The sequence below is a fragment of the Pseudomonas sp. 05L36 genome, from assembly GCF_056398125.1.
On record NZ_JBFTOU010000009.1, the window covers coordinates 1 to 57,671 of the forward strand.

Sequence of the window (57,671 nt, forward strand, 5' to 3'; positions counted from 1 at the left end):
CCGATGCCCGGCGACCAGTTGCACGTCAACCTGGCCCGGTTCGCCGCGCACCAGCGCCAGCATGCCGGGGATGTCCGCCGGGTCGTTCTGGCCGTCGCCATCGAGGGTCGCCAGCCATTGCCCGCGGGCCTCCCGTGCGGCGTGGTACAGCGAGGTGCTCTGCCCCAGCGACCGTTCGTGATGGAGGATGCGCAAGGTGTTCAGGCCGTTCTGGCGGATCTGCCGCAATTCCTGCAGGGTCGCATCGGTGCTGCCATCGTCGACGACGATGATTTCGTACGATTCAGCGGCCAATGCGACGCGGATTTCCTCAAGCAATGGCTTGAGGTTGTTCGCTTCGTTCTTGGCGGGGATCAGTACGGATACAAAAATGTCTTGGCTCATAGAGTCACTCTCGCCTTTATTGGATTTCTTTTATCAGAGGCGAATGAAGGTGTCGTACACCGGCCGACTCGATGCAGGGTTCAGCTATTTTGGGCGATGACGCCAACAATATCCCGCCCTGTGGACGCACTCGCGCGCGACCCCGCATACGGTGCCCGGCCAATTGTAAAAATGGCGTTAATATTTCATACACTTTTTGTCATCATTCACTTGATGACGCAACGAATTCGGTTGCCATTGGCGCTTGCCCATCTAAAGTGCACTCACGCAAGTGAAAAACATGAATCGGGTAAGGATGCAGAACCATGAGCACTGAGCAAGAGACGACTTTAGACGAGCAGCGGCTCGACAGTACGGAAATCCGCATTCTGGGCTCGTTGATCGAGAAACAGGCCACCAGCCCGGAAACCTATCCCCTGACCCTCAATGCCCTGGTGATTGCCTGCAACCAGAAAACCAGCCGCGAGCCGGTGATGAACCTCACACCAGGCCAGGTCGGCCATAGCCTGCGCGTCCTCGAAGGACGCGGTTTCGCCAGACTGGTGATGGGCAGCCGCGCCGACCGCTGGGAGCACCGGGTCGACAAGGCCCTGGAACTGGTGCCGGCGCAGGTCATCCTGACCGGGCTGATGTTCCTGCGCGGCCCGCAGACCGTCAATGAACTGCTGACCCGCAGCGGCCGCATGCATGAATTCGAAGATGCCGAACAGGTGGTGCATCAACTCGAACGCCTGATTGCCCGGGGCCTGGCCGTACTGATTCCGCGTCAGGCCGGCCAGCGCGAAGACCGTTACACGCACGCCCTGGGCGACCCGGCGGATATCGAAGCGATCATGGCGGCACGGCAAAACCCGGCCGAGCGTGGTGGCAGCGGGGTTTCGGTTGAACGGATCGAAGAGCTGGAAACGCGGATTGCTGCGCTGGAAGAAAGACTGGCCCGGCTCGAGTAAACGCAGCCCCCGCATTGATTGGTGTCTGGCRCGAAACCAGCGATCACCCTCAATCCCTTGTAGGAGCTGGCTTGCCAGCGAAGGCGGTCTGTCAGGCAACGTCGATGTTGAATGGGCCGCCCTCTTCGCTGGCAAGCCAGCTCCTACAGAGGCTACATCGCCTAGCTGCGGGCAAACGCCACGGCCTTCTGGAATTGCTCGTCCGTCGGGCGTACACCAGTGTAGAGCACAAACTGCTCCAGTGCCTGGATCGCGATCACTTCCAGCCCGGTGATGACCTGCTTGCCTTCGGCACGAGCACGCACGATCAGCGGTGTTTCCGAGGGAATCGCCACCACATCGAACACAGTTTCCGCTTTTTCGATCACGTCCGCCTCAAAGGCCAGTTGATCGGCCTCCGGTCCTCCCGTCATGCCAATCGGGGTGACGTTGACCAGCATCTGCGGGCGACGATTCCCCAGCTCTGCCTGCCACTCATACCCCAACGACTGCGCCAGCGCCTGGCCGGCGCGCTCGTTGCGGGCCACGATCAGGCCGTTTTCATACCCGCCATCGCGCAAGGCGCTCGCCACGGCCTTGGCCATCCCGCCGCTGCCGCGCAAGGCAAAGGTCGAGTCCTTGGGCACCTGGTGTTTTTCCAGCAACTGGGCCACGGCGATGTAATCGGTGTTGTAGGCCTTGAGATGACCGTCGGTGTTGACGATGGTGTTGATCGATTGAATGGCGGCGGCCGACGCGTCGAGTTCATCCACCAGGGCAATACAGGCTTCCTTGAACGGCATCGACACGCCACAGCCACGAATCCGCAGGGCACGAATGCCGGCAACGGCACCCGGCAGGTCCTGGCTGGCAAAGGCCTTGTAGTAAAAATTCAGGCCCAGCTGTTCATACAGATGATTATGAAAACGCAGACCAAAGTTCCCGGGGCGTCCTGAAAGGGACATGCACAGCTGGGTGTCTTTGTTGGGGTTCATCTGCATGGGGAAGCTCCTTCAAGTGCACTTTTCGGATGGACGGGATTAGCCCCCCATCGGGTTCTGATCGATCATATAAGCCTGATTACATGGACTTACACAGACCGGTAAGAAAGTCGGTACCGACCTTACACAAAATTTACCTAACGGCCGTGCTGATTCTCGAAAAAAGCTGTCTTAGAAGTATCCCCGCGACAATCCCTGGGTCTATTGCAGACACAGGCGCCGGGCTGAAGAACCGAGGAACTATCATGATCCGTAAAGTCCCCACAGTAGCCTTGCTGATCGGCGCCCTCGCTATCGCAGGACAGGCGCAAGCCCATGGTGGTGGTAATTACTGGCAGGGCCCGGCGGTGTTTGGCGCGATCGTCGGTACTGCCATTGTCGGCTCGGCCCTGATCAACGCCAACCGCCCGGTTTATGTCGCACCGCAACCGGTCTACTACCAGCCCGCGCCGGTTTATTACGCACCACCGCCTCCGGTTTACTACCAGCCGGCCCCGGTCTACGTGCAACAACCGATCTACTACCGCCCGGCTCCGGTGTACTACGGACCACCCCATGGTTACTACGGCCCGCCTCGCGGCTACTACGGCCATCACTACGGCCGCTGGTAACGGACTCATCAGGCCCCGCTGAAACAGCGGGGCTTTTTTATCCCTTTTTTCGGTGCAGGTCTGGATAAATCTCGCCAAGGTCGCTATCGGGACAATGCCCGTGGTGGAAACGGGCAAGATGGACTCGACCCGTTTTCTGCCGTGCGGCAAAAAACGGTCATATTTTTGTCATGACAGTTGCGCAAGCTCGGCTCTGTCCGTCGATAACAGGTTGATAACAACAAGGACGACCACATGCCAACGCAAAACCCGCACCGCATCGTCGGTCTGTGCACCTCCAGCAAGGTCTACAACGCACTGACCGAACTCAAGCACCTTGAAGGCCATCGCAGCGCCAAGTTTCTCTCGCTGCTGACGCAAAGCCTGGTGCGCAAGGGCCTGCTCAACGAGCAGGAAGTGGTTCATATGCTCGATCAGGTGGTCAGCTGACCGACCAACGGTCGTTTGCCCCCGCTGGCATCAATGACCACTATCGAAAGCGTTGATTACCCCTCATGGCACACGGACCTTAAAGTAGCTCCACAGATTGATGGAGGTACTTGTCATGTCCAAGGTTCAGATCATGTCCGTTATCGGCAGCGCGGTTCCCCCACAGCTCAGGGAGCTGGGCATGCTCGCCTGCTGGTACCTCGTGCAGGACGGCGTGCCAATCAGCGGCCCGCTCACTTCGCTGCCCGCCGCCCAGGCATTGTCGCAACGCATCGGCACCGGCCAGTCCGGCAGGCTCAGCGCCTAAGGCAGCTGCACCCGCGGTTTGGTTTCAATGAAAATGGCCCAGCTCGACATGAACAGGGCCGTGATCAACGGGCCGATGACAAAGCCGTTCAGGCCGAAAATCGCCAGGCCGCCGAGGGTCGAAATCAGGATCATGTAGTCCGGCATCCTGGTGTCCTTGCCCACCAGAATCGGTCGAAGCACGTTATCCACCAGGCCGATCACGAAGACCCCGAACAATCCCAGCACCACGCCCTGCCAGATCGCCCCGGTGAGCAGGAAAAACACCGCCACTGGCGCCCAGACTATTCCCGCCCCCACCGCCGGCAGCAGGGACAGAAACGCCATCAACACCGCCCAGAGCAATACGCTGGGGATGTCCAGAAACCAGAAAATCAGACCGCCCAGTGCGCCTTGCGTGATAGCCACCAGCAGGTTGCCCTTCACCGTGGCCCGCACCACACGATTGAACTTGAGCTGCAAACGACGTTTCTGCTGTTCCTGCAACGGCACCGCCAGACGCACCTTGCGTGCCAGTTCTGCACCGTCGCGCAGGAAGAAAAACAGCAGGTACAGCATGATGAAAAAACTGACGACGAACTCGAAGGTACCCTGGCCAAAAATGAAGGCCTGCGTCGCCAGCTCCTGACCGCCGGTCATCGCGCTTTTGACGATTTTCTCTCGCAGCCCGTTCAACTCGCCCATGCCGAAGCGATCCAGCAGATGCTGGAAATACGGCGGCAGGCTGTGCTTGAACTGCGACACGTACCCGGCAATATCGAGTTCGCCGCTCTCGACGCTTTTGTAGAGTGCCACGCCCTCCTGAACCAGCAAGGCGCTGATGATGATCACCGGCAGAATCGCAATCACCAGGCAAATGCTCAATGTGCACAGCGACGTGAGGTTGCGTTGCCAGCCGAACTTCTCTTGCAGCCGGCGCTGCAGTGGCGCAAAGACGATGCCGAGGATCACCGCCCAGAACACTGCGCCGTAAAACGGCAGCAAGATCCAGATGAACGCAGCGCTCACCAGCACCAGCAAAACCGTCAGTGATTTGTCTTGTAGGGGCGTTTCGTTCATGTCCGATCCGTGCCAGAGAGGACGAAAAACTTCCGCCCTGATATTTAGTCCACTACGGCTCGCGCGAGTGCCATCGGTTTGTTGAACAAGCATAGATCCAGGTCAATAAACCCTCGCCACCGAACGTTTACCCTGCGCGGCTTTTGCGACCGACTCCGCCATGAACCTCACCGCGCCAGAACTGCTCGCCCCCGCCGGCACCCTGAAAAACATGCGTTACGCCTTCGCCTACGGCGCCGATGCCGTGTACGCCGGTCAGCCGCGCTACAGCCTGCGGGTGCGCAACAACGAATTCGATCACTCCAACCTGGCTCTGGGCATTCGTGAGGCACAGGCTCAAGGCAAGCGCTTTTACGTGGTGGTGAATATCGCGCCGCACAACGCCAAGCTCAAGACCTTCCTCAAGGACCTTGAACCGGTGATCGCCATGGCCCCGGATGCGCTGATCATGTCCGACCCTGGCCTGATCATGCTGGTGCGTCGGCACTACCCGCAGATGCCGGTCCACCTTTCGGTGCAGGCCAATACGGTGAACTGGGCGAGCGTCGAGTTCTGGCAACAGCAAGGCCTGAGCCGGATCATCCTGTCGCGGGAGCTGTCGCTGGAAGAAATCGCCGAGATCCGCGAACAGGTGCCGGCCATGGAGCTAGAGGTGTTCGTGCACGGCGCGTTGTGCATGGCCTATTCCGGGCGCTGCCTGCTGTCGGGCTACATGAACAGGCGTGATGCCAATCAGGGCAGTTGCACCAATGCCTGTCGCTGGAAATATTCAGCGCAACCGGCCACCGAAAATCAGCTCGGCGAGATCGTCCAGACATTCGATCCCGAACCGACCCTGGGCATCGGCGCGCCTACCGACCAGGTGTTCCTGTTGCAGGAAGCCGATCGTCCCGGCGAACAGATGCCCGCCTTCGAAGACGAGCACGGCACTTACATCATGAACGCCAAGGACCTGCGCGCCGTGCAGCACGTCGAACGCCTGACGCACATGGGCGTGCACTCCCTGAAAATCGAAGGCCGGACCAAATCGCACTTTTATTGTGCGCGCACCACCCAGGTCTATCGCCGCGCCATCGACGACGCCGTGGCGGGCCGGACCTTCGACCGCGGCCTGATGACCGACCTGGAATCCCTCGCCCAGCGCGGCTACACCGAAGGTTTTCTGCGCCGGCATGTGCATGACGAGTACCAGAACTACCAGAACGGCAGCTCGGTGTCGGAGCGCCAGCGGTTTGTCGGTGAACTGACGGGCCAGCGCCGGGATCGACTGGCCGAGGTCAAGGTGAAGAACCGCTTCGGCCTGGGCGACCACATGGAACTGATGACGCCCAAGGGCAACTTCCACTTCGATCTGCATCAGTTGCAAAACGCCAAGGGAGAAGCGATCGAGGTTGCACCGGGCGATGGGCATACGGTGTATTTGCCGATACCGGATGCGGTGGATCTGGAGTTTGGGCTGTTGATGCGGGATGTGGGTGTGAACTGATCTTCAAATACACACATAACCCTGTGGGAGCGAGCTTGCTCCGGGCGGCGTTCCGACGATTGCGGTCTGCCAGTTAATATTGCTGTGACTGATCGATCGCTATCGCGAACAAGCTCGCTCCCACAAGGGACCGAGTCACCTTGCAGAATTTCATGCACAAGGACTCAACATGCTTGCCCTGCCATGGATCTACCTGGCCCTCCTCTCCCTCGGCTACGGGCTCGCTTTAATCTACGGCCAACTCGGCTGGCTGGCCGCGATCTCCGTAGTGTTGTTGCTGTTCGCCGGTTTCGCAGTCCGCCAGCAAAAACTCCCCATCGCTCGCTACCTCGGCCACGGCTTGTTCATCTTCATGGCCCTGGCGCTGGCAATGCATTGGCTCCCCGGTTTCTACAATGGTCGCGGCATCGATCCTCAGCGACTCACCGACGATGGCGTGCCATTTTCCATGTACCTGAATCAGGACAAACCCCTGATTGGCTTCTGGCTATTACTGGTCTGCCCGTGGATTGTCGGCCGGCGTTCGTTGCGCCTTTCCATCTATGCCACCGCTATCGCGCTGCCCCTGAGCGCCGTGCTGGCCCTGGGTGGCGCGCTCTTGCTGGGTGTCATCAGTTGGGCACCGAAATGGCCGGACCACGCATGGCTGTGGGTGCTTAATAATCTGCTGCTGGTGACGCTGGTGGAGGAAGCGCTGTTTCGCGGCTACATCCAGGGCAGTCTGAGCCGGTGCTTCAAAGACCTGCCCTACGGCGAAAACCTGGCCCTTCTACTGGCATCGCTATTGTTCGGCCTGGCGCATGTGGGCGCAGGCTGGCAGTGGGTGTTGCTGGCGAGCCTGGCGGGGATCGGTTATGGCTTGGCCTACCGTTTCGGCGGGTGGGTGCAGCCATTGCCACCCACTTCGGTTTGAATCTGCTGCACTTCGGATTGTTCACTTTTCCAATGTTGGCCGGGTAGCGACCCATCGACTAAAAACACTAACCGGACCAGGTGCCATCAACTGCTTCGGGCGCTGATTTTCGCATCTGCAATCGCCCTCCCGATAACTGCGCATCGATGTTATAAATCATTCAAATGCCGACGAGATTTTGGCACCACCATTGACAACACCCAATAAACACTGAACGAAACCGTTTTTTTTACGCTTGACCAGTCCGTTTTTACAGTTATATTTCGTCAGGCACTGCTCGGGAACCAATCGCCTTGACTACTGTCTTGCGCTGCGTTTAACCTCCCGCCCCACGAATGGAAGCGAACCGTTCTACACGACGGCGTCCTCTGAAAATGAATTCTGGCAACGCGTTTATCGCGCCGTTGTACTGTGCGGTAAATCATGCTGAAGCCTCGCTCTTCCCTCCAAATCAAAAAATCCGTCATTTTTGCCCTGGTGCTGCGTGAAGCGCGTTCGCGTTTTGGCGACCGGCGCATGGGCGCGAGCTGGACACTGATCGAGCCGATCGTCCACCTGTTGATTCTGAGCGTAGCGTTCACCCTGATTCGCGGCAGCACCGTCGCCGGCATCGATTTCCCGGTGTTTGTCCTGGTCGGACTTGCACCGTTCCTGCTGTTTCGCAACACCGCTTTACGCTTGATGAACAGCCCCAAGGAAAACCGCTCACTGTTTGCCTACAAACAGATCAAGCCGCTGGACACCTACATCGCCCGGGTTCTGGTGGAGTTCAGCATTTCCGCGAGCGCATACGCCATCCTGGTCTTCGGTTTTGCATGGTACGGCTTCGACATGTCCATCAAATCCCCCATCGAGTGGATGCTGACCATCCTTCTGGGCGTCCTGTTCTCCTTTGGCCTGGGCATGTTGCTGTCACTGATTGCCCACGCCATGCCCAGCAGCACCCTCTTTCTGCGGATGATGTTCTTCCCGCTGTACTTCCTCTCGGGCGTACTGATTCCCGCCGCCTACCTGCCTCACGCCATGCTGCCACTGCTGCTGCTCAATCCGTTCCTGCACCTGCTGGAACTGATCCGTGCCGAAATCTTCCCGCACTACGTTCCGGTCGATGGTGTGTCGGCGCACTACGTCATCGCGTTCACCCTGGTCTTGCTGTTCGTCTCCCTTGGTACTTACCGGGTTCGTCGACTGCATTTGATCTCTACCAAGAACGGCTAACCGCAGGCTTCCCGTGTTCGAGCTCAGAAATATCACCAAGTCTTACCTGACCCCCAAAGGTCGCCGGCACGTGTTCCGCGACCTGTCACTGCAGATTCCGCCAGGCAAAAACATCGGCCTGATCGGTCGTAACGGCTCGGGCAAATCGACCCTGATGCGCCTGTTGGGCGGTGCCGACGTACCGGACTCCGGCACGGTGGTCACCAACAAGAGCATTTCCTGGCCGGTGGGTTTGTCCGGAGGTCTGCACGGCACCATGACCGGGCGCGAAAACATCAAGTTCGTCAGCCGGGTATACGGCGCGGAAGGCGACGCCATGCGCCAGAAAGTCCGCTACGTCGAAGACTTCGCGGAAATCGGCAGCTGGATCGACGAGCCCGTCAAAACCTACTCCTCCGGCATGCGCTCGCGCCTGGCCTTCGGCCTGAGCATGGCCTTCGACTTCGACTACTACCTGATCGACGAAGTGATGTCGGTAGGTGACGCGCACTTCAAGCGCAAGTGCGCGGACGTGTTCGAAACTCGCCTGCAGAAATCCAAGGTGGTGCTGGTATCCCACAGCATGCCCGAAATCAAAAAGCTCTGTGACGTCGTGCTGCTGGTGCGCGATGGCGGGGTGCAGATCTATGACGATGTCGATGAAGGCATCAAGGCCTACAACACCTGATCGCCTGACCGTGGCGTGACAGTTTCATTTCAAGGATGCGTGAGCATATGAGCAGTACGGGTAAATTCAAGGGCTGGCGCCTGACTCTGGGGCTGATCGTGCTGCCAATGGTACTGGCCGCCGTTTACTACAGCTTTTTCGCCGTGGATCGCTATGTCAGCTCCGCGCAAGTGGTTGTACGCCAGGACGGCAACAACCCGGCGGCGCAGATGCCTGGCCTGAGCATGCTGCTCAGCGGTGCCAACCCGGCTTCCCGCGAAGAAACCCTTTACCTGCGCGAATACATTGTGTCGATGGACATGATGCAACTGCTGGAAGATCGCCTGCACTGGGTCGAGCAATACAGCAAGCAACGCAGCGATCCGTTCTTCTGGCTGGCCACCGACACCGAACGCGAAGACCTGCTCGAGTACTACCAGCGCATGGTCACTGCTCACTATGACGAAACCACCGGCCTGCTGAAAGTTGAAGTGCAAGCCTTCAGCCCGGAACTGGCCGAGCAAATGGTCAAGACCATTCTGGAAGCCAGCGAACACTTCGTGAACGAAGTCTCCCACAGCATCGCCCGCGAGCAGATGCGCTTCGCCCAGGGCGAGCTGGAAGGCGCGAAAAAGAACTACACCAAACGCAAGGAAGAGCTGCTGAGCTTCCAGAACCGCAACAAGGTACTGGACGGTAAAAGCTCGGCTCAAGGCCGTGCAAGCATCATCGACACCCTCGAAGGCGAGCACTCCAAAGAGCGCGCAGTACTCACGCAAATGAGCTACAAGCTTCGCCCGGACTCACCTCAGGTCGCGCAACAACAGCAACGCGTCAGTGCCATTCGTGAACAACTTGCTGCCGAGAAACGCTTGTTGGTTTCCGCTCCCGATGGAGACCAATTGAACGTCGTCGCTTCGCGCTTCCAGCAATTGACCCTGGACGCCGGCATCGCCGAAGAGACCTACAAGACTGCCGTTGCCGCGCTGGACAACGCCCGTATCGAAGCCAGCAAGAAGATTCGCACCCTGGTCACCGTGGTTAGCCCGAACACACCGCAAATGGCCCTGTATCCGGAGCGCTGGTACAACCTGGCAACCATCTTCCTGGCCCTGCTTCTGCTCTACGGCATTACCCGCTTCCTAATTGCATCGATCGAGGATCATCGTGATTAAATCCATTTCTGGCCTGCCCCTTCGCCCCCTGAACTTGAGCATGCGAAACAGCGCTGTTGCGGGTTTGATGCTGGTGACCCTCACTTTGTCAGGTTGCAGCGGCGTCATGTCCGGTGCCGGCCCTTACAAAGGCGATATCGAAAGCAAAAGCCAAAACACTGCGTATGACCTGGTGGACATCAACGCCAACACCATCGCACCGTTTATGCGTCCAGCCGCCAAACCGGTCAAAGCCACAATCACCACTCCCCTGGCGCAAAGCGTGCGCCTGATGAGCGGTGACGTGATCAACGTGCTGATCACCGACAACGCTCCAGAAGGCAGTGGCCTGTTCGCCCCGCTTTCTACGGGCGGTACCCAACTCAAAGTGCGCATCGACGACAAGGGAATGATCTCCCTGCCGTACGTTGGCCATCAGTTCGTTGCCGGCATGACCCTGATCCAGGTCGAAGACATGATTCGCCAGAAGCTCAAAGGCGTGACCACTGACGTTCAGGCACACGTTGATCTGGTTGGCGATCTGTCTGGCTCGGTGCTGGTGGCGGGTGCGGTAAAAGCGCCTGGACGCTTCTCCACCCTGCAAGGTCCGCTGACACTGCTTGATGCCGTCAACCAGGCTGGCGGTCCAGTGATGGAACCGCATTTGGTTAATGTCACTGTTCGCAATGGTGCTCAAGCCAATACCTTCAACTACGAAGATATCCTTGCCGGTAACAACTTCGTGCTGAAGCCAAATTCCGAAGTGGTTCTGGACCGCGCACGCCAACGCTTTGTGGCGATGGGTGCCGTGGGCGAGCCAGGCTTGCACGACCTGCCCTCTCAAAACGCCAGCTTGCTGGATGCTCTGGGTTCCGTGGGCGGCTTGAAAGAGGCAAATGCGAATCCACAGGGTGTATTCGTGTTCCGGATGGGTGAGGCCACTCCTGCACAAGCCGCCAAACCGATCGTCATGCGCATTGACATGCGTGACCCGGCCGCCATTTTTTATGCCCGGCAAGTCATGCTCAAGCCAGACGATACGATCTATGTAACCAACGCCGCTGTGTACGAATGGCAAAAAATTATTGGGCCAATCGTTCAGACCCTTGTATTGGGTCGGGCCGCGGGTGTGAGCCCAAACTAAACAAAAGCGCCTGAACAGCCTCATGACCGCCGCCTTAGACCCTGTCATGACGGCGTGCCAAATCGATATTTATCAAGCGTGGAGTGTTTGTTGGGCCAGTGAGTTTTGTACAGCGCTAACAAGTTGAAAGACAGGGGCGTTACATACTGATCTTTATATACGCTGACTCAAGGATTGCCCGGTAAGAAACACTCCAGCAGATTTCAAGGAAATTGAATGAACGTCCTTTTCTACCTGGAGCCCGCCATCGAGCTGGGTAACCCTGAGTTTCGCTACGCCACGCTTCGCAGCTCCATCGTTGCGCAGGTCACGGCGCTTCGCGGCGCTGGCGTGAACACACACTGTATCGTTAGCCAAGTCATTGCTGAACGAGCGCTACGCGATGGCCATGTCGAAGCGCTTGGCTCGCTGTCAACGATTGACCCGCTTACCTGGACCGAGGGCGAAAATACGCTTGAGCGCTCGCTCCGCCATCAAGCCAAAGCCTACAAAGAGGGTGAGCACACTCGCCTCGCAAATTTGCTGAAAGCAGATCTGCCGGCCGGATTCGAGCCGGACATCATTCTTGTTTGGGAAGCCCCCATGTCCTGCCTCGGGGAAATCTTCCCAAAGGCACGCATCATTTATCAGATGCCTGGCTTCTTCTCGCGCGCCCCGTTTGCCAACCTTGTCGCGTTTGACACCGGCCTGCTGGGCGACAGCACAGTCCCTGCCAACCCATCTGTCAGCGCAGCAGAAATATCCGCTCTCGAAGCCTTGAGGGACCATGAAGCTCGTTTTCTGAGCTCGATTGCTCCGACTCAAGTTTCAATCAACGACTTGAAACAACGCTTTCGCAGCGTGGTGCTGTTGCCGTTGCAGATCGACGGTTACTTCATGATCGACTCTGTATTGGGGCGACGTAGCCAGTTCGATGTACTGGTAGACATCATGAGCCGCATGCCAGCCAATCAGGCCCTGGTAGTGACAAATTACTGGTCCGGCCAGACGCGAAGCGCGGTCCTGACTGCACAGAACATCAGTTACCTGCGCTCACGCTTCCCAAACTTCGCTTACTTCGAAAACTTCGACAAAATCCCGTCGGTTTCGCAGTTACTGGTTCCGGAAATGGACGGGGTTATTACGATCTCGTCCTCTCTCGGCTATCAGGCAGCATTCTGGCAAAAACCTTTGCTGACACTTGGCGCCAGTCACATATCCCCATTCGCCACCACCAACGACTGGGATGAATTCTTCGCACAGGTCACCGCGGGTGAGCCGATAGTTCGTGACGACCTGATCGTCTCAGCAATTGGCACCAAGCACCTGCCGGCACAAATGCTTGCCGAAGATGGCAAAGGTTATGCTGGCTGGCTGGCAGAAGTCGTCTCTCGCCCCGTCGGTGACTTCCCGCACTGGACCGATAAAGAGCCTGTCGCAGAAGCACTGATGGAACTGCGGCGCGAGCCCGAATACCTCAAGCAGCTTGGCTACTTCAATCTGGTACGTGAAGAGTCGTCGATGGATCACTGCCGAGAGCTTTCACAGCAGATTCTTCGGCACCCGATTATTTCATTCGACGTATTCGACACACTGCTGTACCGCCCCTTCAAGTCTCCTTCCGACATGTTTGAATTCATGTCCGAAGAAGTTCGACAGATTTGCAATCTTCCGTCGCTTGATTTCCGTGCCGCAAGACGCGCAGCGGAAAAAGCCGCTTTCGAAGAAGCGATCGCACGTGGAGATGGCGAAACCCATATCGATGAGATCTATCAGGCATTCGCAGAACAAACCGGTGTAGGTCAAGAACTGGCCGAGCGCGTTAAACAGCTGGAAATGCAGATGGAAATGGACATCCTTTATCCAAGGTTGTCAGGGTTCAAGGCATTCAATGAAGCCCGCAGCCTGGGCAAACGCATCATCATCATTTCCGACATGTATCTGCCCCGTGACTTCCTCGAAGCCATCCTCAAAAAGAATGGTTACGAAGGTTATGACCGCTTTTACGTATCGTCTGAAGCCCGCGTAAAGAAACACAATGGACGACTGTTCGACCACGTCCTTGAAGATCTGAATGTTGATCCGAAAACGATTCTCCACGTTGGGGATAACGTCGCGGCTGACGTAGTGCGCGCCAAAGAGCGCGGCATCAAACCGTTTCATTTGGTCAAAGCTTCGGAGGTGTTCGCAGAATGCGACAGCTTCAAAAATCCTTGGTCCCGTGACGAAGAACGCCATTCTCTCGACTGGAAAATGATACTGGCTGTCGCGGGCAACCGTTTCCATGACAACCCTTACTTGCCACATCGACGCGGCACCCTGTTCTGCGGCGACCCTTGGCGCCTGGGTTACTACGGTCAAGGCCCGATGCTTTTGGGTTATACAAAGTGGCTGATGGAAAAAGCCATTCGTGACGGAGTCAAACGTCTCTACTTCCTGTCTCGCGACGGCTTGATCATGAAGGAAGCCTATGACCGTATCGCCCAGAACTATCCCGATGCGCCAAGCAGCCACTACCTGCTCTGCTCGCGCAGAGCCGTGAATCTGGCCAAGGTACGTGATGAACATGGCGTCATGGATCTGCTACAAGTAGATTTTGCACGCACTAGCATCCAGCACCTGCTCTCGTCTCGCTTTGGTGTTTACCCAGCCAACGTCCCGATGGACATTCTCTCAAAACACAACCTTACACTTGAGACGATTGTCACTAACAAGCATCAGGAAATGCTCAAGCCGTTTTTCCTGGATCTGCTTCCACTAATCGTCAGTGCAGCAAAAAAGGAACGGACAAACTACCTTGAGTACCTTGAAGGCACAGGCCTGCTGGATGACGGTGAGGTTGCCCTGGTTGACATCGGGTATGCCGGCACCATGCAGGAATCCCTGTACCTGCTGACTGATCGCCAAAAGCTGTTTGGCGGTTATTACTTGATGACCTTCCGTCAGGCGCTGAAACGCGTAGATGCCTATGGAATGCCGATCAGAGGCTATCTGGGTGAATTCGTGGACCGCCACGACACCCACCATCCGTTCTGCCGTAACGTCCCGCTCTACGAGACACTGTTCAGCAGCGTGGATACCTCATTTGTTCGCATGGATCGTGACTGGAAAGGTCGACTGACCCCCATCTTCATGGAACGCTTTGCGGCAGAAGCAAAACGCGAAGAAGTGGTTCATAGAATCCACAAGGGCGCCCTGAGCTTTATTGAGGAAGCAGCCAGCATTTTTGGCAGCCACTTGAAGAATCTGGATATCGAACCTGTCAAATCACTTCGGGTGCTCGAGAAATTCTTCAGTGAACCGCATCCAGTTGACGCCCAGATGTTCGCGGGCCTGGTTTTTGAAGATGCTTACGGCGGTGCCGGCCTGAAAACGATATTGCCAATAGACGGCAACCCGGAAGCGAACTGCGTCTGGAAAGTGGGTGCTGCGGTTTTGCAACGTGCCAATAGTGATCAAAAGGCAACCGGCACGACAGCGGCCCCCAAAGCTACGTCGCCAAAATCTGCCGTGCAAACCAAGAGGTTCAACCGCATTGAACAACGACTGGTTCGCTGGGTAGTTAGAAAAACCTCGAACGATAGAAAGTTCCAAAAGTTCGAACTGACCCCGGCAAAATTCTTCAGCGACTCTAAAAGCCCACATGTTCGATTGCTGGGGCGCCTGTATCTGATCAGGGCCGCCAACCAGTAAAAAAAGCCCGGTACGTCGGTCACTGCAAGCAGCCATGCAATGACTGACGTGCCGAGCCCATTCAATCGCAGGAAAGCAAACCGCGATCAAATTTTCGGAATTACTCCCTCAGAAAACTCATCAGTCAAATCACGAAAAATATAACCGGGTTATTTTCCCTGTAACAACAACCACAATTAAGGTTCGAGTGGCGTCTTTTTCAAGCGACGATCCCAAACGACACTTTCCCTCATAAGGCGTGCAGGCGCGCCGGCGTAAATCGAGTTTGTTCTTGTAAGGCGTTTACTGACGTAGGACCTTGCTCCAATCACGCAACCTTCCGGAATGTTAGCGCCCTTGCCAAGAGTCGCGCCCTCACCAATCCACACATGGCGTCCCAGTACAACGTCTTGTGCCTCATTCAAACGCTCCCCCCCATGCAGATCGTAAATAGGGTGTTCATCAGAGGTGCGGACGAATATTCCGCTTGAGAACATACAATCCTCCCCGATCAATATACTTTTACCTTCCATGGCAAACAGATGTGCGCCAACGAACGTCGTCCCCGCCCCAATCACCAGTTTTGACTCGGCTTGGCGCATATGTATAGCGCCTCGCAAATTGCATCCCTTGCCTATTTCAACAACGTTATGGGCACCAGAAAAAAGAATATTCATATTGCGAACCACTGTATTTTCAGCTATTCGCAGAACGTGATTATTGCCTTCAATCTGGATTCTGGCTGTAGGCTCAATTCGCACAGAGGGGTGAATTTCAATGACGTTGTTCTCGCCATTATTGATAACGCTTGGATGTTCGGGTAGCACTTAGACCTCGCAATAGGTAAAAATGGCGTAATTTTTATTTTTCACAATTCTTTGCGGCTCTAGCACCAAGGCATTTTTAAAAACGCCGTTTATCAGCACTACCCATCAGTAACAGGCACTCCATTGCTACCACTTGCAGCCACCTGAAACGATCGATCAATCAAAAATCTCCACAACCCCCACCACCTCATCACTCCCCTCTGCCGTCACCGGCAACGCCCGAATCTTGTGATCCTGCATATAGGCTTCTGCCTCACACAACTGCGCCGTGGCTTTCACGGTATGCGGTTTGGCGGTCATGAAGCTGGCGACGCTTTCGTTGATCACGCCCGGGTTATTCAGCAGCGCCCGGCGCAGGTCGCCGTCGGTGACGATGCCGACCAGTTTTTCGTTGTCCATGACCAGGGCGAGGCCCAGGCGGCTGGAGGTCATGACCAGCAGGCAGTCGTGGAACGAAGTGTCGCGACTGACTTTGGGGATGTTGGTGTGCATCACGTCACTGACGCGGGTGAGCAGTTTGCGGCCGAGGCTGCCGCCGGGATGGTAGCGGGCGAAGTCCATTGGTTTGAAGTCGAGTGCGGCAATCAGGGCCACCGCGAGGGCATCGCCCATTGCCATGGTGGCCAGGGTGGAGGTGGTTGGCGCCAGGTTGTTCGGGCACACCTCGCGCTCGACCGAGATGTCGAGCCAGATATCGGCGTGCTTGGCCAGCGTGGATTGACCATTGCCGGTCATGGCGATGATCTTGTTGCCGAAGGACTTCAGGCTCGGAATCAGCTTGATGACTTCTTCGGTTTCGCCGCTGTAGGAAATCAGGATCAACACGTCGATTGGCTTGAGCATGCCCAGGTCGCCGTGGAAGGCTTCAGCCGGGTGCAGGAACAGGCTCGGGGTGCCAGTGGAGGCGAAGGTAGCGACCATTTTCTGACCGATCAAGCCCGATTTCCCCATACCGCAGACCGCTGCGCGGCCTTTGCAACCGAGAATCAGTTCAACGGCACGCTGAAATTCGCCGTCCAGGCGTTCTGCCAGTTGGCTGATGGCTTGCGCCTGGGCGCTGAGCGCTTCTTTGGCAATTGGAAGGTGATTCATGGGAAATCGATCGATCCTTGATTTAAGTGGCGCGTATGTTAACGACTCAATAGCCTGACGGAAACTAACGTTCTATCAACCCAGGAAAAATAGTCACTTTTCTGTGTCACCGAGACCTCGAACATGGCAGTTGCCGGTTGGAAATTTTTAATGTCGCCCCCTTTTGATCGACTGTCACAGAGGATACGCAAGGACTCCTCGCCTTTCAGGTGCCAATAGTCATACCGCACTACTCAGCGCCGGCAGTGCCCCCTCCCCTGAGCAACACCCAATGTTTGTAGGCAATCTCCCACTTTTATCGTTATAAATTGTCGGCTTTGTATTATCATCCGCGCCCACTTATCGAAGAGCGTTGCCTGAGACGCTTTGGATTTTTTGCGCGTCTCGCAAGCGAGTGCGTCACCTACGGACATCTGCTGTTTTTTATGGACAAAAACCTCCTGAATCGACCGTGCTTGCTGGTGCTGTCTAAAGGCGCCCAGCAAGTTGCCACGCTTCCCGCCCTGTTGCCCGACTATCGATTGCTGCCTGGTTCGACTCGTGACGTCACTCAGGCCGATGTGTTGCTGGCGTGGGGTCGCAAGCCAAGCGCCCTGTTTGCCCAACGGGAAGCACAAAAAGCCGGTCTGCCTGTGCTGTCGGTAGAGGATGGTTTTTTGCGTTCGGTGGGCCTTGGCGCGGATGAGCCGCCGCTGTCGCTGATCGTCGATGACCTGGGCATTTATTACGATGCCGATAATCCGTCGCGCCTGGAAGTATTGATCCCGACATCCTTGAGTGAATCTCAGACTCTCCGCGCCCGGGCCTTGCAGGCGAGTTGGCGGGAAGAGCGCGTTTCCAAGTACAACAGCGCCCGCATCGAACAATGCCATTTACCGCAACCTTGCGTTTTGGTCGCTGACCAGACCAAGGGCGATGCCTCACTTCAGGGCGCCGGCGAGGCTGATTTTGAGCGCATGCTCCAGGCTGCACTCGATGAGCATCCTCAGAGCTTTGTCGTGGTGAAGGTCCACCCGGATGTCGCGGCAGGCCGCAAGCAAGGCCACTTTGATCTTGAAGCGCTGAGCAAACGACCGCGCGTCCATGTGATCAGCCGTAATGTTCATCCTGCCGAGTTACTGAGCGAAGTTCAGGCCGTGTATGTGATGACCTCGCAACTGGGCTTCGATGCACTGTTGTGGGACGTGCCGGTGCGCACCTTTGGCATGCCGTTCTATGCCGGCTGGGGTTTGACCGTGGATGCCCTGCCCGCCCCCGAGCGGCGCCAGCCGGTCAGTCTTGAGCAATTGGTGCATGCGGCGCTGGTGGAGTACCCGCGTTATGTCGACCCGGAGACGGGCGCGCCGTGCCAACCCGAGACCGTGCTGGCGTGGCTGGGGTTGCAGAGACGGATGCGCAGTCGCTTGCCGCAGGACTTGCAGATGGTTGGTTTCAGCAAGTGGAAACGGCCGTTGGTGCTGGACTTTTTCAATGGTTCATCCACCCGATTTGCCGCACCTTCCAGACGTTCGAAGCCCCCTGCAATGGTGGTGAGTTGGGGTTGCCAGCACGACTCGGCGTTGGCGCAACAGAACACTGCCAACCACCTGGGCCGCGTCGAAGATGGCTTCCTCCGTTCTGTCGGCCTGGGCGCGAAGAAAACCCGGCCGCTGTCCTGGGTATTCGACGACCTGGGCATCTACTACGACGCCACGCGTCCTTCGCGTCTGGAACAGCTCTTGCAGAACCAGTCGTGCCCGCCTGAGTTGTTGCGGCGGGCGGCGGCGCTGCGCGAAGCGATCTGCGCCACCGGAGTGACCAAATACAACTTGCCCGGTGCCACGTGGAAACGTCCGCCGGGTGTCGAGCAGGTGATTCTGGTGCCGGGGCAAGTGGAGTCCGACGCCTCGATCCGTTACGGCGCGCACCGCATCCGGCGCAATCTTGATTTGCTCAAGGCAGTGCGCGCCCGCCACCCGATGGCATGGCTGTTGTACAAGCCGCACCCTGAAGTGCTGGCCGGCACACGCGAGGCTGGCGAGGACGAAGAACACACCCGTCAATGGTGCAACCAGGTGGTGGGCGATGTGCCCTTCCACGAGCTGTTGTCCGAGGTCGATGAGGTGCATGTGCTGACCTCGCAATCGGGCTTCGAAGCCTTGTTGCGCGGCGTGCCGGTGACCACTTACGGCCAGCCGTTCTATGCCGGCTGGGGCTTGACCCACGATCAGGACCTCAGCCCGCAGGTCCAGGCGCGTCGCACCCGGCGCCTGAGCCTGGACGAACTGGTGGCCGCGACCCTGATTCGCTACCCGACTTATGTCAGCCGCATTACCCGAAGATTCACCACCCCCGAACGTACGTTAATCGAGATTCAGAACTGGGATGAAGTACCTGCGCAAGGAAGAACTCCAACATGGCGAGAGATGATTCAGCGTTTGCTCCTTACCGTCTTGAGACCGTCGCCAAGGAAGTTTTAGTTCCCATGCAGCGCTCCAGACGCCTGGTATCGGTGAAACCACGCAACTCGTTCCTGTTTTTGCAGGGCGTCAGTTCGCCGTTTTTCGCGCGTCTGGTGCAAGCGCTGCGGGCCGAGGGACAACGGGTCAAGTCCATCAGCTTCAATATGGGCGACACCCTGTACGGCAGCGGCGCGCGCGTGTTTTGTTCGGCGCGCCCCGAGCAGTTGAAGGACTTCTACAGCCAGTGTTTCAGCGCCGACCAGATTACCGATGTGGTGCTCTTCGGTGACTGCCGCCCCGTGCATCAACCGGCGGTGGAACTGGCCAGGTCTCTGGGGATTCGCGTACACGTGTTCGAAGAGGGTTACTTCCGCCCGTACTGGATCACCCTTGAGCGCAATGGCGTGAACAATCACTCGCTACTGCCCCGCGATCCGCAGTGGTATCGGGAAGTGGGCAAGTACATCCCGCGCTATCACAACGGCAATTCATTCCGCCTGTCCTTTGCCTCCAGGGCCTTCCATGATGTGATGTATCACGTCGGCGGCGCACTGAACAAAGTGGTGTTCCCCCACTATAAAACCCACGCCCCGTTCAACGCGGCCGTGGAGTATGCCGGCTACGTTCGCCAGGGCCTGCGCCTGGTCAGCGCCAGGGGCCGTGACTCCGAAGTCATCAGTGAAGTGGCGCGCAGCCGTCACCGAACCTTCCTGTTGCCGCTGCAACTCGACAGTGATGCGCAGATCCGCGACCACTCGCCCTTCAAGCATATGAAGGATGTGTTGAAACACGTATTGGGCTCGTTTGCCCGCCATGCCGGCAGCGATGCGCGGCTGGTGGTCAAGAACCACCCGCTGACGCCGGGCATCGTCAACTACCACCGCATCACCCGGCGGATTGCCGACAAATTCGGCATTGCCGATCGCGTGGATTTCCTCGAAAGCGGCCACATGCCGACACTGCTGTCGCATGTCGCTGGCGTAGTCACGGTCAATAGCACCGTGGGTGGTTCGTCACTGATGCACAACGTGCCGACCATTGCCCTCAGCGACCCGATCTACAACCTCAAGGGCCTGACCCACCAGGGCGGTCTCGATGAGTTCTGGGACAACCCGGAGCCTCCCGACTCCACCCTGTTTCAGCGCTTTCGCAGCACGGTCATTCACACCACGCAAGTCAACGGCGGCTTTTACACCCGCTGCGGCATCGACATGGCGGTGAACAATTCCCTGGAAGTGCTGATGGCCAAAACCTCGAAAATCGAACAGTACCTATGACGTCACAACAGTCTCCACGCTGCATTCTCATCACCGGCGCCACAGGCGGCATCGGTGGCGCGCTGGCACCCGCCTACGCGAAACCGGGGGTTACGCTGATCCTGCAGGGCCGACGCCTGGACCGCCTGGAAGAAATGGCCGCCCAGTGCCGCGCCGCCGGCGCTCGCGTACTGCTGCAACCGCTGGATGTTCAGGATCTGGACGCCTTGCGCAGCTGGATCGGCGAGATCAGTGTCACCGAGCAACCGGACTTGATCATCGTCGGTGCCGGGGTCAATACGTCCACCGGCGACAACGGCGAAGGCGAAGTCTGGGAGCTGTCCCAGGCGCTGATCGAAATCAACGTGCTGGCAGCCCTTGCCACGGTGCAGGCCGCATTGCCGGCCATGCGTGCCCGCAAGTCCGGGCAGATCGCCCTGTTCAGTTCGCTGGCCGGTTGGCGGGGGCTGCCGGCCACGCCGAGCTATAGCGCCAGCAAGGCAGCGATCAAGGCTTATGGCGAAGCCATGCGCGACCTGGTGGCAACCGATGGTGTGAAGATCAACGTGATCATGCCGGGCTACGTCGAATCGAAAATGTGCTTTGAAATGCCCGGACCAAAACCGCTGCTCTGGACCCCGGACAAGGCTGCGCGACGGATTCAGCGCGGGCTGGCGGCGAACCAGGCGCGCATCAGCTTTCCGTTCCCGCTGAACCTTGGGTGCTGGGCTTTGGGGGTCATCCCGCCACGACTGTCGTCGATCATTTTGCGGTGGCTGGATTACGGTGCCTGATTTTTTGAATAACGTTTTTTGCTCGGTTGTAGTGCCTGGTTTTCTCCTGTCTTGCGCAATCGAAATGCTCCTGGTGCCGCGTACCGCCTGGTCCCGTCCGCTTCGCAGCTGGCTGTTGCATGGCGGTGCCTGGGCATTCGCCGTTGGCTTGCTGTACCTGATCAGCGGTCGCGCGTATTTCAGTGCGGTCAACGTGCTGGCGCTGTGGCTGCTGATCGTGCTGGTGAGCAACGCCAAATACCATTCGCTGCGCGAGCCATTCGTCTGCGCCGATTTCGAATACTTCAGCGACGCCGTACGCTTTCCACGCCTGTACTTGCCGTTCTTCGGCATTGGCAAAGCCATCGGCCTGGCCCTTCTGTTTATCGCCTACCTGGCGTGCGGGTTGTATTTCGAACCGGTGGGCAGCAATGCTCGCGTCGTGGCGACGAGCACGCTGCTGGGCGGTTTGGTACTGCTGATGCTCGGCAGCTTGAAGCCACTGCGCCCGACGTTCGACGCCAGCCTCGACCTCGGTCGCTGGGGATTGGCGGCCAGTTTGTGGACGTACTTTATCGCGGCCCGGCGCCCGGTGGACCTCAATCGACTGAACTCGGCGTTTGCCGATGAGCTGCCACGCCCGGCGTCCGACACCGTGCTGCCGGACCTGGTATCGGTACAAAGCGAATCGTTCTTCGATGCGCGCAGGCTGTGGCCCGGCATCCGTCCACAGGTGCTCAGCCACTTCGACACCTTGCGGGCCGAGGCGCTGGCCCAGGGTCGTCTGCAAGTCGCCGCGTGGGGCGCCAACACGGTCCGTAGCGAGTTTGCCTTCCTCACCGGGATCAAGGTCGACCAACTGGGCGTCCATCGATTCAACCCTTATCGCCACCTGGCGCGACAGGGCGTTGCGAGCATCGCCAAGGCGCTCAAACGCCAGGGTTATCGTACGGTCTGCGTGCATCCTTATGTCGGCAGTTTTTATGGTCGGGACAAGGTGTTGCCTGCACTGGGCTTCGACGAATTCATCGACGTTCGCAGTTTCACCGAACAGCAAAAGGCCGGCCCGTTCATCGGTGACTGCGCGGTGGCCGACAAGATCAGCGCGCTGCTTGATGATCCGTCCCGTACCCAGCCGTTGTTTATTCATGCCATCACCATGGAAAACCACGGCCCGCTGCACCTGGAAAATGTCGAAGCCGGCGACCTGCCGCAGTGGTTCGACCGGCCGCTACCAGAAAGCCTGCGTGATCTGGCCCCGTACGTGCGCCACTTGAGCAATGCCGACCGCATGCTCGGTCAGCTGCGTGAACATTTTCTGACCCGCAGCACACCAACCGGGCTGTGCTTTTTCGGTGACCATGTGCCGATCCTGCCTGACGTCTATGGCGCCCTGGAGGCACCGAATGGCGATACCGAGTACTTCATCTGGTCCAATACTTCGCCAAGTGCCAATGCCTGCACAGACCTCGGAGTCGAGCATCTGGCCAAGGCCTTTATCGACCATCTGGCCCCTACTGCCGATGACTGAAACCCGGGGTGAGCCGGTGCAGGTGGTTCTCGCGTCCAGCCTTGCGCAGCGCGACCCTGCGGTTGCGCGCTGGATCACCGCGGGGCGCGGCTCGTTGGCGTTCATCCTCGGCGATGAAGACTGCCGCCATCGCCTGCTCGCGCAGTCGATCAACTGGGACCGCATCCTGCTGGCCTATCACGACAGCACACCGGTGGGCTACGCCTCGTTCAAACACCAACGCCGCGGACCATTTTCACCGGGCATCCGGCCATTCGTTCGCGAGTTCGGGCGACTGGGCGGCTCGCTGCGTTATGGCCTGTTCGTGATCAGCGAGTGTCGCGAGTGGTACTACGGTTTTTATCTGTACGGCTTGCATGTGCGCAAAGCCGCACGGCGCCAGGGGGTGGCCAGTGCCTTGCTGCAGGTCGCCTTTGATCAGGCACTCAGCCTTGGCCATACCAAAATCGAGCTGGAAGTGCAGGTGAAGAACCTTGCGGCCAGGGCGTTCTATGCCCGCCACGCCTTCATGCCGATACACACCTTTCCAACGAACTGGCTGAGCCGCGTGATGCCCTTCCCGACGGTCATCAACCTGCGCCGCAGACTATCGCCCCATCCATGAGCAGCCCGCAAATGAATCGATCCGTACCCCTTGAATCGCTGGTGGATGGTCCCGGCCGGGTGGGCATCATGTCGCAGTGGGTGATGTGGAAAGTCCATCATCTGGAGGAGTTTCTCGACCCCGAAGGCCAGCCTCATTGGCTGTGGCGACGCAGCCGGCAGCGCCCCGCAGGCTTGAAGGCGATTGCCGGAATTGGCTACAAAAGTTCCTCTGACCATGCCCGGGTCTTGTGCAAGCGCTGGGGCATTCCCTACGTCGCACTGGAGGATGGCTTCCTGCGTTCATCTTCGCTGGGCGTCGAAGGCGATACGCCGATGTCGATGGTGGTCGACCCCATTGGCATTCACTACCTGGCCGATCGCCCGTCACGGCTGGAGAACATCCTGCAAACCCCGCAGACCCTGAGCTCTTCGGAGCAGGCGACCGCACGGGAGCTGATTGCCCTGATGCGCAGCAGTGGCATCGGCAAATACAACAACGCACCGGACCTGAGCGACGACGACCCGCTGGGCCGTGACAAGCCGCTGATTCTGGTGGTCGACCAGACTTATGGCGACTTCTCCATCCCCGGCGGCGGGCTGTGCGAAGCCGACTTTATCCGCATGCTCGACGAAGCCCTGGCGCAACACCCCGAGGCGGACGTGCGGGTGCGGATTCACCCGGACTGCATCAACGGCCACAAAAAAAGTTGCCTGCTTGACGCCGCTCTTGCCCGGGGCGTGACGCTGGAAAGTCGCCAGATGTCCTGGGCCTCGCTGGCGCGCCGGGCGCAGCGGGTCTATGTAGGTACCAGTCAGGCCGGGCTCGAGGCCTTGATTCAAGGCATCCCGGTCACCTGCTTCGGCTTGCCGTTCTACGCCGGTTGGGGCCTGACCGATGATCGCCAGGCAATCCCCCGTCGCCAGGCCCGACCGAACCTTGAGCAGTTGGTGGCGGCGGCGTACATCCGCTATTGCCGCTACGTCGACCCGCTGACCGATCAGCGTTGCGATGTCATGACTGTGGCCCGTCAACTGGCCCGGCAAAAACACCAGGACAGCCAGTTCGCGGGGACATTGACCTTGCTGGGTGTGCCACACCGACAGCGGCCGGCGATCCGCACCCTGCTCAAAAGCCGATGGGGCCGGTTGACGTTCGTCAGCGATAGTGCCGAGCTGATGCAATCCGTAGTCGGCGAAACCGGCAAGCTGTTGGTGTGGCGAGCCAGCGAACCCGGCGATCTGCAATCCCGTGCCGAGGCCCACAGCGTGCCGCTATGGCGCATCAGCCCGGGCATGCTGCAATCACCGGGTGGCGATGAGCAACCACTGGTTCAGATTCGCGGCCTGCCGTGCAGCCCCCATCAAGCCCGGGAGTACAACTCCCATACTGAAGCCGGCCTGTTCGACAGCTGCGCACGTTATCGACAAATTCACCGCTACCTCAGACGCATGTTCTGATCCCTTGCCGGCGAAGGCGTTTTTGAAACTTGTATTGCGCTTTTGGCCGTCTTCGCTGGCAAGCCAGCTCCTACAAAAACGCGTACACACCGTCATTTTTTGTGTCCACACATTCCCTGTAGGAGCCGGCTTGCCGGCGAAGGCGTTTTTGATGGCGCTGCATGCCCCACGGCCGTTTTCGCTGGCAAGCCAGCTCCTACAAAATCGTGCGCACACCGTCATTTTTTTGTGTCCACACATTCCCTGTAGGAGCCGGCTTGCCGGCGAAGGCGTTTTTGATGGCGCTGCATGCCCCACGGCCGTCTTCGCTGGCAAGCCAGCTCCTACAAAAACGCGTACACACCGTCATTTTTTGTGTCCACACATTCCCTGTAGGAGCCGGCTTGCCGGCGAAGGCGTTTTTGATGGCGCTGCATGCCCCACGGCCGTCTTCGCTGGCAAGCCAGCGCCTACAAAAACGCGTACACACCGTCATTTTTTGTGTCCACACATTCCCTGTAGGAGCCGGCTTGCCGGCGAAGGCGTTTTTGATGGCGCTGCACGTCCCACGGCCGTCTTCGCTGGCAAGCCAGCGCCTGCAAAAACGCGTACACACCGTCATTTTTTGTGTCCACACATTCCCTGTAGGAGCCGGCTTGCCGGCGAAGGCGGTAGTCCTGTCACATCCGGCCCCAAACCTATACGACGTAAATTCATCTGCGCACTAGCCTTACCCTTTCCGACCTACAAAGGAGGGCAACGGATTGCCCACTCGTCTACACGCCAGCCACCTGCGCACAGGGCGCCACTCTCAATCCGGGCAGATCTACCTGCTCACCACAGTCACCCATCTGCGTGAACCGCTCTTCAGTGACTGGCGTGTGGGGCGTTTGGTGGTGGATCAATTTCGTCAGGCCCAGACAGAGGAACGGGCCAACTCCCTTGCCTGGGTAGTGATGCCCGACCACTTTCACTGGTTGCTCGAGCTCAGGAACAGCACGTTGCCAGGGTTGATGCTCGCCACCAAATCCCGCAGCGCGAGAGCAGTGAATACCTGTCTGGCACGCAAGGGGCAGCTGTGGCAGAAAGGTTTCCACGACCGAGCGATTCGTCGCGAAGAAGATTTGCAGGCAGTAGCCCGCTACATCGTTGCCAACCCATTACGCGCAAGGTTGGTCAAACGGGTGCATGACTACTCACTGTGGGATGCCATCTGGCTGTAGGAGCCGGCTTACTGGCGCAGGTGCTTTCCGCCGTTGCATCGATCTTTCGGCTGCTCGGCTTATAGTTTTTGAAGTTCCTGCGCAACAATGGCAACGGTTTCGGCGATTTGCTCCCGGGTGTGCAGGCACGACACGAAAAAGCGTACACGAGCCGATTTTTCGGGCACCGCCGGATGAAGAATGGGTTGGGCGTTGATACCTCGACGGGACAGCGCGCTGGACAACTGGGTAGCCTTGAGCGAACTGCCGGTGATGATCGGCACCACTGCCAGACCGGTGCTTGTGCCGGTATCCAGGCCGGCGTCCCTGGCCAACTCGAGGAATTGCCTGCCGCGCGCCTGCAAGGTTGTGACGCGCTCGCCATCCTCAGGTAGACAACGCAATGCCGCCAACGCTGCCGCAGCTACCGGTGCCGGCATGCCGACGCTGTAGAGAAAACCCGGCGCCAGGAACTTGAGATGCTCTACCAGCGCTGACTCACCGGCGATATAGCCACCACAACTGGCCAGGCTTTTGCTCAAGGTGCCCATCCAGATATCCACGTCACTGCCGGCCAGACCGAAATGTTCACGGATGCCCTTGCCGGTCTGTCCCATTACGCCCAGTGAATGCGCTTCATCGACCATCAGCAACACTTGGTGTTTCTTCCTGAGTTCGACGAAGCGTGGCAAATCCGGGAAGTCGCCATCCATACTGTAGATGCCTTCGAGCACCACCAACACGCGCTCGAAATGCTGACGCTGATCGCTCAACACCCGGTCAACCGCTTCCCAGTCGTTGTGGGCAAAGACGAGACGCCGGGCGCCGGACAATTGAATCCCCTGGAGAACGCTGTTATGGATCAGTTCGTCATGCAGGATCAAATCCCGCGGACCGAATAGATAACCAATGGTGGTCACGTTCGTCGCATGGCCGCTGACGAAAGTAATAGCGTCGTCCACCTCATAGAGCCGGGCCAGTTCCTGCTCCAGCTCGCGATGGATCGGACGATCGCCCGACACCGGACGGCTGGCGGAAACTGACGTTCCATAGCGATCGATGGCCGCTTTGGCGGCTTCCACGACCACCGGATGCCCCGAGTAGCCCAGGTAGTTGTAGCTGGCGAAGTTCACGTAGCGGCTACCGCCCATGACAGTTTCCGCACCCGCCAAACCTTCGTGCAACTTGAAAAACGGATTGGCCAGGCCAAAGCGCGCAGCCCCGTCGAGCATGATGCGCAAATGCTGATAGCCAGGGTGCTGATCAAATCGGCAAAACTGCTCAAAGCCCTCGCGCGGGGCGCCTTTGACGCCCTCTAGTGAAGGGCTTGGAGCGCAATCGCCGATCTTGCGCAGTCGCCGTTCCAGGGCCTGTTGAATCAACTTGTCCTTCATCGAAGTGGCAAGCCCGGGCGTGGTTTTATTGGTCATGGTCCGGATCAATTAATCAAACGTGAAGGTTTCAAATCCTGGGTGCTCAACGGCGCAATGTCGTCGCGGGAAATGTCGACCCCGTGACGGGCGAGCGTATCGCTCGTCAGCGTCTGCCCGTTATGTTCGGTATCCGGTTGCACATCGCAATCCTGATTGCCTCGCAGGAGTTCAAGGATTCGAACAGTGATTTTGCCGATGCTTGACGCCTCGCTCAGTTCCATTACCGGCAGACGCACACCGAATCGCTCCTCGACTGCCACCACCAGTTCGACACTCATCAGCGAGTCCAGCCCCAGCTCTTGAAGCGGTCGCGTGGCGTCCAGTTTGCTGGTTGGTAAACGCAGGATTTCGCTGATTTCCTGTTTAAGCATTTCACCGAACAGTTCGATCAGCTCGGAGTCGTCCATTTCGGTCAACAGCCGCTGGATATCGTCGACATCGCTTTCTTCGTCCTGCTCACCACCGTGCAATCTGGCCAGCTCATTGAATTTTGGCGAGCCGGCTGCCGGCAGGAATCGCGACAGTGCTTTCCAGTCCAGCTCAAGTACGCCCAGCCCCGAACGCCGCTGCAACAGCAACCGCTCCAGGGTTTCCAGTGCCGCTTGCGACTGCAGGGCAGCACCGCCCATGCGGCTTTGCAGGGCATCTTTGATGTCCTGGTTGCGCGCCAGGAAACCCGCATCATCGATGGCTCCCCAGAGTACGCTGGTTGCCGGCAGCCCCTGCGCCAGGCGATGACGCGCCAACGCTTCGAGCCAATGGTTGGCGGCGACGTAGTTGGCCTGCCCCGGGTTGCCGAACAAGGTCGTTGCCGAGGAAAACAGCACGAAGAAGTCCAACGGCAAATGGGCCGTCAATTCATGCAGGTATTGCGCACCTTTGGCCTTGGGTTCAAGCACCCGTTGCAACTGCTCCTGGCTGAGGTTGCGGATCAGCCCATCATCAAACACGGTGGCAGCATGCACGATGCCCCGCAACGGCGCCTTGGAGGCTTCGATGCTCGCCAGCACGCTGCGCAATTGAGCGCTATCGGTGATATCGCAAGCCAGCGCCTGCACCTCGATACCTTGCTCGCGCCACGCCGCCAGCGCCGGCTGCGCTTCTTCGGTAGCAGCACCGCGACGACCGAGCAGCACCAGGTGACGCGCGCCCTTCTCCACCAGCCATTGCGCGGTACGCAGACCGAAACCGCTGAGCCCGCCCGTCACCAGGTAGGTGCCGTCGGCGGCCAGTTGCAAGGCCTGAGCCTGCGCCACCGGCGCGTGGAAAACCTGCTGGATCGGTGTGCGGTAGGTGACGACGATCTTGCCGATCTGCCTGGCCTGCTGCATGTAGCGGAATGCTTCGACGACTTCATTGGCATCGAAGGCGCGATAAGGCAGCGGACTCAAAATGCCGTCGCGGAACAATGCCATCATTTCGCCAAACAGCCGACGGGTCAGCTGCGGACGTTCGCTCATTAGCTGGTCGGCATCGATGCCAAAGTAGCTGATGTTGTTGCGGAACGGCCGCAGGCCGATCTTGGTGTTCTGGTAAAAGTCGCGCTTGCCCAGTTCGAGGAAGCGACCAAACGGCTTGAGTACTCGCAGGTTGCGATTGATGGCCTCACCCGCCAGGGAGTTGAGTACTACGTCCACGCCGCGGCCATCGGTAATGGCCAGGATGTCATCGGCAAACGCCAGCGAACGCGAGTCGAAGATATGCTCGACGCCCAACAGGCGCAGGAAATCGCGCTTCTCGTCGCTACCCGCCGTGGCGTAGATTTCGGCGCCGCACCATTTTGCAATCTGGATCGCGGCAATGCCGACGCCGCCCGCTGCACCGTGAATCAGGATTTTCTCTCCCGGTTCAAGCCGCGCCAGGTGATGCACGGCGTAATACACGGTGAAGAAAGTACTCGGAATGGTCGCCGCCGCTTCAAACGACATGCCTTCAGGAATGCGCGCCACAGCGTTGGCGTTGGTGATCAGGCGATTGGCGAAGCTCGACGGACCAAAACCGACGACACGGTCGCCCGGCTGGAAATCACCCTCGACCATCGCCCCTTTACCGCGCACCACACCGGCAAACTCGAAGCCCAGCGTCGGGCCCGAGAAGCCATTTTCGATCGCTTCATCAGACAGCAGACCCAACGCGTACATAACATCGCGGAAGTTCAAACCCGTGGCCTGAACCTCGATATCCAATTCATCGTCTGCCGGCACCAGCGGCGCTCGTGCTTCCCAGCGCAAATTGCGCAGCTGCCCCGGCAAATCGAAGCCGAGCCTGATCTGCGTCGGCGCATCCAGCAGCGCACTGCCTGGCAACTCATCGGGCTGGATTCGCAGCCGTGCGACATACCGATCGCCCGCCGCGCTGATCGCCAGTTCGGTTTCTTCATCCGCATTGAGCAGTGCCGGCACCAGGGCCTCGACGCCAGCGCCAATCGCCAGATCGAGCAGACGAACTCGACAACCGACTGCTTCGTTCGTCAACGTCCGACCGAAGCCCCACAAGGCAGCATCGGCAATGCCTTGCACAGTCGTATCCAGGCGGCTGCCTTGCGGTAACAAATGGATGGCGGCGCCGGAGGTCAGCAACCAGCAATCCGCAGCGACGCCAGCCGATTCACAGGCTTGCGTGATGGCTGCGGCGTGCATGCAGCGGTCAGCCTGGGCATCAAGCCCTTGGGGTGCGAACAGGCCGGCCAGCATTACCACGTGTTGAGGCACCGCTGGACGTTCACGTAACTGTTGCGCCAGATCCGATGCCGAGCCAGGCGCGAGCAGCGCGGCCTCTTGACCTTGCTCGCGCAACATCGAGGCGAGTGCCCGGGCAAACGGTGCTTCAGGACCTTGCCCATCGGCTACCAGCAACCAGCTCTGGCGCGGATACTCACGTGCAACCGCGAGGGTCTTCGCACAATTTTCGGCGGCTACCAACAGATAGCAGCCAGACGCCGAGTCCGCAATGAACTCCAGCGGCTCGGACACCTTCAGGCCATGACGCCGCAATTCCTGTTGCCAGAATCCCGGGGGCTGTTGCACCGCTAACGCCTGTTGCCCCTGTCGGGCCAGCCACCAGGAAGGTTCGGCGCCAAATGTGAAGTCCGCCCAACGCGCAGGGTGTTGCGCCAACAGAAGCACTTCACCGTTGGCACACAGCCTTGCAGCGCCATGGTGCAAGCCTTGACTGACGGCTTCCAGCGGTGCCAGGTCGGTGGCGACAAGGACCAGATCGAAGTCGTTCGCCGGCACCCGGGCGATTTTTTCCGACGCCTCCAGACTCAGTATCTGAAGCTCCGGGAGCTCAGCCTGGAGCATCGACGCAATTTCAATGTTCTGCGCAGAGTACTGATAATCGACCCGGTCAAAATCCAGGCCGACACACAAGTCTGCCGCCAGTGGTGCCCCCTCGAAACCGAGTTCGAGAATACGCAGGCGCTGCCCGTCAGGCAGAGCGCTCAACCGTTGGGCGATATGTTCTCGCAGACCGCTCAGCAACGCTTGGTGACCGGACGCGCCGAGCACCAGGCGGGTCAATGCGGCGGGCGTGGTTTCCCGTGGCAGCAGTTGCGCAATCTTCACCTGACCGCTGATCAGCTCCAGCAGATGCATGCCGATCCGGCCGACCGAATGAATGATCTGGAAGTGTTCGGGATAGCTGCTGAACAGTTCCTGCCAGATGTCTTGCGCACTCGCTCGCTCGCCTTGATCGGCAAGCTGCCAGCCGCCATCGCCTGTCGCAACCAGGCTGCCATCCTCCAGCGCTTGCTCAAGAAGATGGTCAAGATAAACTCCTGCTTCCCAGGTGGAGCGCTGCTGCAGCGTCAGCTCACCGCCCAGCTTCTCGATGGCTTCCAGCACGAAACTGCCACACAGACCCTCGAGCAAAGGGTCGATTTCATCGGCATAACGGAGCAATCCGGGATCATCCGCGACAGCGCAAAGGTGCTGCTGCAACTGCGCCTCCAACCGTGAGTCCGCCAATGGCAATGCGCGTTCATTCGCAGGATAGGGTTTGGCAACCCCGACAAAGTCCACCAGTTTGATGTCGCCACTGCGATCCTTGTGCAGCCTAACCCCACGAAAACGGGCGTCCTTGATGCAGATGACCGCGCGGCCATGGACGTCGTACAACGTGAAGTCCGCCAACAGGGAATGCGCTGAACGTCGTACCAGAGTGACCTGGGCCAGACAAGGCGGCAGGCTGCCAGCAGCGAAGGCGATACGCCCGAGTTTCACCGGGATAAAGGCCAGGCCTTTGCGGCTGTCAGCCTCCTGGTCCAACAGTTGGGTGATCAACTGGAAGGCACTGTCCAGCAGTGCCGGGTGCACATTCAACGTTGCGAGTTCAGCCTCGATCGGGGCCGGGACCGTCAACCGCGCCAACACCTGGTTGCCGTCGATCCAGCCTGCCTCGACGGCTTGATAAGCCGGGCCATAATTGAGACCAACCGCACGGGTCAGCGCCAGGTGCCCGGACGAGGTGAAATCAGGAGCGCGCGCTGGAACGACTGGAGCGGTGCTGGCCAGCAACCCGCCGCGCGCTTCACCCACAAGCCTGGCAACCACATGCTGCACCCACGGCTCAGCCTGGGCAGTGCTGCGCGACACGATGGAAAGGGCACCGTCGGTAGTGTCGATCATCACACGGACCTTTTTGCTGAAATCCGAGTGAAGCAAGAGCGGGCTGTGAATTTCCAGCTCTTCGATTTCCACATACTCACCGGGTTGATACTGCAATGCAGCAGCGAGTGCGACTTCGGTGAAACCCGCGCCCGGGAACAACACCGAGTCGCCCACCATGTGGTCGCCCAGTGACGGGAACAGTTGCGTATCCAGGCGATTGTCCCAGGTGAATTCATGCTCCGGCAGCATATAACCCAACAGCGGATGGACGCGCTCTCGGCTCAGGTGGCCGGAAGACTCGGGCGTGTCTGCGTGCCAGTGACGTTCGCGCTGCCAGGCGTAATTGGGTAATTGCACGAAACGGCCGGAGTGAGGAAACAGGCATTGCAGATCGATGTCGACACCGGCAATCAGTACCTTCGCCAGCGTACGATCAATCATCTGCGGATTTTCTTCACCACGCAGCACCGTCGGGATCACAACCCCTTCCAGCTCCTGGCTGGCCATCGCATCGGCCACATAGGCACGCAGGATCGGGTGCGGGCCGACCTCCACGAATACGTTGTAGCCCTGCTCGGCGAGCGCCTCACTGGCGGACTTGAACAGCACCGGATAACGAATGTTTTTCCACCAGTACCCGGCGTCCAGATGTTCACCGGCCAGCACGTCGCCGGTCACGGTCGAATACATTGGAATACTGGCGTGACCCGGGACGATGTCGCTCAACACGTCGATGACTTGATCGGCGATCACATCCATGGCCGGCGAGTGGAACGCATAATCGAGACCCAGTCGGCGAACGAATACCTGACGCTCGGTCAGCGCGTGTTCCAGGGTTTCTAGCGCAGCCACCTGGCCGGCGACGGTCGCCCCCTTGAAACTGTTCTCGCCGGCGACGACCAGCTCGCTGTCCAGGTCGAGCGTCTTCAACAGGCTCGCAGTGTCCGCCCCCGACAACCCTACCGCCGACATGTTGCCGCAGCCCTTGGTCAAGCCTTGCAGGCGACTGCGATGGTAGATCACACGGGTGGCGTCGTTCAGCGTCAGTGCTCCGCATGCCCAGGCGGCAGCGACTTCACCCACGCTGTGGCCGATGACGGCCACCGGTACTACGCCTTTTTCAGCCAGCATGCGGGTGACACCCACTTGCAATGCAAACAACGCCGGTTGCGCAAATTCAGTCAACTGATAGCGGTCATCACCCAGCTCGACCGCCAGTTCGGCGATCAACGAATAGCCGGATAGCGCATGGAAAACCGCGTCCACCTCGGCAACCGCCTGATGGAAAACCGGATCGGCCAGCAACGACTTGCCCATGCCCTGCCACTGCGATCCATTACCGGAGAAGACGAACACGGGCCCTTTTGCCTGATCCAGGACACGGCCACTTTCCAGTACCGCCGACAACGCCGGAACGCCCGGTTCCGTGACGAAATCCAATAGCGTCTGAGCGCTGCGTTGAGCATCCGCACCGAACACCACCACCCGTTGCGGGAGCAACTCGCGGCGAAACATCGACTGGTAGGCCACGTCGTAAAGGTTTGCCGCGTCCGGCCCGGACAAAAATTGCGCCAGCTGTTCGGACTGGGCCGCCAAGGCTGCGTTGTCCTTGGCAGAAACAATCAACGGCACTGACTGCCCCATCTGGCGCGGGGCCTGCGGCGCCTGTGGCGGACTTTCCAGGATGACGTGGGCGTTGGCCCCGCCGAAACCGAAAGAGTTGACACCGACCACCAGTTTTCCGCTGGGTTTGAGCGCTTGGGTTTCAGTGACCACACTCAGGTTGAGGTCAGCGAAAGGAATGTTCGGATTGAGCTTCTTGATGCCGATGGTGGCGGGCACCTTGCGTTCGATCACGCAGTACAGCGCCTTCATCAAACCGGCGACACCCGAGGCTGCCTCAAGGTGCCCGATATTGCTTTTGATCGAACCGATCAGCAGTGGCTGATCCGCCGGGCGCTGCTGCCCCAGCGCCTCACCGATAGCCCGGCTCTCGATAGGATCGCCGACTGGCGTGCCCGTACCGTGAGCTTCCAGGTAGTCAATGTCTGTCGCACTGATGCCAGCACTGTCGTAGGCCTGCTTCATCAGGGCTATCTGCGCATCCGCGCTCGGGACGGTCAAACTCGACTTTCGCCCATCGGTATTAGCCGCACTGCCGGCAACGACCGCGAGGATCTGGTTTGCGTCCTCGATCGCCTTGTCGTAATCCTTCAGATAGAAAAGCCCCGCGCCTTCAGAACGGACATAGCCATCTGCAGACTCATCGAACACATGACATTGCCCCGTGCGCGACAACATTGAAGCCTTGGAAAAGATCAAGAAGCCAAAAGGGTGAAGATGCAGGCTGACACCACCGGTAATCGCCTGTTCGATATCGCCGTTCTGAATGGCCTGGCAAGCCTGGTGAAAGGCCATCAGGGAAGAAGAGCACGCCGTGTCGATGGCCATGCTCGGGCCTTGAAGGTCATAAAAAAAAGATAGCCGGTTGGCCGCGATACTGAAGGTATTACCGGTGGCGGTTGCCGCATCGATCGTCGACATGTCATGCGTCAGACGATAGCCGTAGTCGACACTGGCGATCCCCAGGTAAACACCGCAATCGCTGCCACGCAGGCTCGACGGTTTGACACCGGCGTTCTCGAACACTTCCCAGCCAAGCTCCAGCAATAAACGCTGCTGAGGGTCCATGACCGCCGCTTCACGAGGAGAAATATTGAAGAATCCAGCATCGAAAGTAGAAATATCGCCCAGGGAACCGGAAGCAAACGTGTACGACGTTGCTGGGTTTGCCTTGTCCGGGTGCAGGAACTCGTCCTTGGACCAGCGAGAAAAATCCGCTTGGGTAATAAAGCTCTGCCGGTCCAGTAGGTGCGGCCAAAAAGTTGCAGAAGTAGAGCCTGGAAAACGGAACGACGTCCCTATGATTGCAACTTTCTTACGCATTGCTACTTGCCCTATTCATCCCCAGCCCTTTTCCAAAAGCTGAACAACAATCAAATTCCATTAATGTAAATGCAGGAAACCCGGCGACACCCTGGATGTTATGTACTGCTTGCTACCTGACCAAAAATAACGTCACGCGCAAAATAGCCGCGAATCATACGCGCCGGGTCCATTAAGGGAAACCTGAAAAGTTCAACCGCTGGGCAGGTCAATCCTTTCAACGCAGGGCGAATTTGAGACACACGTCAGGCTATTAAAAAAACATTCAATAAACCCGCGACGCAGCCGACAACTCTTGAAAGCCTTGCGGATTGAAAAAGCCATGCGTAACAACCAACCCACTACACAACGCGAACGGACCTTTCCGGCTCAGCAACGGTTGATTTCCACCACCGATGCCAAGGGCATGATCACCTACTGTAACGAGGCTTTCGTCGAAATCAGCGGGTTTTCCCGAGAGGAGCTGATCCGTGCACCGCACAACCTGGTCCGTCACCCCGACGTCCCGGCCGCGGTGTTCGCGCACATGTGGGGCACATTGAAACAAGGCTTGCCATGGATGGGCATTGTCAAGAATCGCTGCAAGAGCGGTGATCATTACTGGGTGAACGCCTATGTGACACCGATCTTCGAAGGCAATCAGGTGATCGGTTACGAGTCGGTGCGGGTCAAGCCCTCTGCCGAACAGATCCGCCGCGCCGAAGCGCTCTACCAACGCATTAACCAGGGCAAGCCGGCCGTTCCCTCCTCGGATAAATGGTTGCCGATCCTGCAGGACTGGCTGCCGTTCATTCTGGTCAGCCAATTGAGCTTCATGATCGGTGCATCGCTGAACTCCCATTGGGGGTTTGCCCTGGCAGCAGGACTCTCGGTACCACTGGGCCTGATGGGCCTTCAGTGGCAGCAGCGTGGCCTCAAGCGCTTGCTGCGCCTGGCCGAGCAGACCACCTCCGATCCGTTGATCGCACAGATGTACACCGACAGTCGCGGCGCCCAGGCGCGTCTGGAAATGTCCATACTCAGTCAGGAAGCACGCCTGAAAACCTGCCTGACGCGTTTGCAGGACACGGCCGAACACCTGACCGATCAGGCCAGGCAATCCGATGCCCTGGCGCACAACAGCTCCAGCGGCCTGGAACGTCAACGGGTCGAGACCGAACAGGTGGCCACCGCGGTCAACCAGATGGCCGCTACCACCCAGGAAGTCGCCAGCCACGTACAACGCACCGCCGATGCCACCCAGGAAGCCAATCGCCTGACCGGTCGTGGTCGTGACATCGCCGGGGAGACCCGCGAAGCCATCCAGCGCCTGTCGGTTGTGGTCGGTGAAACCGGCGTGACCGTGACCCAACTGGCCAAGGACAGCAACGAAATCGGAGGTGTGGTCGACGTGATCAAAGGCATCGCCGACCAGACCAACCTGCTGGCCCTGAACGCTGCCATCGAAGCGGCCCGTGCCGGCGAGATGGGTCGCGGTTTTGCGGTGGTGGCCGACGAAGTCCGTCAACTGGCGCAACGCACCAGCGAATCCACCGGGCAGATTCATGCGCTGATCGCCAAGCTCCAGCAAACCGCCAGTACTGCCGTGCAGACCATGGAAGCCGGGCATCGTCAGGCGGAAGAAGGCGTGGCGCGGGTACTGGAAGCGGACCAGGCACTGGTGGGGATCAGCGAAGCGGTGGCCAACATCACCGACATGACCACCCAGATCGCTGCCGCGACCGAAGAGCAAAGTGCCGTGGCCGAAGAAATCAGCCGCAACATCAGCAACATTTCGGAACTGGCGGACCAGACTTCGGAACAGGCGCAGAACTCGGCGTTGCTGAGTGAAGAGCTGACCAAGACCGCCAATACGCAATATTCGTTGGTGGAGCGATTTAACCGCTGATAACAAAGTCAAAAGATCGCAGGCTGCGCCAGCTCCTACATGGATCGCATTCCCCTGTAGGAGCTGGCGCAGCCTGCGATCTTTTGATCTTGCTTCTCACAAAAATGCTGCAACCTTACTCGCCGCAGCCGCCAAATGCTGCTCATGGCTAAACCCGGAAGCCTTCAACGGCTTCAGATCATGATCCCCTGCCACCAGCCAGAACACCTCGATACCCGGCGATAGCGCATACCCCTCGACCGCCTCACGATTGCCCAGCGCATCGCGCTCGCCCTGCACGATCAAGGTTCGAGTCTTCAACCCCGCCAGATGCTCAACCCGCGGCTTCTCCGGTTTACCCACCGCATAGAACGGATACCCCAGGCACACCAGCCCATCCGCGCCCAATTCATCCACGAGCAAACTGGCCATCCGCCCGCCCATGGACTTGCCGCCGATGGCCAGCGGCCCAGTGACATGGCGTCGCACCTGGGCATACACCTCGCGCCAGCATTCCAGCAGTTTCGGCGCCGGGTTCGGCGGGCGTTTACCGCCGTCGATGCGCCGCTGCGCCATGTACGGAAACTCGAAGCGCAACACGTTGACGCCTTGAGCGGCGAGGCGTGCAGCCATGTCGCTCATCCAGTCGCTGTCCATCGGTGCGCCGGCGCCATGGGCGAGGATCAGCGTCGCCGCAGCCTTGCCAGCGGCGGCATTCCACAACCATCCATGATCCCGCACGCACTGCGCCCATTGATCCCCGTCAATACCGGCCTTGTGCCCTTTGTCCATGCTTGCCTCGCTTTTAGTCTGCCTATAACTCCGGCCGAAGGGTGCGCTGCCAAGCGCTGCGTGCGCTCACTTCGGCTGAACCGTGGATGGGGAACCATGAACACTTCTATCAGTACCGCCTACAACTACAAGGTGGTCCGCCAATTCGCCATTATGACGGTGGTGTGGGGCATCGTCGGCATGGGGCTCGGGGTTTTTCTCGCTGCCCAGTTGGTCTGGCCCGAACTCAACTTCAATCTGCCGTGGACCAGCTTCGGCCGCTTGCGCCCCCTGCACACCAACGCGGTGATCTTCGCCTTTGGCGGCTGCGCCTTGTTCGCCAGTTCGTTTTATTCGGTGCAACGCACCTGCCAGACCCAATTGTTTGCGCCGAAAATCGCCGCGTTCTGTTTCTGGGGCTGGCAGCTTGTGATTCTCCTGGCGGCCATCAGCCTGCCGCTGGGCTACACCAGCTCCAAGGAATACGCCGAGCTGGAATGGCCGATCGACATCCTGATCACCATCGTCTGGGTCGCCTACGCCATCGTGTTCTTCGGCACGATCATGCAGCGCAAGACCAAACACATTTATGTCGGTAACTGGTTCTTCGGTGCGTTCATCATCACCGTGGCGATTCTGCACATCGTCAACAACATGGAATTGCCGGTCAGCTTCACCAAGTCCTACTCGCTGTACTCCGGCGCTACCGATGCGATGGTGCAATGGTGGTATGGACACAACGCCGTAGGCTTTTTCCTCACCGCCGGTTTCCTCGGGATGATGTACTACTTTGTGCCGAAACAGGCCGAGCGTCCGGTGTATTCCTATCGCTTGTCGATCGTGCACTTCTGGGCGCTGATCACCTTGTACATCTGGGCGGGCCCACACCACCTGCACTACACCGCGCTGCCGGACTGGGCGCAGTCGCTGGGCATGGTGATGTCGCTGATCCTGCTGGCGCCGAGCTGGGGCGGGATGATCAACGGCATGATGACCCTGTCGGGCGCTTGGCATAAATTGCGCAGCGACCCGGTCCTGCGTTTCCTTGTGGTGTCGCTGGCGTTCTACGGTATGTCGACCTTCGAAGGGCCGATGATGGCGATCAAGACGGTCAACGCCCTCTCCCACTACACCGACTGGACCATCGGCCACGTACACGCAGGCGCCTTGGGCTGGGTGGCGATGATCTCCATCGGCGCGCTGTACCACATGATCCCGAAAGTCTTCGGCCGCGAGCAGATGCACAGCATCGGCCTGATCAACGCGCACTTCTGGCTCGCCACCATCGGCACCGTTCTGTACATCGCCTCGATGTGGGTCAACGGCATCGCCCAGGGCCTGATGTGGCGTGCGGTGAACGAGGATGGCACGCTGACTTACTCCTTCGTCGAAACCCTGGTGGCCAGCCACCCTGGCTTCGTGGTGCGGCTGGTGGGTGGCGCGATCTTCCTCAGCGGCATGTTCCTGATGGCCTACAACACCTGGCGCACCGTGCGGGCCTCTCAGCCTGCCGCCGTCGCCGCTGCCGCGCAGATGGCCTGAGGAGTCCGCCATGAAACACGAAACTATCGAGAAAAACGTCGGCCTGTTGCTGCTGCTGATGATCCTGGCCGTGAGCATCGGTGGCCTGACCCAGATCGTCCCGCTGTTCTTCCAGGACGTGACCAACAAACCGGTGGAAGGCATGAAGCCCTACACCGCGCTGCAACTGGAAGGTCGCGACATCTATATCCGTGAAGGCTGCGTCGGCTGCCACTCGCAAATGATCCGTCCGTTCCGCGCCGAGACCGAACGCTACGGCCACTATTCGGTGGCCGGTGAAAGCGTCTGGGACCACCCGTTCCTGTGGGGCTCGAAACGCACCGGCCCGGACCTGGCCCGGGTCGGTGCGCGCTACTCGGATGACTGGCACCGCGCGCACTTGTACAACCCGCGCAACGTCGTGCCGGAGTCGAAGATGCCAGCCTACCCGTGGCTGGTGGCCAATCAGCTCGACAGCAGCCACACCGAAACCAAGATCAAGGCCATGCGCACCCTGGGCGTGCCGTACACCGACGAAGACATTACCGGCGCCGTCGCTTCGCTCAAGGGCAAGAGCGAAATGGATGCGCTGGTCGCCTACCTGCAAGTGCTCGGCACTGCGATCAAGAGCAAGAGGTGAGCCATGCCCATGTCTTTTATAGAGATCGAATTGAGCACTGGAATGATCCGCGGCCTTGGCACCGTCGTGGTGTTCGTGGCCTTTGTCGGCCTGACGCTGTGGGTATTCAACGGCAAGCGCGGCCCGGAATTCGCCGAAGCGCGCCTGCTGCCGTTCGCCGACGAACCACAACCCGACATCACTGAAGAACCTGTCACAAGGAGTACCCGGCCATGACCACCTTCTGGAGTACGTGGATCTGCGTACTGACCATCGGCAGCCTGATCGGCCTGACCTGGCTGTTGATCGGCACCCGCAAGGGTGAAACCAAGGGCAGTGTCGACCAGACCATGGGCCACAGCTTCGACGGCATCGAGGAGTACGACAACCCGTTGCCGCAATGGTGGTTCATGCTGTTCGCCGGCACCTTGGTATTCGCCGTCGGCTACCTGATCCTCTATCCGGGCCTGGGCAACTGGAAAGGCGTCCTCCCCGGCTACGAAAACGGCTGGACCGGGGTGCACGAATGGGAAAAGGAGATGGCCAAGGCTGACGGGAAGTTCGGGCCGATCTTCGCGAAGTTTGCGGCAATGCCCGTGGAAGAAGTGGCCAAGGACCCACAGGCGTTGAAAATGGGCGGCCGCCTGTTTGCCTCCAACTGCTCGGTGTGCCACGGCTCGGATGCCAAGGGTGCGTTCGGCTTCCCCAACCTGACCGACAGCGACTGGCGCTGGGGCGGCAATGCAGAAACCATCAAGACCACCATCATGGGTGGCCGGATGGCGATGATGCCGGCCTGGGGTGAAGTCCTGGGTGAGGAAGGTGTGAAAAACGTCGCCGCGTATGTGCGCCATGGCCTGGCCAAGCTGCCATTGCCTGCCGACAGCAAAGCCGACCTGCAGGCCGGACAGCAAGCGTTCAGCACCACCTGCGTGGCTTGCCATGGGGCAAACGGCCAGGGTACTGAAGCCATGGGCGCGCCAAACCTGACGCACCCGGCCGGCTTCATTTACGGGACGAGCCTGACACAACTTGAGCAGACGATTCGGCATGGCCGCCAGGGCCATATGCCGGCGCAGAACGAACTGCTGGGCAGCGATAAGGTGCAATTGCTGGCCGCGTATGTGTACAGCCTGTCCCACGGTTTGAATACCGAGCGCCTGCAGGCTGAAGACAACCGCGAATAAATCCCGACCGCTCTGCTGCCGCATTCTCGCGGATGCGGCAGTTCCCTGCCCCTTTGCGACGCATTGTCGCACCCTCTGTGACTCTTTCTTTCGGATCCCAGGATTCGGGTCTAAGCTTCCCCCGATGCGGACTGGCCGGTGCCGGTTCCAGGTCGACCCTGAACGATGTGTTCGACGAATCTGCCCGATGACAGGCCGCAAAGGCTGGTAGATACCGGCTGTCGCACCAATTGCCTTCGGTCAGCCAAACGTTGCGTTTGAACACACCCCGTTACATCCGACCTGACCCCCTCGCCTGATCAGTCCGCCGGGATGTTTTGCCCGCGGGCAATTTTGTCCTTACGCGGCGCATGGAAAGGCCGCAGAATCAGCTTTTGAAAGCATTGACCCAGGTCATGGCGCGTTGCAATGACCCCTTGCTTTCTCCATACTTGCGGCCGATTTTTAATCCTAATAAAACACCCAAACCGTGGAACCTTAGAATGAGCACAGCAATCAGTCCGACTGCTTATAACTATAAGGTAGTCCGCCAGTTCGCCATCATGACGGTGGTCTGGGGGATCCTTGGCATGGGGCTCGGTGTCTTCATTGCCTCGCAACTGGTCTGGCCGGAGTTGAACTTCGGTCTGCCATGGACGAGCTTTGGACGCCTGCGCCCATTGCACACCAACCTGGTGATTTTCGCCTTCGGTGGATGTGCACTGTTTGCCACTTCTTATTACGTCGTGCAGCGAACCTGCCAAACGCGACTGATTTCCGACAGCCTCGCCGCCTTCACCTTCTGGGGATGGCAAGCGGTGATCGTCGGCGCGATCATTACCTTGCCGATGGGTTTCACCACCACCAAGGAATACGCGGAGCTGGAATGGCCCCTGGCTATTCTGCTGGCCATTGTCTGGGTCACCTACGGTCTGGTGTTCTTCGGCACCATCGTCAAGCGCAAGACCAAGCACATCTATGTGGGTAACTGGTTCTACGGCGCGTTCATCGTCGTGACAGCGATGCTGCATATCGTCAACCACATGTCGCTGCCGGTCAGCCTGTTCAAGTCCTACTCGGCCTACTCGGGCGCGACGGACGCGATGATCCAGTGGTGGTACGGCCACAACGCCGTGGGCTTCTTCCTGACCACCGGCTTCCTGGGCATGATGTACTACTTCGTGCCGAAACAGGCCGAGCGTCCGATCTACTCCTATCGTTTGTCGATCGTGCACTTCTGGGCACTGATCACCCTGTACATCTGGGCCGGTCCCCACCACCTGCACTACACCGCGCTGCCGGACTGGGCTCAGTCCCTGGGCATGGCGATGTCGATCATCCTGCTCGCGCCGAGCTGGGGCGGCATGATCAACGGCATGATGACCCTGTCGGGCGCCTGGCATAAGCTGCGCACCGACCCGATCCTGCGCTTCCTGGTCGTCTCCCTGGCGTTCTACGGCATGTCGACCTTCGAAGGCCCGATGATGGCCATCAAGACCGTCAACTCGCTGTCGCACTACACCGACTGGACCATCGGCCACGTACACGCAGGCGCCTTGGGCTGGGTTGCGATGATCTCGATCGGCGCCATCTACCACATGATCCCGAAACTGTTCGGTCGTGCGCAGATGCACAGCACCGGCCTGATCAACACCCACTTCTGGCTCGCGACCATCGGTACCGTGCTCTACATCGCCTCGATGTGGGTCAACGGCATCACCCAGGGCCTGATGTGGCGTGCAATCAACGACGACGGCACCCTTACCTACTCGTTCGTCGAAGCGCTGCAAGCCAGCCACCCGGGCTTCATCGTCCGTGCCCTGGGCGGTGCGTTCTTCGCCACCGGCATGTTGTTCATGGCCTACAACGTATTCCGTACCGTACGCGCCTCGAACCCGGCTGAAGCCAAAGCCGCCGAACAGATTGCCGTAGTTGGAGCTCACTGATGAAGCATGAAGCAGTCGAGAAGAATATTGGCCTGCTGGCCTTCTTCATGGTCATCGCCGTCAGCATCGGCGGCCTGACCCAGATCGTTCCGCTGTTTTTCCAGGATGTCACCAACAAGCCGGTCGAGGGCATGAAGCCCCGCACCGCCCTGGAACTGGAAGGCCGGGACGTTTATATCGCCAACGGTTGTGTCGGCTGCCACTCGCAGATGATCCGTCCGTTCCGTGCTGAAACCGAACGCTACGGCCACTACTCGGTCGCCGGTGAAAGCGTCTGGGACCACCCGTTCCTGTGGGGTTCCAAGCGTACCGGTCCGGACCTGGCCCGCGTCGGCGGTCGTTACTCCGATGACTGGCAGCGTGCGCACTTGTACAACCCGCGCAACGTAGTGCCCGAATCGAAAATGCCGGCCTACCCGTTCCTCGTGGAAAACAAGCTCGACGGCAAAGACACCGCCAAGAAAATGGAAGTCTTGCGCACGCTCGGCGTCCCTTACACCGACGAAGACATCGCCGGCGCCAAGGATGCTGTGAAGGGCAAAACCGAAATGGACGCGCTGGTGGCCTATCTGCAAGGCCTGGGCACCATCATCAAAAGCAAACGGTGAATTGGATGGATATCGGGATGATTCGTGGCCTGGGCACCGTTGTCGTGATGGTGGCCTTCATCGGACTGGCACTGTGGGTGTTCAGTCCCAAGCGCAAGTCGGAGTTTGAAGACGCGACCTTGCTGCCTTTCGCGGATGATCCCGAAGCCATCAAGCACGTCGAGCAAGCTTCTAGGAGTAACAAAGAATGACTACATTCTGGAGTCTGTACGTCACAGTCCTCAGTCTCGGTACGATCTTTTCCCTGACCTGGCTGCTGCTGTCGACCCGCAAGGGCCAGCGCGCAGAGCAGACGGACGAGACAGTCGGGCACTCCTTCGACGGGATCGAGGAGTACGACAACCCGCTGCCGAAATGGTGGTTCATGCTGTTCGTGGGCACCATCATCTTCGCACTGGGCTACCTGGCGCTGTATCCGGGCCTGGGTAACTGGAAAGGCCTGCTGCCGGGTTACGGCTACCTCGACAACGAGAAGCAGACCCCGTTCGCCAACGGCCAGACCGGCTGGACCGGCGTTCACGAGTGGGAAAAGGAAATGGCCAAGTCGGACGCCAGGTTCGGTCCGATCTTCGCCAAGTTCGCTGCCATGCCAATCGAAGAAGTGGCCAAGGACCCGCAAGCCCTGAAGATGGGTGGCCGCCTGTTCGCCTCCAACTGCTCGGTTTGCCACGGTTCCGACGCCAAGGGCGCCTATGGTTTCCCGAACCTGACCGACGCCGACTGGCGCTGGGGCGGCGAGCCGCAAACCATCAAGACCACCATCATGGGCGGTCGTCACGCCGTGATGCCTGCATGGGCTGAAGTGATCGGCGAGCAAGGCGTGGCCGACGTGGCCGCGTTTGTCCTGACCAACCTCGATGGCCGCAAGCTGCCGGAAGGCACCAAGGCCGACCCGGTTGCCGGGCAGAAACTGTTCGCCACCAACTGCGTGGCGTGCCACGGTCCGGAAGGCAAAGGCACGCCAGCGATGGGCGCACCAAATCTGACTCACCCGGCAGCGTTCATCTACGGTTCGAGCTTCGCTCAACTGCAACAGACCATCCGTTATGGCCGTCAGGGCCAGATGCCTGCGCAAGAACAGCTGCAAGGCAACGACAAGGTTCACCTGCTGGCCGCTTACGTCTACAGCCTGTCTCACGGTGAGAAGGCAGCGGACGCCGAGTAAGGCAAACGCTTGAAGCAACAAAAAAAAAACGGCCCCGCCAATGTGAATTGGCGGGGCCGTTTTGTTTTTTCAGCGCTGATCTCTAGCGTACGGCGACCAATGGTAATGCCCTATGCCCTCTCTGAGGTTGTGGGGCGACACGCATAGTAGTAACGTTTCTACAAAGCAGCTTCAGGAGGGCCAACCATGATGGCCATCACTACAATTTCCAGCCGCGAATTCAACCAGGACACAAGTGGTGCCAAAAAAGCCACTCGCCAGGGGCCTGTTTTCATCACCGACCGAGGCAAACCGGCCCATGTACTGCTAAGCATTGAGGACTACCAAAAACTGACCGGCACCCACGCCGACATCGCCGAACTGCTGGTCATGCCAGAAGCAGTCGATATCGAATTCGAAACCGAGCGTGCCGTGATCAAACATCGCCCTGTGGATCTGTCCTGATGTTTCTACTCGACACCAACGTAATTTCCGAGCTACGCAAACCCCAGGCTGATGCGAACGTCGTTGCGTGGGCCAAAAGTGTCATCGCTCCACGCATGTTCATTTCGGCTATTACCTTGAAGGAGCTGGAAACAGGCGTTCTACGAATGGAGCGTCGGGATCCCGCCCAAGGGAAAGTCTTGCGCACTTGGTTGAAGCATCACGTTATGCCAGCCTTCGACGCCCGAATCCTTCCGGTCGATGCCGCCGTAGCGATTCGCTGCGCCAGTCTGCATATCCCCGACAGAGCCAATGAAAGCGATGCCTTGATTGCGGCCACGGCGCTGGTTCATGGTTTGACGGTGGTCACACGCAATGTCGCAGACTTTCAGTCCAGCGGTGTACAACTGATCAACCCATGGGTCGAATGACCGGCGACATGCGTAAAACCGCCCATAATTCCCAAGTCAATTGATTCAAGTCATTACACCATCAAATGAATTTGCCAAACGTGACCAAAGGTCGCACCCGCAGGCTAGAGCGACAGGCGTATCATTGAGCCACTGCAACACCCCTTTTTGACCGCGGTCGGCACGTACTGACCGAGGCACTCTTCCACTGCCGTGGGATGCGATGATGAGCAACCAGATACCGGTACACGACGTCACTCCACCTGCCAAGAACGCGAACAACAGCGTCGACCTCTACGCCTCCAGAGAAAAAATCTACACCCGCGCCTTCACCGGCTTGTTCCGCAATCTGCGGATGACCGGCGGTGCCATGTTGTTTTTGCTGTATTTCGGCACGGTGTGGCTGAACTGGGGCGGTCATCAGGCCGTCTGGTGGAACCTGCCGGAGCGCAAGTTCTTCATTTTCGGCGCCACCTTCTGGCCCCAGGACTTCATTCTGCTGTCCGGCATGTTGATCATCGCCGCGTTCGGCCTGTTTTTCATCACCGTGTACGCCGGCCGGGTCTGGTGCGGCTATACCTGCCCGCAAAGCGTCTGGACCTGGATTTTCATGTGGTGCGAAAAAGTCACCGAAGGTGACCGCAACCAACGCATCAAGCTCGACAAGGCGCCGATGAGCGCCAACAAGTTCTTGCGCAAACTCAGCAAGCACACCCTGTGGCTGCTGATCGGCTTCGTCACCGGCATGACCTTCGTCGGCTACTTCTCGCCGATCCGCGAACTGGTGTTCGACTTCTTCACCGGCCAGGCGGATGGCTGGTCGTACTTCTGGGTCGGCTTCTTCACCCTCGCCACTTACGGCAACGCTGGCTGGCTGCGTGAACAGGTGTGCATCTACATGTGCCCGTACGCGCGCTTCCAGAGCGTGATGTTCGACAAGGACACCCTGATCGTTTCCTACGATCCGCGCCGTGGCGAAAGCCGTGGCCCGCGTAAAAAAGGCATCGACTACAAGGCTCAGGGCCTGGGTGACTGCATCGACTGCACCATGTGCGTCCAGGTCTGTCCGACCGGTATCGACATCCGTGACGGCCTGCAAATCGAATGCATCGGTTGCGCCGCCTGCATCGATGCCTGCGACGCCATCATGGACAAGATGGAATACCCGCGCGGGCTGATCAGCTACACCACCGAGCACAACCTGTCCGGGCAGAAAACCCATAAACTGCGCCCGCGCCTGATCGGCTATGCCGTGGTGCTGCTGGCGATGATCAGCTTGCTGGCGACGGCATTCTTCATGCGTGCGCTGGTGGGTTTCGATGTCAGCAAGGACCGCGTGCTGTACCGCGAGAACGCCGAAGGCCGGATCGAAAACGTCTACAGCCTGAAAATCATGAACAAGGACCAGCGCGACCATATCTACGTGCTCGAAGCCTCTGGCCTGCCGGATCTCAAATTGCAGGGCCGGCGCGAGATCAAGGTCGCGGCCGGCGAGATCGTCAGCCAGCCTGCCGAGCTGTCCGTCGCGCCGGAAAAACTGCCGTCGAGCACCAACGAGGTGAAATTCATCCTCAAGGATGCCGATGACGACAGCGTCCACATCGAAGCCAAGAGCCGGTTCATCGGCCCACAAAATCGTTGAGAGAACTGAACATGCCCGCAGCAACTGCCGCAAGCCCCTGGTACAAGCACCTCTGGCCGTGGATCATCATCGGGATCCTGGCCTGCTCGGTGGCCCTGACCTTGTCCATGGTGACCATCGCGGTGAACAACCCGGACAACCTGGTCAACGACAACTACTACGAGGCTGGCAAAGGCATCAACCGCTCCCTCGACCGTGAGCTGCTGGCCCAGACCCTGAAAATGCGCGCCAGCGTTCATCTCGATGGCGTGACCGGCGAGGTTGACCTGCGCCTGAGCGGCGAGAGCCAGCCCAAGACCCTGGAGCTGAACCTGATCTCGCCGACCCAGCCGGAAAAGGATCGCAAGATCATCCTGGCCCGCAGCGAAACCGAACAGGGCCGCTACATCGGCCAGTTGAGCGACAAGATCGAAGGCCGGCGCTTTGTCGAACTGCTTGGCACCCAGGACGAGCACATCTGGCGCATGTTCGAAGAGGAACTGGTCAGCCATGACAAAGATCTGCTGCTCGGCGACGAACCGCTGCAAGGCGCCGAAGACCTGAAGAAGTAAAAAGCCTGCGCTTCGCGCATCGCGAGCAGGTTCGCTCCCACAGTGGATCTCCTGTGTACCCGAATCTTGTGCACGACACCGATCAAATGTGGGAGCGAGCCTGCTCGCGATGAGGCCCTCCCGGACGATGTAGACTCCACCTCATGACCACCCCACTCCCCTGCTACCACTGCGCCCTGCCCGTCCCGGCCGGCAGTCGCTTCACCGCCGTCGTGCTCGGGGAGTCCCGGGAATTCTGCTGCCCGGGTTGCCAGGCCGTGGCCGAAGCCATTGTGGCCGGCGGTCTGGAAAGCTATTACCAGCACCGCAGCGAAGCCTCGGCCAACCCCGAAGCGCTGCCGGTGCAACTGGTGGACGAACTGGCACTGTACGACCGCGCCGATGTGCAGCAGCCCTTTGTCCGCCACGAAGGCGAAATGGCCGAAACCACGCTGTTGATGGAAGGCATCAGTTGCGCCGCCTGCGGCTGGCTGATCGAAAAACACCTGCGCACTTTGCCTGCCGTAGCCGAGGCGCGCCTGAACCTGTCCAACCATCGCCTGCACGTACGCTGGGCCGATGGGCAATTACCCCTGAGCCAGGTCCTCGGTGAACTGCGCCAGATCGGTTACGCCGCACACCCGTATCAGGCCGACCGCGCCAGCGAACAACTGGCCAGCGAAAACCGCCTGGCCCTGCGCCAGCTCGGGGTGGCCGGGCTGCTGTGGTTCCAGGCGATGATGGCAACCATGGCCACCTGGCCTGAATTCAACATCGATCTCAGCCCCGAACTGCACACCATCCTGCGCTGGGTCGCACTGTTCCTTACCACCCCGATCGTGTTCTATAGCTGCGCGCCGTTCTTCAAAGGCGCCATGCGCGATCTGCGTACCCGCCACCTGACCATGGACGTTTCGGTGTCGCTGGCCATCGGCAGCGCCTACATTGCCGGGATCTGGACGTCGATCACCGGGGTCGGCGAACTGTATTTCGATGCCGTCGGCATGTTTGCCCTGTTCCTGCTGGCCGGGCGTTATCTGGAACGACGCGCCCGCGAACGCACCGCTGCCGCCACCGCGCAGTTGGTGAATCTATTGCCCGCCTCGTGCCTGCGATTGACACCTGACGGCCAGAGCGAACGCATTCTGCTCAGTGAACTGCGTATTGGCGATCAGGTGCTGGTTCATCCGGGCGCCATTCTTCCGGCTGACGGCAAGATCCTCGACGGCCAGTCGAGTGTCGACGAGTCGTTGCTGACCGGCGAGTACCTGCCGCAACCCCGCACCCTCGGCGACGCGGTCACCGCCGGCACAATGAACGTCGAAGGCGCACTGACCGTCGAGGTCCAGGCCCTGGGCCAGGACACTCGCCTCTCAGCCATCGTTCGCCTGCTCGATCGTGCCCAGGCCGAAAAACCGCGCCTGGCGGAAATCGCCGACCGCGCCGCGCAATGGTTCCTGCTGTTGTCGCTGATCGCCGCCGCCGCGATTGGCCTGCTGTGGTGGGAGCTGGACTCATCGCGGGCCTTCTGGATCGTGCTGGCGATGCTCGTGGCGACCTGCCCGTGCGCCTTGTCACTGGCGACGCCCACCGCTCTCACCGCCGCCACCGGCACCTTGCACAAACTTGGCCTGCTGTTGACGCGTGGCCATGTGCTCGAAGGCCTGAACCAGATCGACACGGTGATTTTCGACAAGACCGGCACCCTCACCGAAGGGCGCCTGGCGCTGCGCTCAATCCGCCCTCTCGGCACGCTCGACAGCGATCGATGCCTGAGCCTCGCCGCCGCCCTGGAAAATCGCTCCGAACACCCGATCGCCCGTGCTTTCGGACGCGCGCCGATGGCTGCCGAAGAAGTCCACAGCACACCGGGCCTCGGCCTGGAGGGGCTGGTTGAAGAGCGACGCCTGCGCATCGGCCAACCTCGCTTCGTCTGCGAACTCAGCGGCGCCGTGGTGCCGTCGATGCCCGAAGAGGCTGGCCAATGGCTGCTACTCGGCGACAGCCAGGGGCCGCTGGCCTGGCTCGTCCTCGATGATCGCTTGCGTGCCGATGCACCCGCGCTGTTGGCCGCGTGCAAGGCGCGTGGCTGGCGCACGCTGTTGTTGTCCGGCGATAGCTCACCGATGGTCGCCAGCGTGGCGGCGGAACTGGGTATCGACGAAGCCCGTGGCGGCTTGCGTCCGGACGATAAACTGCAAGTCCTGCAACAACTGCACAAAGAAGGACGCAAGGTGTTGATGCTGGGTGACGGGGTCAATGACGTGCCGGTGCTGGCGGCTGCGGATATCAGCGTCGCCATGGGCTCGGCCACCGATCTGGCAAAAACCAGTGCCGATGCCGTGCTGCTGTCCAACCGCCTCGACGCGCTGGTGCAAGCCTTCAGCCTGGCGCGGCGCACCCGTCGGGTCATTATCGAGAACCTGTTGTGGGCCGGGCTGTACAATGGCCTCATGTTGCCCTTCGCCGCCCTCGGCTGGATCACTCCGGTCTGGGCGGCGGTGGGCATGTCGATCAGTTCGTTGACCGTGGTGTTGAACGCGCTGCGCCTGACTCGCATGCCGAGCGCGCCCGCCCACTGCGCCACGCCAGAAACCCGCCCGCTGCCGGCCTGAGCCGTGTGGGCATGGAGTCCAGATGCCAGCTCTTTACGTGATGATTCCCGCTGCGCTGCTGATCGTGGCCATCGCCGTCTATATCTTCTTCTGGGCAGTGGACAGCGGTCAGTACGACGACCTCGACAGCCCGGCCCACAGCATCCTGTTCGACGACCAGGACCCGAACCACACTGCTGCCGTGGATGAGGCCAGCGGCCAACCGGCCAAGCCGCAAGACAAGGCCCCGCCCCATGCTTGAATTGGCGCCACTGCTGGTGTCTGCGGTGATCCTCGGTTTGCTCGGCGGCGGCCATTGCCTGGGCATGTGCGGCGGCTTGATGGGCGCGCTGACCCTGGCAATTCCCAAGGAACAACGCAGCCGCCGCTTTCGCCTGCTGCTGGCCTACAACCTGGGACGGATTCTGAGCTATGCCTGCGCCGGACTGCTGATCGGCCTGGCCGGATGGGCCGTGGCCAGCAGCCCGGCTGCGATGTTCCTGCGTATCCTCGCCGGCTTGCTGCTGATTGCCATGGGCCTGTACCTGGCCGGCTGGTGGAGCGGCCTGACCCGTATCGAAAGCCTCGGTCGCGGCTTGTGGCGGCATATCCAGCCAGTCGCCAACCGGTTGCTGCCTGTGTCGAGCGTTCCGCGTGCGCTGCTGTTGGGCGCGCTCTGGGGCTGGCTGCCGTGCGGCCTGGTCTACAGCACCTTGCTATGGTCGGCCAGCCAGGGCAACGCGCTGGACAGCGCATTGTTGATGCTCGCGTTCGGGCTCGGCACCTGGCCGGTGCTGCTGGCGACAGGCCTCGCCGCCGAAAGGGTGACAGCACTGTTGCGCAAGCGTAGCGTGCGCATGGCGGGTGGATTGCTGGTGATGTTGTTCGGCATCTGGACGCTGCCGGGGCCGCATCAGCATTGGTTGATGGGGCATTAAAAGCAAAAGATCGCAGCCTTCGGCAGCTCCTACAGGGATCGCGTACATCTGTAGGAGCTGCCGAAGGCTGCGATCTTTTGATCTTGATGTAAATCAAGATGCCCCACCCCGCCCTCGCATAAAGTGGCTGACACTGCCAGCCTATCCGGGGGAATGCCCGCATGATGCTCGACGCCATTCGTTGGGACACCGATCTGATCCGCCGTTATGACCTGGCGGGACCACGCTATACCTCGTACCCGACCGCCGTGCAATTCAACAGCCAGGTCGGCACCTTTGACCTGCTTCATGCTCTGCGCGACAGCCGCAAGGCTCAACGCCCCTTGTCGCTGTACGTGCACGTGCCGTTCTGCGCGAACATTTGCTATTACTGCGCCTGCAACAAGGTCATCACCAAGGATCGCGGCCGGGCGCAGCCGTATTTGCAGCGCCTGGAACAGGAAATCCAGTTGATCGCCTGCCACCTCGACCCCACGCAGAAAGTCGAGCAACTGCACTTCGGCGGCGGCACGCCCACCTTTCTCAGCCACGACGACCTGCGCCAGTTGATGGCGCATCTGCGCAAACACTTCAATTTGCTGGACGACGACTCCGGCGACTACGGCATCGAGATCGACCCCCGTGAAGCCGACTGGTCGACCATGGGCCTGCTGCGCGAACTGGGTTTCAATCGGGTCAGCATCGGCCTGCAAGACCTTGACCCGGCGGTTCAGCGAGCGGTCAATCGCCTGCAAAGCCTGGAAGAAACCCGCGCGGTGATCGATGCGGCCCGCACCTTGCAGTTTCGCTCGATCAATATCGACCTGATCTACGGCCTGCCGAGACAGACGCCGGAGAATTTCGCCCGCACCGTCGAAGAGGTCATCAACCTGCAACCGGACCGGTTATCGGTGTTCAACTACGCCCACCTGCCGGAACGCTTCATGCCGCAGCGGCGCATCAACAGCAATGAGCTGCCGACACCCGCGCAGAAACTGGAAATGCTGCAGCGCACCATCGAGCAACTGATCACGGCCGGCTACCGCTACATCGGCATGGACCACTTCGCCCTGCCCGACGATGAGCTGGCGATTGCCCAGGAAGAATCGACCCTGCAACGCAATTTCCAGGGCTACACCACCCACGGTCATTGTGACTTGATCGGCCTCGGCGTGTCGGCAATCAGCCAGATCGGTGACCTGTACTGCCAGAACAGCAGCGACCTGACCGAATATCAGAACGTTCTTGCCACATCGCAACTGGCCACCAGCCGCGGCCTGCTGTGCAATGCCGATGACCGGCTGCGGCGCGCGGTGATTCAGCAATTGATCTGCAATTTCAGTCTCGAATTCACTGACATCGAACAGGCCTTCAACATCGACTTTCAAGGCTATTTCGGCGATCTCTGGCCCCAGTTGCAAGACATGGCCAAAGACGGGTTGATCGAACTCGATCGCGACAGGATCACCATCCTGCCCGCCGGGCGACTGTTGGTGCGCTCGGTGTGCATGGTCTTTGACGCATACCTGGAACAACACAGCCGGCAACGGTTCTCACGGGTGATCTAGAGCGCTGCGACAAAAGTGCCACAGGCTGGCCCCAATGTCCTCGGGTGAGTTACCCTTACGTCTTATGTGTGAATTCCCACAAGGATTGAAGAAATGTCCGAGCCAGTAAAACTGCGCGCTCATAATCAAGCCCATTGCAAGGATTGCAGCCTGGCCCCTCTTTGCCTGCCACTTTCGCTGAATCTGGAAGACATGGATGCGCTGGACGAAATCGTCAAACGTGGCCGACCGCTGAAAAAAGGCGAATTTCTGTTCCGTCAGGGCGATACCTTCGATTCTGTCTACGCAGTCCGTTCCGGCGCCCTCAAGACCTTTAGCCTGAGTGACACCGGTGAAGAACAGCTCACCGGTTTCCACCTGCCCAGCGAACTGGTCGGCTTGTCGGGCATGGATACCGAAAAGCACCCGGTGTCGGCACAAGCCCTGGAAACCACCTCGGTGTGTGAAATTCCTTTCGAACGCCTCGACGAACTGGCCCTGCAATTGCCGCAGTTGCGCCGTCAGTTGATGCGGGTGATGAGTCGCGAAATCCGTGACGACCAGCAGATGATGCTGCTGTTGTCGAAAAAGACCGCCGACGAACGCATCGCCACCTTCCTGGTCAACCTCTCGGCACGTTTCCGCGCCCGGGGTTTTTCCGCCAATCAATTCCGCCTGAGCATGTCGCGCAACGAGATCGGCAACTACCTGGGTCTGGCGGTGGAAACCGTGTCCCGAGTCTTTACCCGCTTCCAGCAAAACGAACTGATTGCGGCAGAAGGCAAGGAAATCCGGATTATCGACCCGATCCAGCTTTGCGCCCTGGCCGGTGGCTCGCTGGAAGGCTGAAACAAAACGTTGCGGCTGCGCGAAACGGTTCAGCCGCCGTTATACTGCGTCGTTTGCAGCCCTGCCAGGATTCTTCGACTATGGCCTTCGACTCCTTCGACATCAAATCCCTCATCCGCCCTGTCATCGACTTCCCGAAACCGGGTGTGATCTTTCGCGACATCACCCCACTGTTCCAGTCGCCCACGGCCCTGCGCCTGGTGATGGACAGCTTCGCCCACCGTTACGTCGAGGCTGACTTCACCCACGTCGGCGCAATGGACGCCCGTGGCTTCCTGATCGGTTCGGTACTGGCCTATCAGTTGAACAAGCCGCTGGTGCTGTTCCGCAAGCAAGGCAAACTGCCGGCCGATGTGCTGGCCGAGGGCTATGCGACCGAATACGGCGAAGCCTTCCTGGAAGTGCACGCCGACAGCCTGTGCGAGGGGGATTCGGTGGTGATGTTCGATGACCTGATCGCGACCGGCGGCACCCTGATTGCCGCCGCCAACCTGATCCGTCGCATGGGCGCGCGGGTGCATGAGGCGGCGGCGATTATCGATCTGCCGGAACTGGGTGGCTCGCAGCGTCTGGAGGACATGGGTATTCCTACCTTCTGCCTGACGCAGTTTGCGTTGACTGATAAGTAACAAAGGTCAAAAGATCGCAGCCTTCGGCAGCTCCTACAGGATCAAAGCCATCCCAATGTAGGAGCTGCCGAAGGCTGCGATCTTTTGCATTACAGCCCCATCTGCTTGCTGATGATCTCGTTCATCACTTCCCGCGTCCCGCCGCCAATCGACAGAATCCGGTTGTCGCGATACAGCCGCTCCACCAGACTCTCACGCATATAACCCAGCCCACCGAGTATCTGCACCGCATCGGAGACGATCCGGTCTGCCGTATCCGTCGCAAAGTTCTTGGCCATGGAAACCTCCTTGATCACGCTCTGCCCTGCCGCCATTTTCGCGGCTTGGCGATAAGTGAACTCACGGGACACCTCCAGCGCGGTCGCCATCTCGGCGAGGCGATGCTTGATCACCTGAAACTTGCCGATCGGTTTGCCAAAGGCTTCGCGCTGGCGCGCCCATTTCAGGCTCTCCTCCAGCGCCAGTTGTGCGGTCATGTTGGCCATCAATGCCAGGGCCAGACGCTCGCTCTGGAAATTGCCCATGATGCAGGCAAAGCCCATGTTCTGGGTGCCGATCAGATTTCCTGCGGGCACCTGGCAATCATCGAAGAACAGTTCGGCCGTGTCTGACGCCCACCAGCCCATTTTCTTCAGCTGCCGCCCTACGGTGAAACCGGGCGTACCCTTCTCGATCAGTAACAGGCTGATGCCGGCGAAACCTGGCTCGCCCGTTCGCACCGCGACGGTATAGAAGTCCGCGCGCACACCGCTGGTGATAAAGGTCTTGCTGCCACTGACCCGGTAGAAATCGCCGTCGCGCACGGCACGGGTTTGCAGGTTGGCGACGTCGGAGCCGCCGCCGGGCTCGGTAATGGCCAGGGCGCTGATCTTCTCTCCCGACAGCACCTGCGGCAGCACACGATCACGCACTTCGGGCCGGGCCCACTTGAGAATGGGCGGCAAGCCGATATCCAGCGAACCCAGGCCGGCAACCAGCCCGCCTGAGCCGCAGCGCATCAACTCTTCGCTGGCGGCCACCTTGGCGAACAGATCCCCTTCGTGGCTGCCTCCGTAAGCTTCGGGGTAACCGATGCCGAGAATCCCCGCTGCGCCGGCCTTGAGGTAGAGCTCACGAGGAAAGCTTTCGGCTTCTTCCCACTGCTCGATATCGGGAAGAATCTCGCGCTCGACGAAACGTCTGACGCTGTCACGGACCAATTGGTGGCTGGGGTCGAAGTATTCCTGAAAGGCAGACATCGGCGAGCTCCACTGAAGGGGTCAGTGAAGTTAACCGAGCGCTTGCTTGGTTTACAAGAGACAGATAGAAGATCAAAAGATCGCAGCCTGCGGCAGCTCCTACAGGGGATCGGTGTCTTTCTGTAGGAGCTGCCGCAGGCTGCGATCTTTTCGGCTTGATGCGATTACAACGAAATCGGCTTACGCCCCGCAAACGAATGCGCCAGCGTGCCGCCATCCACCAGCTCCAGCTCGCCACCCAGCGGCACGCCATGGGCGATGCGCGAGGCGATCAGGCCTTTGTTGCTGAGCAATTGGGCGATGTAGTGCGCGGTGGCTTCACCTTCAACGGTCGGGTTGGTGGCCAGGATGACTTCGGTGAACGTGCCGGCCTCTTCGATCCGCGCCATCAATTGCGGAATGCCGATGGCTTCCGGCCCCAGGCCGTCGAGCGGCGACAGATGCCCCTTGAGCACGAAATAGCGCCCGCGGAAACCGGTCTGCTCCACGGCATAGACGTCCATCGGGCCTTCCACCACGCAGAGCAAGGTGTCGTCGCGACGGGTATCGGCGCATTGCGGGCAGAGATCATCTTCGGTCAGCGTACGGCACAAGCGGCAGTGACCGACCCCTTCCATGGCCTGGCTCAGGGCCAGCGCCAGTCGTGAGCCGCCGCTGCGGTCACGCTCGAGCAACTGCAACGCCATGCGCTGGGCGGTTTTCTGACCCACGCCGGGCAGAATTCGCAGGGCGTCGATCAGTTGGCGAATCAAAGGGCTGAAGCTCATGGTGGAAAAGTCCGACAAAACAACGAGACGCGGTTTATACCCGCGCCTCGGTTGAGCGTCAAATTGCAGCGTCAATTACTCAGTCACGGACAACCCGAACCACCAACTTGCCGAAGTTGCGCCCTTCCAGCATGCCGATGAACGCGTCGGGAGCCTGCTCCAGGCCATCGACCACGTCTTCGCGGAACTTCACCTTGCCATCGCGTACCCACGGCGCCATGGCACTGAGGAATTCCGGCTGGCGATCACCATAGTCATCGAACACGATGAAGCCCTGGATACGCACCCGCTTGGTCAACAGGGTGCGTTGCAACAGTGGCAGGCGATCCGGCCCGCTCGGCGCTTCATAGGCGTTATAGGAGGCAATCAGGCCGCAGAGTGGAATCCGCGCCTTGGGATTGAGCAATGGCACCACGGCGTCGAATACCTTGCCGCCGACGTTTTCATAATAAATGTCGATGCCCTTGGGACAGGCCTGAGCCAGCTCGTCAGCAAAATCCTGACTCCTGTGGTCGATGCAGGCATCGAAGCCCAACTCGTCGACCACATAACGGCACTTGTCCGCGCCACCCGCCACGCCGACCACGCGCAAGCCCTTGATCTTCGCCACCTGGCCGACCACCGAACCCACTGCCCCGGATGCCGCTGCAACCACCAGGGTCTCGCCGGCCTTGGGCTGGCCGATATCCATCAGCCCCATATACGCAGTCATGCCCGGCATCCCCAGCACCCCGAGGGCCATCGAAGGACTGGGCAGGCCGTTGGGCACCGGGATGATGCTGCGCCCGTCATTGATGCTGTGGCTTTGCCAACCGGTGGCACCGACCACCAGATCACCCTCCTGAAACTTCGGATTGAGCGAGCGCTCGACCCGGCTGACAGCGCCGCCGGTCATGACTTCGCCAATTTCCACCGGTGCGGCGTAGGAAGGTGCGTCACTCATGCGTCCGCGCATGTAGGGATCGAGCGACAGGAAAACGGTCTTGAGCAGCACCTGGCCGTCGGCCAGGTCCGGCAGGGCCACCCGCTCCATGCGGAAGTTTTCCGGCGTTGGCGCGCCTATCGGGCGTGAAGCCAGGACAATGCGCTGATTGAGGGTCATGGGGTCGGACATGGCAGCGTCTCCTGTGATCGATGGGGCTCAGTGATATAGGGAGCAGACCTTTGTGGCGGTATGGCGTTCGATGTTTATTCAGTGAGGCCGAGGCGACATTATCGCTGGCAAGCCAGCTCCTACAGGGTTCTATGTCGCCCGAAAATCCTCTGTAGGAGCTGGCTTGCCAGCGAAGACTATTTCACAGGCACTACATGCCTGCCTGCCAGAAACAAAAATGCCAGGCGCGATGCCTGGCATTTTTGTAACTCATCTGTCGCCTGAAGGCGAATCAGAATGGCAGT

48 protein-coding genes and 1 pseudogene (1 of these 49 running past the window's edge) are annotated in these 57,671 nt (G+C 59.5%); 37 read left to right on the forward strand and 12 right to left on the reverse strand.

Translation table 11 applies throughout. The annotated features are described in order from the left end of the window. The coding region (locus AC1DKH_RS12090; protein WP_477798270.1) for a glycosyltransferase family 2 protein at positions 1–384 on the reverse strand (384 nt) is incomplete at its 3' end. Between the two features lie 305 nt (positions 385–689). On the opposite strand from AC1DKH_RS12090, the gene AC1DKH_RS12095 reads away from it, so the two are divergent. Beyond that, positions 690–1,334 carry a YceH family protein gene (locus AC1DKH_RS12095; RefSeq protein WP_477798271.1) on the forward strand — a complete coding sequence of 215 codons (645 nt, stop codon included), beginning with the start codon at positions 690–692 and terminating at the stop codon, positions 1,332–1,334. A 161-nt stretch (positions 1,335–1,495) separates the two neighbouring features. Here the strand turns inward: AC1DKH_RS12095 and AC1DKH_RS12100 are convergent, their stop codons facing one another. Further along, positions 1,496–2,314 carry a shikimate 5-dehydrogenase gene (locus AC1DKH_RS12100; RefSeq protein ID WP_477798272.1) on the reverse strand — a complete coding sequence of 273 codons (819 nt, stop codon included), beginning with the start codon at positions 2,312–2,314 and terminating at the stop codon, positions 1,496–1,498. 245 nt (positions 2,315–2,559) lie between these two features. On the opposite strand from AC1DKH_RS12100, the gene AC1DKH_RS12105 reads away from it, so the two are divergent. From AC1DKH_RS12105 to AC1DKH_RS12115, 3 genes are all read left to right on the forward strand, one after another. Beyond that, positions 2,560–2,925, forward strand: a complete 366-nt coding sequence (locus AC1DKH_RS12105; protein WP_477756003.1) for a hypothetical protein — start codon at positions 2,560–2,562, stop codon at positions 2,923–2,925. Between the two features lie 234 nt (positions 2,926–3,159). After that, on the forward strand, positions 3,160–3,354 hold the full coding sequence (locus AC1DKH_RS12110; RefSeq protein WP_008052996.1) for a hypothetical protein: 195 nt from the start codon (positions 3,160–3,162) through the stop codon (positions 3,352–3,354). A gap of 115 nt (positions 3,355–3,469) precedes the next feature. After that, positions 3,470–3,661: a hypothetical protein gene (locus AC1DKH_RS12115; protein WP_477756105.1), complete on the forward strand. Its 192-nt coding sequence runs from the start codon at positions 3,470–3,472 to the stop codon at positions 3,659–3,661. Here AC1DKH_RS12115 and AC1DKH_RS12120 read toward each other — a convergent pair. After that, positions 3,658–4,719: an AI-2E family transporter gene (locus tag AC1DKH_RS12120; protein ID WP_477798273.1), complete on the reverse strand. Its 1,062-nt coding sequence runs from the start codon at positions 4,717–4,719 to the stop codon at positions 3,658–3,660. The genes AC1DKH_RS12115 and AC1DKH_RS12120 overlap by 4 nt on opposite strands. 160 nt (positions 4,720–4,879) lie before the next feature. Here AC1DKH_RS12120 and trhP point away from each other — a divergent pair, with 160 nt between their 5' ends. The 7 genes and pseudogenes from trhP (at position 4,880) to AC1DKH_RS12155 (ending at position 14,952) form a co-directional block, all read left to right on the forward strand. Then, a complete protein-coding gene (gene trhP / locus AC1DKH_RS12125; RefSeq protein WP_477798274.1) occupies positions 4,880–6,205 on the forward strand; it encodes a prephenate-dependent tRNA uridine(34) hydroxylase TrhP in 1,326 nt (441 codons plus the stop codon). A gap of 169 nt (positions 6,206–6,374) precedes the next feature. Then, a pseudogene (locus AC1DKH_RS12130) lies at positions 6,375–7,165 on the forward strand (CPBP family glutamic-type intramembrane protease). 376 nt (positions 7,166–7,541) lie between these two features. Next, positions 7,542–8,336 carry an ABC transporter permease gene (locus AC1DKH_RS12135; RefSeq protein ID WP_477798275.1) on the forward strand — a complete coding sequence of 265 codons (795 nt, stop codon included), beginning with the start codon at positions 7,542–7,544 and terminating at the stop codon, positions 8,334–8,336. 13 nt (positions 8,337–8,349) lie between these two features. Further along, positions 8,350–9,003: an ABC transporter ATP-binding protein gene (locus tag AC1DKH_RS12140; RefSeq protein WP_115948400.1), complete on the forward strand. Its 654-nt coding sequence runs from the start codon at positions 8,350–8,352 to the stop codon at positions 9,001–9,003. A 47-nt stretch (positions 9,004–9,050) separates the two neighbouring features. Next, positions 9,051–10,157 carry a KpsE/RkpR family capsule polysaccharide export protein gene (locus AC1DKH_RS12145; protein WP_477798276.1) on the forward strand — a complete coding sequence of 369 codons (1,107 nt, stop codon included), beginning with the start codon at positions 9,051–9,053 and terminating at the stop codon, positions 10,155–10,157. A 40-nt stretch (positions 10,158–10,197) separates the two neighbouring features. Continuing rightward, positions 10,198–11,280, forward strand: coding sequence for a polysaccharide biosynthesis/export family protein (locus AC1DKH_RS12150; RefSeq protein WP_477798277.1), 1,083 nt, complete (start codon positions 10,198–10,200; stop codon positions 11,278–11,280). Between the two features lie 216 nt (positions 11,281–11,496). Then, complete coding sequence (locus AC1DKH_RS12155) at positions 11,497–14,952, forward strand: HAD family hydrolase (RefSeq protein ID WP_477798278.1); 3,456 nt, start codon at positions 11,497–11,499, stop codon at positions 14,950–14,952. 176 nt (positions 14,953–15,128) lie between these two features. Here AC1DKH_RS12155 and AC1DKH_RS12160 read toward each other — a convergent pair whose 3' ends face one another. Together AC1DKH_RS12160 and AC1DKH_RS12165 are read right to left on the reverse strand one after the other, a co-directional pair. After that, positions 15,129–15,758, reverse strand: a complete 630-nt coding sequence (locus AC1DKH_RS12160) for an acyltransferase (RefSeq protein ID WP_477762354.1) — start codon at positions 15,756–15,758, stop codon at positions 15,129–15,131. Between the two features lie 156 nt (positions 15,759–15,914). Next, complete coding sequence (locus tag AC1DKH_RS12165) at positions 15,915–16,850, reverse strand: KpsF/GutQ family sugar-phosphate isomerase (protein ID WP_477798279.1); 936 nt, start codon at positions 16,848–16,850, stop codon at positions 15,915–15,917. Positions 16,851–17,275: 425 nt separating this feature from the next. On the opposite strand from AC1DKH_RS12165, the gene AC1DKH_RS12170 reads away from it, so the two are divergent. From AC1DKH_RS12170 to AC1DKH_RS12200, 7 genes are all read left to right on the forward strand, one after another. After that, a complete protein-coding gene (locus AC1DKH_RS12170; RefSeq protein WP_477798280.1) occupies positions 17,276–19,309 on the forward strand; it encodes a capsular polysaccharide biosynthesis protein in 2,034 nt (677 codons plus the stop codon). Positions 19,310–19,314: 5 nt separating this feature from the next. Next, positions 19,315–20,568: a capsule biosynthesis protein gene (locus tag AC1DKH_RS12175; protein ID WP_477798281.1), complete on the forward strand. Its 1,254-nt coding sequence runs from the start codon at positions 19,315–19,317 to the stop codon at positions 20,566–20,568. Further along, entirely contained in the window at positions 20,565–21,341 is a 777-nt protein-coding gene (locus AC1DKH_RS12180; protein ID WP_477756434.1) for an SDR family NAD(P)-dependent oxidoreductase, read from the forward strand. Before AC1DKH_RS12175 ends, AC1DKH_RS12180 begins: the two co-directional genes overlap by 4 nt. Before the next feature lie 64 nt (positions 21,342–21,405). After that, on the forward strand, positions 21,406–22,851 hold the full coding sequence (locus tag AC1DKH_RS12185) for an LTA synthase family protein (protein WP_477798282.1): 1,446 nt from the start codon (positions 21,406–21,408) through the stop codon (positions 22,849–22,851). After that, on the forward strand, positions 22,844–23,455 hold the full coding sequence (locus AC1DKH_RS12190) for a GNAT family N-acetyltransferase (protein WP_477798283.1): 612 nt from the start codon (positions 22,844–22,846) through the stop codon (positions 23,453–23,455). The genes AC1DKH_RS12185 and AC1DKH_RS12190 overlap by 8 nt, the downstream gene beginning before the upstream one ends. A gap of 11 nt (positions 23,456–23,466) precedes the next feature. Beyond that, positions 23,467–24,894 carry a capsular polysaccharide export protein, LipB/KpsS family gene (locus AC1DKH_RS12195; protein ID WP_477798284.1) on the forward strand — a complete coding sequence of 476 codons (1,428 nt, stop codon included), beginning with the start codon at positions 23,467–23,469 and terminating at the stop codon, positions 24,892–24,894. Between the two features lie 743 nt (positions 24,895–25,637). Further along, complete coding sequence (locus AC1DKH_RS12200; protein ID WP_477798285.1) at positions 25,638–26,096, forward strand: REP-associated tyrosine transposase; 459 nt, start codon at positions 25,638–25,640, stop codon at positions 26,094–26,096. Positions 26,097–26,155: 59 nt separating this feature from the next. Here AC1DKH_RS12200 and AC1DKH_RS12205 read toward each other — a convergent pair whose 3' ends face one another. Both AC1DKH_RS12205 and AC1DKH_RS12210 read right to left on the reverse strand, forming a co-directional pair. Continuing rightward, positions 26,156–27,505, reverse strand: coding sequence for an aminotransferase class I/II-fold pyridoxal phosphate-dependent enzyme (locus tag AC1DKH_RS12205; RefSeq protein ID WP_477798286.1), 1,350 nt, complete (start codon positions 27,503–27,505; stop codon positions 26,156–26,158). Positions 27,506–27,513: 8 nt separating this feature from the next. Then, positions 27,514–35,064, reverse strand: coding sequence for an SDR family NAD(P)-dependent oxidoreductase (locus tag AC1DKH_RS12210; protein WP_477798287.1), 7,551 nt, complete (start codon positions 35,062–35,064; stop codon positions 27,514–27,516). A 322-nt stretch (positions 35,065–35,386) separates the two neighbouring features. Here AC1DKH_RS12210 and AC1DKH_RS12215 point away from each other — a divergent pair, with 322 nt between their 5' ends. Beyond that, on the forward strand, positions 35,387–36,952 hold the full coding sequence (locus tag AC1DKH_RS12215; RefSeq protein ID WP_477798288.1) for a methyl-accepting chemotaxis protein: 1,566 nt from the start codon (positions 35,387–35,389) through the stop codon (positions 36,950–36,952). Positions 36,953–37,048: 96 nt separating this feature from the next. On the opposite strand, the gene AC1DKH_RS12220 is transcribed toward AC1DKH_RS12215, so the two are convergent. Beyond that, entirely contained in the window at positions 37,049–37,723 is a 675-nt protein-coding gene (locus AC1DKH_RS12220) for an alpha/beta family hydrolase (RefSeq protein WP_477798289.1), read from the reverse strand. Between the two features lie 96 nt (positions 37,724–37,819). Between AC1DKH_RS12220 and ccoN (AC1DKH_RS12225) the strand changes: the two genes are divergently transcribed. From ccoN (AC1DKH_RS12225) to AC1DKH_RS12310, 18 genes are all read left to right on the forward strand, one after another. Then, a complete protein-coding gene (ccoN, locus tag AC1DKH_RS12225; protein WP_477798290.1) occupies positions 37,820–39,244 on the forward strand; it encodes a cytochrome-c oxidase, cbb3-type subunit I in 1,425 nt (474 codons plus the stop codon). Between the two features lie 10 nt (positions 39,245–39,254). Further along, a complete protein-coding gene (ccoO, locus tag AC1DKH_RS12230; protein ID WP_008020035.1) occupies positions 39,255–39,863 on the forward strand; it encodes a cytochrome-c oxidase, cbb3-type subunit II in 609 nt (202 codons plus the stop codon). Between the two features lie 3 nt (positions 39,864–39,866). Then, positions 39,867–40,079, forward strand: coding sequence for a cbb3-type cytochrome oxidase subunit 3 (locus AC1DKH_RS12235; RefSeq protein WP_477753674.1), 213 nt, complete (start codon positions 39,867–39,869; stop codon positions 40,077–40,079). Then, the gene (ccoP, locus tag AC1DKH_RS12240; protein ID WP_477798291.1) at positions 40,076–41,029 is read left to right on the forward strand and encodes a cytochrome-c oxidase, cbb3-type subunit III; all 954 of its coding nucleotides are present in this window, start codon (positions 40,076–40,078) and stop codon (positions 41,027–41,029) included. Before AC1DKH_RS12235 ends, ccoP (AC1DKH_RS12240) begins: the two co-directional genes overlap by 4 nt. Positions 41,030–41,511: 482 nt before the next feature. Further along, positions 41,512–42,954 (forward strand): cytochrome-c oxidase, cbb3-type subunit I, encoded by a 1,443-nt coding sequence (gene ccoN / locus AC1DKH_RS12245; RefSeq protein ID WP_046041350.1) that lies wholly within the window; start codon positions 41,512–41,514, stop codon positions 42,952–42,954. Further along, positions 42,954–43,562 carry a cytochrome-c oxidase, cbb3-type subunit II gene (gene ccoO, locus AC1DKH_RS12250; RefSeq protein WP_009042961.1) on the forward strand — a complete coding sequence of 203 codons (609 nt, stop codon included), beginning with the start codon at positions 42,954–42,956 and terminating at the stop codon, positions 43,560–43,562. Before ccoN (AC1DKH_RS12245) ends, ccoO (AC1DKH_RS12250) begins: the two co-directional genes overlap by 1 nt. Before the next feature lie 5 nt (positions 43,563–43,567). Then, positions 43,568–43,753, forward strand: a complete 186-nt coding sequence (locus tag AC1DKH_RS12255) for a CcoQ/FixQ family Cbb3-type cytochrome c oxidase assembly chaperone (RefSeq protein WP_003175465.1) — start codon at positions 43,568–43,570, stop codon at positions 43,751–43,753. Further along, a complete protein-coding gene (ccoP, locus tag AC1DKH_RS12260; RefSeq protein ID WP_477753676.1) occupies positions 43,750–44,727 on the forward strand; it encodes a cytochrome-c oxidase, cbb3-type subunit III in 978 nt (325 codons plus the stop codon). Before AC1DKH_RS12255 ends, ccoP (AC1DKH_RS12260) begins: the two co-directional genes overlap by 4 nt. Before the next feature lie 189 nt (positions 44,728–44,916). Beyond that, positions 44,917–45,171 (forward strand): type II toxin-antitoxin system Phd/YefM family antitoxin, encoded by a 255-nt coding sequence (locus tag AC1DKH_RS12265; RefSeq protein WP_477753692.1) that lies wholly within the window; start codon positions 44,917–44,919, stop codon positions 45,169–45,171. Further along, positions 45,171–45,581: a PIN domain-containing protein gene (locus tag AC1DKH_RS12270; protein WP_477753677.1), complete on the forward strand. Its 411-nt coding sequence runs from the start codon at positions 45,171–45,173 to the stop codon at positions 45,579–45,581. The genes AC1DKH_RS12265 and AC1DKH_RS12270 overlap by 1 nt, the downstream gene beginning before the upstream one ends. A 205-nt stretch (positions 45,582–45,786) precedes the next feature. Further along, entirely contained in the window at positions 45,787–47,202 is a 1,416-nt protein-coding gene (ccoG, locus tag AC1DKH_RS12275; RefSeq protein WP_477753678.1) for a cytochrome c oxidase accessory protein CcoG, read from the forward strand. Positions 47,203–47,213: 11 nt separating this feature from the next. Then, a complete protein-coding gene (locus tag AC1DKH_RS12280; RefSeq protein WP_477798292.1) occupies positions 47,214–47,753 on the forward strand; it encodes a FixH family protein in 540 nt (179 codons plus the stop codon). Positions 47,754–47,896: 143 nt separating this feature from the next. Then, a complete protein-coding gene (locus AC1DKH_RS12285; RefSeq protein ID WP_477798293.1) occupies positions 47,897–50,347 on the forward strand; it encodes a heavy metal translocating P-type ATPase in 2,451 nt (816 codons plus the stop codon). Positions 50,348–50,369: 22 nt separating this feature from the next. Further along, complete coding sequence (gene ccoS / locus AC1DKH_RS12290; RefSeq protein ID WP_477753681.1) at positions 50,370–50,588, forward strand: cbb3-type cytochrome oxidase assembly protein CcoS; 219 nt, start codon at positions 50,370–50,372, stop codon at positions 50,586–50,588. After that, a complete protein-coding gene (locus AC1DKH_RS12295) occupies positions 50,581–51,264 on the forward strand; it encodes a sulfite exporter TauE/SafE family protein (protein ID WP_477762373.1) in 684 nt (227 codons plus the stop codon). Before ccoS ends, AC1DKH_RS12295 begins: the two co-directional genes overlap by 8 nt. A 164-nt stretch (positions 51,265–51,428) precedes the next feature. After that, positions 51,429–52,811, forward strand: coding sequence for an oxygen-independent coproporphyrinogen III oxidase (gene hemN / locus AC1DKH_RS12300; protein WP_477798382.1), 1,383 nt, complete (start codon positions 51,429–51,431; stop codon positions 52,809–52,811). Positions 52,812–52,904: 93 nt separating this feature from the next. Continuing rightward, a complete protein-coding gene (gene fnr / locus AC1DKH_RS12305; RefSeq protein ID WP_046041331.1) occupies positions 52,905–53,639 on the forward strand; it encodes a fumarate/nitrate reduction transcriptional regulator Fnr in 735 nt (244 codons plus the stop codon). A gap of 80 nt (positions 53,640–53,719) precedes the next feature. Beyond that, a complete protein-coding gene (locus AC1DKH_RS12310) occupies positions 53,720–54,268 on the forward strand; it encodes an adenine phosphoribosyltransferase (RefSeq protein ID WP_477753684.1) in 549 nt (182 codons plus the stop codon). Between the two features lie 89 nt (positions 54,269–54,357). On the opposite strand, the gene AC1DKH_RS12315 is transcribed toward AC1DKH_RS12310, so the two are convergent. The 4 genes from AC1DKH_RS12315 to AC1DKH_RS12330 all read right to left on the reverse strand — a co-directional run. Beyond that, positions 54,358–55,506: an acyl-CoA dehydrogenase family protein gene (locus AC1DKH_RS12315; protein ID WP_477753685.1), complete on the reverse strand. Its 1,149-nt coding sequence runs from the start codon at positions 55,504–55,506 to the stop codon at positions 54,358–54,360. A gap of 164 nt (positions 55,507–55,670) precedes the next feature. Beyond that, positions 55,671–56,273, reverse strand: coding sequence for a recombination mediator RecR (gene recR, locus AC1DKH_RS12320; RefSeq protein WP_007995809.1), 603 nt, complete (start codon positions 56,271–56,273; stop codon positions 55,671–55,673). A 79-nt stretch (positions 56,274–56,352) separates the two neighbouring features. Next, positions 56,353–57,387, reverse strand: coding sequence for an NADP-dependent oxidoreductase (locus tag AC1DKH_RS12325; RefSeq protein ID WP_477798294.1), 1,035 nt, complete (start codon positions 57,385–57,387; stop codon positions 56,353–56,355). A gap of 271 nt (positions 57,388–57,658) precedes the next feature. Continuing rightward, a protein-coding gene (locus AC1DKH_RS12330; protein WP_007971455.1) for a YbaB/EbfC family nucleoid-associated protein crosses the window boundary here: on the reverse strand, positions 57,659–57,671 show its final stretch. It continues 326 nt past the right edge of the window; only the last 13 of its 339 coding nucleotides appear in the window; its start codon lies beyond the right edge, outside the window; its stop codon occupies positions 57,659–57,661.

What these genes read in the sequence shown, in the direction of transcription:
- AC1DKH_RS12095 (WP_477798271.1), top strand. Translation starts at nt 690, where the DNA reads ATGAGCACTGAGCAAGAGACGACTTTAGACGAGCAGCGGCTCGACAGT.
- AC1DKH_RS12100 (WP_477798272.1), bottom strand. Translation starts at nt 2,314, where the DNA reads ATGCAGATGAACCCCAACAAAGACACCCAGCTGTGCATGTCCCTTTCA.
- AC1DKH_RS12105 (WP_477756003.1), top strand. Translation starts at nt 2,560, where the DNA reads ATGATCCGTAAAGTCCCCACAGTAGCCTTGCTGATCGGCGCCCTCGCT.
- AC1DKH_RS12110 (WP_008052996.1), top strand. Translation starts at nt 3,160, where the DNA reads ATGCCAACGCAAAACCCGCACCGCATCGTCGGTCTGTGCACCTCCAGC.
- AC1DKH_RS12115 (WP_477756105.1), top strand. Translation starts at nt 3,470, where the DNA reads ATGTCCAAGGTTCAGATCATGTCCGTTATCGGCAGCGCGGTTCCCCCA.
- AC1DKH_RS12120 (WP_477798273.1), bottom strand. Translation starts at nt 4,719, where the DNA reads ATGAACGAAACGCCCCTACAAGACAAATCACTGACGGTTTTGCTGGTG.
- trhP (WP_477798274.1), top strand. Translation starts at nt 4,880, where the DNA reads ATGAACCTCACCGCGCCAGAACTGCTCGCCCCCGCCGGCACCCTGAAA.
- AC1DKH_RS12135 (WP_477798275.1), top strand. Translation starts at nt 7,542, where the DNA reads ATGCTGAAGCCTCGCTCTTCCCTCCAAATCAAAAAATCCGTCATTTTT.
- AC1DKH_RS12145 (WP_477798276.1), top strand. Translation starts at nt 9,051, where the DNA reads ATGAGCAGTACGGGTAAATTCAAGGGCTGGCGCCTGACTCTGGGGCTG.
- AC1DKH_RS12150 (WP_477798277.1), top strand. Translation starts at nt 10,198, where the DNA reads ATGCGAAACAGCGCTGTTGCGGGTTTGATGCTGGTGACCCTCACTTTG.
- AC1DKH_RS12155 (WP_477798278.1), top strand. Translation starts at nt 11,497, where the DNA reads ATGAACGTCCTTTTCTACCTGGAGCCCGCCATCGAGCTGGGTAACCCT.
- AC1DKH_RS12165 (WP_477798279.1), bottom strand. Translation starts at nt 16,850, where the DNA reads ATGAATCACCTTCCAATTGCCAAAGAAGCGCTCAGCGCCCAGGCGCAA.
- AC1DKH_RS12170 (WP_477798280.1), top strand. Translation starts at nt 17,276, where the DNA reads ATGGACAAAAACCTCCTGAATCGACCGTGCTTGCTGGTGCTGTCTAAA.
- AC1DKH_RS12175 (WP_477798281.1), top strand. Translation starts at nt 19,315, where the DNA reads ATGCAGCGCTCCAGACGCCTGGTATCGGTGAAACCACGCAACTCGTTC.
- AC1DKH_RS12180 (WP_477756434.1), top strand. Translation starts at nt 20,565, where the DNA reads ATGACGTCACAACAGTCTCCACGCTGCATTCTCATCACCGGCGCCACA.
- AC1DKH_RS12185 (WP_477798282.1), top strand. Translation starts at nt 21,406, where the DNA reads ATGCTCCTGGTGCCGCGTACCGCCTGGTCCCGTCCGCTTCGCAGCTGG.
- AC1DKH_RS12190 (WP_477798283.1), top strand. Translation starts at nt 22,844, where the DNA reads ATGACTGAAACCCGGGGTGAGCCGGTGCAGGTGGTTCTCGCGTCCAGC.
- AC1DKH_RS12195 (WP_477798284.1), top strand. Translation starts at nt 23,467, where the DNA reads ATGAATCGATCCGTACCCCTTGAATCGCTGGTGGATGGTCCCGGCCGG.
- AC1DKH_RS12205 (WP_477798286.1), bottom strand. Translation starts at nt 27,505, where the DNA reads ATGACCAATAAAACCACGCCCGGGCTTGCCACTTCGATGAAGGACAAG.
- AC1DKH_RS12210 (WP_477798287.1), bottom strand. Translation starts at nt 35,064, where the DNA reads ATGCGTAAGAAAGTTGCAATCATAGGGACGTCGTTCCGTTTTCCAGGC.
- AC1DKH_RS12215 (WP_477798288.1), top strand. Translation starts at nt 35,387, where the DNA reads ATGCGTAACAACCAACCCACTACACAACGCGAACGGACCTTTCCGGCT.
- AC1DKH_RS12220 (WP_477798289.1), bottom strand. Translation starts at nt 37,723, where the DNA reads ATGGACAAAGGGCACAAGGCCGGTATTGACGGGGATCAATGGGCGCAG.
- ccoN (WP_477798290.1), top strand. Translation starts at nt 37,820, where the DNA reads ATGAACACTTCTATCAGTACCGCCTACAACTACAAGGTGGTCCGCCAA.
- ccoO (WP_008020035.1), top strand. Translation starts at nt 39,255, where the DNA reads ATGAAACACGAAACTATCGAGAAAAACGTCGGCCTGTTGCTGCTGCTG.
- AC1DKH_RS12235 (WP_477753674.1), top strand. Translation starts at nt 39,867, where the DNA reads ATGCCCATGTCTTTTATAGAGATCGAATTGAGCACTGGAATGATCCGC.
- ccoP (WP_477798291.1), top strand. Translation starts at nt 40,076, where the DNA reads ATGACCACCTTCTGGAGTACGTGGATCTGCGTACTGACCATCGGCAGC.
- ccoN (WP_046041350.1), top strand. Translation starts at nt 41,512, where the DNA reads ATGAGCACAGCAATCAGTCCGACTGCTTATAACTATAAGGTAGTCCGC.
- ccoO (WP_009042961.1), top strand. Translation starts at nt 42,954, where the DNA reads ATGAAGCATGAAGCAGTCGAGAAGAATATTGGCCTGCTGGCCTTCTTC.
- AC1DKH_RS12255 (WP_003175465.1), top strand. Translation starts at nt 43,568, where the DNA reads ATGGATATCGGGATGATTCGTGGCCTGGGCACCGTTGTCGTGATGGTG.
- ccoP (WP_477753676.1), top strand. Translation starts at nt 43,750, where the DNA reads ATGACTACATTCTGGAGTCTGTACGTCACAGTCCTCAGTCTCGGTACG.
- AC1DKH_RS12265 (WP_477753692.1), top strand. Translation starts at nt 44,917, where the DNA reads ATGGCCATCACTACAATTTCCAGCCGCGAATTCAACCAGGACACAAGT.
- AC1DKH_RS12270 (WP_477753677.1), top strand. Translation starts at nt 45,171, where the DNA reads ATGTTTCTACTCGACACCAACGTAATTTCCGAGCTACGCAAACCCCAG.
- ccoG (WP_477753678.1), top strand. Translation starts at nt 45,787, where the DNA reads ATGAGCAACCAGATACCGGTACACGACGTCACTCCACCTGCCAAGAAC.
- AC1DKH_RS12280 (WP_477798292.1), top strand. Translation starts at nt 47,214, where the DNA reads ATGCCCGCAGCAACTGCCGCAAGCCCCTGGTACAAGCACCTCTGGCCG.
- AC1DKH_RS12285 (WP_477798293.1), top strand. Translation starts at nt 47,897, where the DNA reads ATGACCACCCCACTCCCCTGCTACCACTGCGCCCTGCCCGTCCCGGCC.
- ccoS (WP_477753681.1), top strand. Translation starts at nt 50,370, where the DNA reads ATGCCAGCTCTTTACGTGATGATTCCCGCTGCGCTGCTGATCGTGGCC.
- AC1DKH_RS12295 (WP_477762373.1), top strand. Translation starts at nt 50,581, where the DNA reads ATGCTTGAATTGGCGCCACTGCTGGTGTCTGCGGTGATCCTCGGTTTG.
- hemN (WP_477798382.1), top strand. Translation starts at nt 51,429, where the DNA reads ATGCTCGACGCCATTCGTTGGGACACCGATCTGATCCGCCGTTATGAC.
- fnr (WP_046041331.1), top strand. Translation starts at nt 52,905, where the DNA reads ATGTCCGAGCCAGTAAAACTGCGCGCTCATAATCAAGCCCATTGCAAG.
- AC1DKH_RS12310 (WP_477753684.1), top strand. Translation starts at nt 53,720, where the DNA reads ATGGCCTTCGACTCCTTCGACATCAAATCCCTCATCCGCCCTGTCATC.
- AC1DKH_RS12315 (WP_477753685.1), bottom strand. Translation starts at nt 55,506, where the DNA reads ATGTCTGCCTTTCAGGAATACTTCGACCCCAGCCACCAATTGGTCCGT.
- recR (WP_007995809.1), bottom strand. Translation starts at nt 56,273, where the DNA reads ATGAGCTTCAGCCCTTTGATTCGCCAACTGATCGACGCCCTGCGAATT.
- AC1DKH_RS12325 (WP_477798294.1), bottom strand. Translation starts at nt 57,387, where the DNA reads ATGTCCGACCCCATGACCCTCAATCAGCGCATTGTCCTGGCTTCACGC.